Below are 56,208 nucleotides of genomic sequence, written 5' to 3'. Positions count from 1 at the left end.
TTCGCCTTAGTCTCGTGGGCTCGGAGATGTGTATAAGAGACAGGTCCAGGGGGGCTTCGGGCGTGACCGTGACGGTGTCCGGGGACAGGTCGGACGGGGTGGGCATGGCGCTGCCGGGGAGGCGGACGGCGGCGGCGCCGTGGGCCACGGCCGAGGCGAGGGCGCGGGGTCCTGTGCCGCCGGCGATCAGGAATCCGGCGAGGGAGCTGTCGCCCGCGCCGACGTTGCTGCGTACGACGTCGACGTGGGCGGATCCGAAGTACGTGCCGGAGTCGTCGACGAGGAGCTGGCCGTCCGCGCCGAGGCTGGCGAGGACCGCGCGGGCGCCCCGTTCGCGCAGTTCCTCGGCGGCCTTGACGGCGTCGCCGACGGTGGCGAGGGGGCGGCCGACGGCTCCGGCGAGCTCCTCGGCGTTGGGCTTGACGACGTCGGGGCGTTCGGCGAGGGCGGCGAGGAGGGCCGGGCCCGAGGTGTCGAGGGCGATACGGGCGCCCGCGGCGTGGCAGCGGGCGACCAGGTCGGCGTACCAGGAGGGGGCGAGGCCGCGCGGCAGGCTGCCGCAGCAGGCGATCCAGTCGGCGCCCGGTGAGTGCTCGCCGACGGTGGTGAGCAGCGACTCCCGTTCGGCGGGGGTCAGTTCGGGCCCGGGCGCGTTGATCTTGGTGAGGGTGCCGTCCGGTTCGGCGACGGAGATGTTCGAGCGGGTCTGGCCCGCTACGTGGACGGGGGCGACCTCGATGCCCTGCTCGTCGAGGAGCCTCGCGACGAGGGCGCCGGGGGCGCCGCCGAGCGGGAGGACGGCGAGGGTGCGGACGCCCGCGGCGGCGACGGCGCGGGAGACGTTCACGCCCTTGCCGCCGGGGTCCATGCGCTCGCCGGTGGCGCGGATGACCTCGCCGCGGTCGAGGGCGGGGACCTCGTAGGTGCGGTCGAGGGAGGGGTTGGGGGTGACGGTGAGGATCATGCGGGTGGTGCCTTCTGGGGCTGTGGAGGCTTCTGGGGCTGTGGGGGCGGCTTCCGTCATACGCGTACGACCTCCGTGCCCGCCTTCTCGATGGCGGCGGCCTCGGCCTCGGGCAGGCCCGTGTCCGTGATGAGCAGGTCCACGTCGGTGAGGTCGCCGAAGCGGGCGAAGTGCTCCTGGCCGTGCTTGCCGGAGTCGGCGAGCAGGACCACGCGGCGGGCCGCGGCGACGGCGGCGCGCTTCACGGCGGCCTCGGCCAGGTCGGGGGTGGTCAGGCCGTGGGCCGTGGAGAAGCCGTTGGCGGCGAGGAAGAGGACGTCGGCGCGGATCTCGCCGTAGGCGCGGAGGGACCAGGCGTCCACGGCCGCCCGCGTGCGGTGCCTTACGCGGCCGCCCACCAGGTGCAGCTGGATGCCCGGGTGGTCGGCCAGGCGGGCCGCCGTGGGGAGGCTGTGCGTGACCGCCGTCAGCTCCGCATCCAGGGGGAGGGAGGCGGCCAGGCGGGCCACCGTGGAGCCCGCGTCGAGGATGACGCTGCCTTCGGCGGGGAGTTCGGCGAGGGCGGCGTGGGCGATGCGGTCCTTCTCGTCGGCGGCCGTGCTCTCGCGTTCCGCGAGGTCCGGTTCGAAGTCCAGGCGGCCTGCCGGGATGGCGCCGCCGTGCACCCGGCGGAGGAGGCCCGCGCGGTCCAGGGCCTTCAGGTCGCGGCGGATGGTCTCCGCGGTGACCTGGAACTCGGTGGCGAGGGAGAGGACGTCCACGCGGCCTCCCTCTCTGGCGAGGCGCAGGATTTCCTGTTGGCGTTCTGGGCCGTACATGGCTAGGGGCCTCCTGCCTTTGCCCGATTACGTTGGTTCACCTGGAGCGTACGACCCCGATCCCTGGAAGTAAACATGAACGGGCATGCAGTGGACATGTTCGGGCTTTGGTCCTGGTGCGGGTGGGACTGAGGTCCCCCGGCCGGGCCACGCGGCGGCCGTGGGGGCGCACGGCAGAGCCCCGCCCACACCATGAGGTGGGACGGGGCTCTGCCGTGTCGAGCTGTGGGGTCAGTGCGTCAGGGCCGCCTCGCGGGTCTTCGACACGGCCTCGGCCGGGGCGTCCGGCTCCTCGCCGGAGTCGTCCGCGCCCTCGATGTGCTGCTTCGGGCGCTTCGGGAGGGTCAGCATCAGCAGGAAGATGGCGACGAGGACCGCCACGACCCACCACATGGCGTGCTGGAAGCCGTTGATGAACTCGGCCGGGATGCGGTCCGGGGTCACCTTCTCGTCGATGACGCCGTAGAAGACGACGGAGACCAGGCCGAGGCCGAACGCGTTGCCCATCTGCTGGACGGTGTTGAGGAGGCCGGACGCCGAACCGGCGTGCTCGCGCGGCACCTCGGAGAGGATCGCGTCCGTCAGGGGCGCCACGATCAGGCCCATGCCGACGCCCATCACGACCAGCGGGAGCGCCATCTGCCAGGACGCGATGCCGCTGCCGTACCGATCGGCCTCCCAGATGTAGATGAGGGCGCCCGCGGCCATGGTCAGCGCACCGGCCTGAAGGACCTTGCGACCGAAGCGGGGCACGAACACCTGCACGGAGAGACCGGCCGCGGCGGACACGGCGATGGAGAAGGGCACGCCCGTCACACCGGCGCGCAGCGCGCTCCAGCCGAGGCCGACCTGCATGTACATCGTCCAGACCAGGAAGAAGATGCCCATCATGACACCGAACACGGTCTGCACGGCGATGCCACCGGCGAAGCTCTTCACCTTGAACAGCGACAGCTCGATCAGCGGCGAGCCGTCCTTCTTGGACTTGTGCTTCTCGTACGCCACGAGGGCGGCGAAGACGACGAGCGCGCCCGCCATCATCACGTACCCCCACACCGGCCAGTCCAGCTCACGGCCGCGCGTGAGCGGGTAGAGCAGCATCAGGGCGCCCGCCGTGACCAGGACGACGCCGACCAGGTCCAGCTTGAGGGCCTTCGGGGCCTTGGACTCCTCGATGAACTTGCGGCCGAGGATCAGGCCCGCGATGCCGACGGGGAGGTTGATGAGGAAGATCGGGCGCCATTCGAGGCCGAAGAGGTTCCACTCCGTCAGGAGCGCGCCGAGCAGCGGCCCGGAGACCGCGCCGAGGCCGACGACCATGCCGAACAGGCCGAAGACCTTGCCGCGCTCGTGCGCCGGGAAGGTGGCGTGCACGATCGAGAGGACCTGCGGCACCATCAGGGCGGCCATCGCGCCCTGCAGGATGCGGGAGGCGACCAGCATGTCCGGGTTGGCGGCGAAGCCGCAGAGCGCGGAGGCGATGGTGAAGCCCGTGATGCCGACGAGGAATATCTTCTTGCGGCCGTAGATGTCGCCGAGCCGCCCGCCGGTGATCAGGCCCGCGCCGAGCGCGAGCGCGTACCCCGCGGTGATCCACTGGATGTGGCTGAACGAGGCGCCCTCGTCCCGCTGGATGGACGGGATCGCGATGTTCACGATCGTCACGTCGACCAGGTCCATGAAGGCGGCCGTCATGACGATCGCGAGGGCGAACCAGCGGCGCCGGTCCGTCGGGGACCCCGCTGCCGTGGGCTCGAGCCCCGCTGACGTGGAGGTGCTGCTGGAAGAAGTCATGCCGTAAGGCTAGGGGCCATATAGGTCAGGTCACGTCCTAGATGTACGGGATCCTGGGATCAGGTTCGGGACGGATGTCGGACCACGGCGTACGGGAGGCCTCTCATGAGTACGGACACACCGGCACGGCTGCTCCAGCTCCTCTCCTTGTTGCAGACCCCGCGCGAGTGGCCGGGCGGTGAGCTGGCCGACCGGCTGAGCGTCAGCCGGCGCACGGTGCGGCGGGACGTCGACCGGCTGCGTGAGCTGGGGTATCCGGTGCAGGCGACGCAGGGCGCGAGCGGGGGCTATCGCCTGGTCGCGGGGAAGGCGATGCCGCCGCTTGTCCTCGACGACGAGGAGGCGGTGGCCATCGCGGTGGGGCTGCGGGCCGGGGCCGGGCACGCCGTGGACGGCGTCGAGGAGGCGTCGGTGCGGGCGCTCGCGAAGCTGGAGCAGGTGCTGCCGTCACGCCTTCGGCACCGGGTGTCGGCGCTCGGGGCCGCGACGATGTCGCTCGCCACGGGGGACGGTGTGCGGATCGCGCCGGAGACGCTGACGGTGATGGCGTCGGCGACGGCCGCGCACGAGCAGTTGCGGTTCGCGTACGAGGCGAAGGACGGGACGCCGTCGCGGCGCCTCACCGAGCCGCACCGGCTCGTGTCGACGGGGCGGCGCTGGTACCTGGTCGCGTACGACCTGGAGCGGCAGGACTGGCGGACGTTCCGGGTGGACCGGGTGTCGGAGCCGTTCGCCACGGGGGTCCGTTTCACCGAGCGGATGCTGCCCGGTGGCAGCGCGGACGCCTATGTGCGGCGCAGTGTCCTTGCGCGGCCGCAGGAGAGGACGGCGTACGAGGTGGATGTGGTGTTCCACGCCCCGCCGGACCGGGTGGGTGGGCGGTTGCCCGCCTCCCTGGGCGAGTTGGTGCCTGTCGGTGCTGAACGGTGCCGTCTGCGGGGCACGGTGACGGAGCCCGTGGAGTGGGTGGCTGCGCGGCTCCTCTGGCTCGAGTGCGACTTCGTCGTGCACGGGCCGGAGGAACTGGTCGTGCGTGTGCGCGAGTTGGGCATGCGCCTGGTCCGGGCCGCCTCCGGCGTGGGGTAGGGCGTTGTTCGGCTCTCCGCCGGTGGGGGTGCCCCGCGCTCCGCGCGGGGTTTTCTCCCACCCTCCCCCAAGCTCTTAATGAGCAGGGGGGACCCCCTTCCCGTTTACTCCCGAACGGAAGCTCAACGCCGCGGCCAACCGGCGTCTGGGGTGCAGGACCCCTCGCGGCTGCGGGCGGCCATCCAGCCCAGCCGTGACCATCCCAGCCCAGCCCAGCCCGTCCGGCGATTGAGGACGAGGCGCGGAGCGCCGATAGGGGGTGACCGGCACCACCGGAAAGCGCACCGCCGCAAACCGGGGCCCAACGGGAACGAACCCCCCTGCTCGCCCCGCCGGCCTCAGGCGGCCGCGTCGAAGCCCGTGTCCCGAGCCAGCTTCTTCAGCTCAAGGAGTGCGTGCTTCTCGATCTGACGGATCCGCTCACGCGTGAGCCCGTGCTCCTTGCCGACCTCCGTCAGCGTCCGCTCGCGGCCGTCCACGATGCCGTACCGCATCTTGATGATGGAGGCGGTGCGCTGGTCGAGGCGGCCTATGAGGTCGTCCAGCTCCTCGCTGCGCAGGAGCGTGAGGACGGATTGCTCGGGGGAGACGGCGGAGGTGTCCTCCAGGAGGTCGCCGAACTGGGTGTCGCCCTCGTCGTCCACCGACATGTTCAGGGAGACGGGGTCGCGGGCCCAGTCGAGGACGTCGACCACGCGCTCGGGCGTGGACGCCAGCTCGGCGGCGATCTCCGTGGGCTCCGGCTCCCGGCCGTGCTCGCGGTTGAACTCGCGCTGCACGCGCCGGATCCGGCCCAGCTCCTCGACCAGGTGGACGGGCAGCCGGATGGTGCGTGACTGGTCGGCTATGGAGCGGGTGATGGCCTGGCGGATCCACCAGGTCGCGTACGTGGAGAACTTGAAGCCCTTGGCGTAGTCGAACTTCTCGACCGCGCGGACCAGGCCCGCGTTGCCCTCCTGGATCAGGTCGAGTAGGGGCAGGCCACTGCGCGGATAGCGCCGGGCCACGGCCACGACCAGGCGGAGGTTCGACCGGATGAAGACGTCCTTGGCGCGGTCGCCGTCGGCGACGAGGGCTTCGAGCTCCTCGCGCGAGGCGGTCACGGCCGACTCCTCCATCCCGTCGGCGTCGCGGCCCAGCACACCGTCCAGTATCTGCCGGGCATAGACGCCCGCCTCGATGATCTGGGACAGCTCGACCTCCTTGGCGGCGTCGAGCAGGGGGGTGCGTGCGATCTCGTCGAGGTACATGCCGACCAGGTCGCGGTCGGCGATCTCGCCGCCTACGGCGCGAACACTGCGTGCCGCGTCGGTCCCGCCGGTGGCGGCGGACTTACGACGGGCGACGGCACGGGTTGCCATGCGTGCTCCCTTGCGTGGTTGTCACTGGTCGGTCCGTCATGGACCGGTGGCCCTGATGGTCCGGGCCCGGGGGCCGGGCCTGTGGTGGACGGCACACCTTCCCAGGTGCTCTGCATCCGATGGAAACAACGACTGGAATCCGGACAGAATTCCCATGCCGCGCACCCGTTTTTGTGATCATGCAGTACCCTGTGCCGCCGCAGAGTGCGGGCCGTTGCCGTCGGAACGTACAGAGGTGCAGGTCAGACCGGGATCCGGGACCGATCCCGGAGCTCTCACCGACATCCGCAACCACCACGTACGTGAGACCGCCGTCACATCGACACGGCCTCTTTCCCGCCGGGTCCCACCGGAAGAGGGCCGCCTTTGGCCGCTCTCCCACCCAGAAGACGACCCGCGCCGCCTGATGGTTGCCCAGCGGGACAAATCCGGCATTCTCGGGTAGGACGTTTCAGCGGTACCGGTCCGAGAAACCGCTCGGACCAGGGGCCTAGTCCCCCAGACCGTTACGGCCGCCGATGGGGTCGCCTTAGCGTGCGGCCATGACCGACACGAGCAGAATCAGCCACGCCGGGGCCGTCGCCGCCCCCGGTGACAGCGGGATCCTCGACGAGGCCCTGCAGCGCCTGCACGCCTCAGGACCCGAGCGCATGGGGCGGCTCACCAACCACGGACCGATGGCCGTCGAGGCCCTGGTGCGGGGCGGACAGGGCCACACCGTGCACCGCTGGCTCGACTACTACCGCGCCAAGCTGGAGGACATGCCCGCGCCGGGGACGCCGGTCACCGACGCCGACTGGCGCACGGCCCTGGGCGATCCGCGGCGCGCCGCCGACTGGATCGGCTACTTCGAGCGTGCCCTCGCCGAGCGGCCCTGGCGCGAAGTGCTCGCCGCCTGGTGGCCGGTTCTCCTGCCGGGCATCTCGGGCGGCTCCACGCACCCGGTGATCCGCGTCGGCCACGCCGTGCGCAGCCTCCTCGGCCCCGGCGGCGAGACCGCGCCCCGCGTCGCCGAGCTGGCCCACGGCCTCGGCTACTGGGCCGCGCGGCACACCCCGCTGCCCCCGCGCACCCCCGTCGTCCTGCCGTCGTCGGCCGGGGCGGCCGACGCGCTCGCCGCGGTGGAGCGGATCCCGGTGCAGGACGGCAGCCTGCCGGACCGCTTCGCCCAGCTCACCCAGGTCCCGGCGTGGCCCGGGAGCACCCCCGGCGGCTCGGCACACCCCGACCCCGAGGCCGCCCGCGCCCGCCTCGCCGACCTCGTCACCGCCGCCGTGCACCGCTTCGCCTCCCACGGTCACGGCGAGCCGATCATGCTGGTGCACGCGGCGACCGCCCCCAACGCCGTCCTGCGCACCCTGCCCGCGCTCCCCCGCGAGCTGTGGCCCGCCTCCCTGGACGCGGCCTGGGCGGCGAGCGCGGCGGTGACCGCGGCCTACTCGCCGGCCACCCCGGAGACGTACCGGGAAGCCGACTCGGAAGCGGGCCGCAGCACCTTCGACGAGGTCTTCGCGCGGGCCGCCGCGCACGGCGACGACCACACGATCAAGTTCGCGGACACCGCCCTGGACGTGGGCGACCGCCTGGCGCGGGCCGCCGCGCTGCGGGGCGTGGAGCTCAACCCGCCCACGCTCTGAACGAGTCGAAGCGCCCCGCCTCGCGGCGAACCGCACGCCGGGGGCGGGCGGGGCGCGGCGGCGTGTGCGGCCGGGCCCCGCTCCGGGCACACGAGGCACACGAGGAGGCACGCTCCGGGGGACATACGGGCACCGCTCCGGGGGACACAGAAAGGCCTCGTACAGTGGGATACATGGACACGCCATCCACCGCGACCGCGAACGCCGCGGACACCACAGGACCGCGCTGGCTCGATGACGAGGAACAGCGCACCTGGCTGGCGTACATACACGCCTCCACGCTCCTGGAGGACTTCCTCGACCGGCAGCTCCAGCGCGACGCGGGCATGCCGCACGTCTACTACGGCCTGCTGGTGCAGCTGTCCGCCGCACCCCGGCGCCGCCTGCGCATGACCGAGCTGGCGAAGAGCTCGAAGATCACCCGGTCCCGGCTCTCGCACGCGATCGCGCGCCTGGAGAAGAGCGGCTGGGTGCGGCGCGAGGACTGCGCGACGGACAAGCGCGGGCAGTTCGCGATCCTCACGGACGAGGGCTTCGAGGTGCTGCGCCAGACCGCTCCGGGGCATGTGCACGCGGTGCGCCAGGCCCTCTTCGACCGGCTGAGCCCCCAACAGCAGAAGTCCCTCGGCGAGATCATGAGGATCGTCGCCGAGGGACTTCAGCCCAAGGACGTGGGGGCGGACCTGCCCTGGCTCCGCTAGGAGCGCCGGGCAGGTCCGGCCCGCCGTGTCATGCGGTGGTACGTGGCGTCAGTGCGCCACGACCGGGATCTTCACCGCGTCCTCGACGCCCTCACCATCGCTGGAGGCCGTCGCGGAGCCGTCGTCGGCACCGGTGTTGACCAGGACGAAGGCGATCGCCGACGCCACCACGAGGATGCCGACCGCCCACCAGATGGCGGTGGTGTAGCCCTCCACCATGGACTGGGCGGCGAGCAGCTTCTGCGCCGCCGGGGTGGTGGCGGAGGCCGCGTGGTCGGTGAGGTACGCGGTGGTCGCGGAGGCCGCGATGGTGTTGAGCAGGGCCGTGCCGATGGCGCCGCCGACCTGCTGCGAGGTGTTGACCATCGCGGAGGCGACACCGGCGTCACGCGGCTCGACGCCGTGCGTGGCCAGCGACATGGCGGGCATGAACGCCGTACCCATGCCGAGGCCCAGCATCAGCTGCGCGGGCAGGATCAGACCGGCGTACGAGGTGTCGACCTCCAGCTGCGTCAGGAGCAGCATGCCGACGGCGGCGAGCAGGAAGCCGGGACCCATCAGCAGGCGCGGCGCGACGCGGGTCATCAGGCGGGTTCCGATCTGCGTCGAGCCCACGATCATGCCGATGATCATCGGCAGGAACGCGAAGCCCGTCTTGACCGGCGAGAAGCCCTTGACGATCTGCAGGTAGTACGTGAGGAACAGGAACAGGCCGAACATCGCGATGATCGCGAGGCCGAGGGAGAGGTAGACGCCACCTCGGTTGCGCTCGGTCAGGACGCGCAGCGGGAGCAGCGGCGACTTGACCTTGGACTCGGTGACGGCGAACGCGGCGAGCAGAACGACGGAGGCGACGAACATGGTCATGGTCACGGCGTCGGTCCAGCCGTCGGACTCGGCGCGCGTGAAGCCGTAGACGAGCGCGACCAGACCGAGGGTGGACAGGACCACGCCGGGGATGTCGAGCGGCGAGCGGTTGCGGCCCTCGGCGGGCTCACGGACCACGAAGTACGCGCCGACGGCGGCGATGATCGCGAACGGGATGTTCACGAAGAACGTCCAGCGCCAGTTCAGGTACTCGGTGAGGAAGCCGCCGAGGATCAGGCCGACGGCGCCACCGCCACCGGCGATCGCACCGTAGATGCCGAACGCCTTGGCGCGCTCCTTGGCCTCGGTGAACATCACCGCGATCAGCGACAGGGCGGCGGGCGCGAGCAGCGCGCCGAACAGACCCTGCAGCGCGCGGGCGCCGAGCATCATGGCCTCGCCGGTCGCGGCGCCGCCGAGGGCGGAGGCCGCGGCGAAGCCGATGAGGCCGGTCACGAAGGTGCGCTTACGGCCCCACAGGTCGGAGATGCGGCCGCCGAACAGGAGCAGACCGCCGAAGGCGAGGGCGTAGGCCGTGATCACCCACTGCTTGTTGCCCTCGGATATGCCGAGATCCTCCTGGGCGGACGGCAGCGCGATGTTCACGATGGTCGCGTCGAGCACCACCATGAGCTGCGCGATCGCGATGAAGGCGAGCGCCTTCCAGCGCATGGGGTCGGGAGCGGGTGAGGTGACGGGTGATTGAGACATGGGTGGGTCCACCTAGGAAGACAAAGAGGTGATTACGGGAGATAAGAGACACCCGATGGGCGTGCGAGCACATGGGCCTCTGGTCCTGAGGCCGGGTCCTACTTTTGACCCAGACCCTCCTCGCTGATGCGCGGCTGCCGCTGCCGCCGCTGGTCGTGGTCGCGGCGCAGCTCCTCCAACGTCGCGGCGTGCCCCGGGAGTTCGGAGCGGGCCGGTGCCATCAGGCCGTCCAGGAACAGCTGGAGATGGCGGTGGACGAACTGGTCGAAGTCCACCAGGCAGCCGGCGCCGGGCAGCGGCCTGGTCAGTTGGGAGAGGGCGACCATCAGATCCCCGACGGCGATGTCGGTACGCAGCTGCCCGACGGCGCGACCTCGCGCCATCAGCCCTTCGACGGCGTCTTCGAGCCGGACACGGGCGGCGTGCAGATCGGGATGGTCGGGGTCGATGTCCTCGTGGAGGATCGGGCAGAGGGCGCCGATGCGCTCGTCCACCGCGGCGTGGACGAAGGCCCGCAGCGCCTCGAAGGCGGCCCCGGGGTCGGCCTCGGCGGCCGCGGTCGCCTCGTCGGCCTGGGCCGTGATGCGGTCGGTGACCCACAGGACGACGTGGTGCACGAGTTCGCCGCGGTCGGGGAAGTGGCGGTAGACCGTGGCGTTGCCGACTCCGGCGCGGCGCGCGATCTCGTCCAGGGGCACGTCGGGGCCCTGCTCGACGAACATCTCGCGGGCGGCGGTGACGATCCGCTCCCGGTTGCGCAGGGCGTCGGCCCGCGGACGGGATACACGGCGCTGCGCGGCGGTGGCGGTTTCCACGGCGAACACTCCCCTAAGCGGTCAAAGGCCTCAGGCTCGCAGGGCTCGCGACGGCGGGTCCAACGATTTTCCCGGTGGGAGAACTGAGGTGCGCGATCCGGGGAGTGGATCCCCGTTTCGCACGGACACCGGTCTAAACGGGGAAACGATCCCCGCTTATTTCCCGACCCTGATGTGACCTGAGTCACATCTCATGCCACCCCCTCCCACCGGCGGAAACCCACGATCGGTCGCGCTCAGCGAGCGCCCGCGCACACCCCGGCACAGGGTGAGCGAACAGGGTGCAGCCAGGACCGGCGGCTGCCGCGGAGTGGAGGGCTCACGCATGCAGCAGCCGACCCCGAAGCCGATAGCCCGCCCCCGCCCGCGCGATCGGGCGGCCCGGGCGGCCCGTCGGGTCCCGCCGCGCACGGCGGCCCTCGCCGGGCTCACGGCCCTCGCCCTGGCGGTGACCGCGTCGGCGAGCACCGGACGGCTGATGGCCGAGACGCCGTCGGCCGCGGGGTCCACGGCGCAGGCGCGGCCGACCGCCCTCGGCCCGTGCATGATCAGCGGGGACCTCGGGGTGCAGATGCCCGAGGGCATCCCCACGGGCCCCGGCTACGCCCGCTCCACCGGCACGGTGCGGGCCCTGAACCTGATGATCGACTTCTCCGACGCCCCCGGCGAGGGCTCCGCGCTCGACCGGCTCGGGGAGTTCTTCCCGCAGACCACGGACTGGTTCCGCACCAGCTCCTACGGCCGCGTGGACTACCGCGCGGAGGCGCCCGTCCAGGACTGGCTGCGGATGCCGAAGCCCTTCAAGAAGTACGGGATAGAGCGCGGCGCCCCCTTCGACCCCGGCTACCGGGAGCTGGTCGACGACATCGTGGCCGCGGCCGACGCCGACGTGGACTTCTCGGAGTACGACCTGGTGAACGTCCTCGTCACCCCGAACGCGGGCCCCTCCGCGCTCGACACGGTCCTGTCGGTGACGTTCGCGGGCAACCATGAGGCGCCCGTCGCCGACGGCGTGCCGGTCTCCAACGCGTCCTTCGTCTACAGCCGCCAGGACGACGGCTCCGGCAGCTACGACCAGACCGGCTACCGCGTGCTCCCGCACGAGAACGGCCACGTCTTCGGCCTGCCCGACCTGTACACGCAGGACGGCGGGGGCGCGGTCGGCCACTGGGACATCATGAGCGAGGACTGGGGCGCCGGGAACGACCTGCTCGCCTGGCACAAGTGGAAGCTGGGCTGGCTCGACGACACCCAGGTGCACTGCGCCGCCTCCCCCGGCACCACGGAACACCTGCTCAGCCCGCTGGCCGGGAACGGCGGCACGAAGCTCGCCTTCATCCCCCTCACCAAGAAGACCGGCTACGCCGTCGAGGTCCGCACCCAGGCGGGCAACGACGAGGCCGTCTGCCGCCCCGGCGTCCTCATCTACCGCGTCGACGCCGACGTCGACACCGGCCGCGGCCCCATCACGGTCTCCGACGCCACCCGCGACAGCGGCGGCTGCACCCGCAGCCCCAACGTCCACGCCGAACTCTCGGACGCCCCCTACACCCCCGGCGAAACGTTCCGGGACCGGGAGGCGGGGGTGCGGGTCACCGTCGCGGGGGCGGATCTGGAGGGGAATTACCGGGTGCACATCACGCGTACCTCCGACTGAATCACGGCGCCTGTCTCCCCCAACCCACTAGTTTGCACAGGGGAATTGACGCTACGCTGACCACAGGCGTACGCACCTCTCCCTCAGCCACGACCAGGCGAGGGTGGGAACAGCAAACGGGGGAGCCATGGGCTCAGAGGAAGACGCGGGCCGGCGCATGCAACTGGCCCAGACGGATCCGGCGTGGGGCGGTGCCGGGGAGACGTCACTGGCGAGTTCGGCGACGGACAAGGAGCGCGCCGCCCGGTTCATGGAGAACCGGCTGCTGCCGGACACGAAGGCCGCCGGACAGATGGCCGAGGGCGGCGGCCAGGTGCACGCGCCGTTGGCCGGTCCGGGCTCCCCGCAGGGAGGCATGGGGAAGCCCGACACGGGCCTGAGCGGCGACCTGTCGAGCTGGGCCACGCACAAGGGGCTCTCCGACGCCATGGCGGTGTGGCAGGGCCAGACCTCGGCACTGCTCACACGTCTGCACGAGGAGATGAACGGGCTGCGCGGCGCGAAGAACGCCCTGCACTCCCCTGACGTCGGCATCGGTACCCAAGTCGCAGGCATAGGTGTGCTGCGGCGACCGGCCAGCGCGTTCGACGGCATGTGACGTCCGGAGGGGGAGCGGGACCGTGGCACTGACATATCAAGACGTGATGACCGCCGATCTGTCGCCACTGTCGGACGTGTCCGACGCCTGGCGGAAGATGGGTGACCGATTCGGCGAACTCAAGGACGACTACGAGAAGTTGGTGCCGCGGGCGCTGGCCAACGGCAAGTGGGAGGGTGAGGCCTTCCGCGCCCACCAGAAGAGCGCGACGGCAACGGGGTTCGAGTACGCGGCTGCCAGACAGGAGGCACTGGCCCTCGCCAGCCTGCTGAAGCAGGCGCACACCAAGCTGACCGGGATGCAGAAGTCCCTGCGGGACCTGGTCGCCGACGCCGAGGCGAAGGACTTCAAGGTCGACAGCTCGGGCAGGGCCACGTACGTCGGCCTCGACAAGCACTCCGCGGGCGGCAGCACCGACAACGATCCCGACTACGCGGCCGTGATGGCCAAGGCTCGCGGTGCGGCGCAGGAGTGGACCGAGCGGATCGCCGACACGGTACGGGCCGTGGACGACGCCGACCAGAGTGTGCGCCGGGCCCTGACGCGCGCGGCGGGCGGCGACCCCGCGAAGCGCGGCGGCTCCATCGGCTTCAACCCCTACGCCGACGGGAACCTGGACAAGCCCTGCGTCGCCCCCTCGGGCGATGCCTCGTCGGACGGCACATCGTGGCGGGCCGACGGGAGTGTCGTCCTCACCGGACCCGGCATCGACTACGCCGTCTCCGGGCCGGGTTACGGCAGACAAGGCATGGTCAAGCTGGCGGCCGACGGGTTCCATCTGACCGCGGACGGGAAGATCACCGACGGGCACCGGACGTTCTCCGGCATCGCCGACGTGTATGGCGGGGCCAGGGTCACGGGGGGCCTCGACATCTCCAACGCCGGAGTCAACCTCAACGGCGAAGCGTCTGCGGGGGCCCGGGGCATGGTCGAGGGGCGGGCGGAAGCGGGGAACTTCGGTGTCTACGGCCGGGGGACCGGGTTCGCGGGGGCCGAGGCCTCGGGCGAAGCGAAGGCCGGCTTGGACGGGTTCGCGATCGGGGGAAAGCTGTTCGCCGGGGCGAAAGGCGGGGTTGCCGGAGGCGGCGACCTCGGCGGCATCGGCCTGGGCGCCACGGCCGAGGGCTGGAAGGGGGCCGGCGTGGAGGGCAAGCTGCTCTTCAGGGACGAGGACGGAAAGTACAAAATCGGCGCCAAGGCCGGTCTCGGGCCCGGCGCCGTCGGCCTCGAGATCACGGTGGAGCCGGGCAAGGTGGTGGACACCGCCAAGGATGCGGCCGGAGTGCTCGGGGACGGTGCCGAGAAGGTCAGGGACATAGCGGGTGGGGTCACGGACGGGCTGCGCAGCCTGCGGCCCTGATCCCGGTCCGATGCGGCGTACCCGCACCAACGGCAGCCCCACGCCCCCGCTCACGGAAGCGAGAACTCCATGTCCAGCCCCATACCCGCCCTCCTTGAACTACGGCTCCCGGAGAGCTGGCAGGCGGCGCCCCCGGAGCTGGTGGGCGTCCCGGACGCCTCCTTCGTCGCGGTCCACGCGCATCCGGACGGGGGTTTCACCGCCAACGTGACCGTCGACAGCGCATACCGGCCGGACACGGCGACTCTGGCCGAGATCGGTGACGAGTCAGTGGCGGACCTGAGCACGGTCACCGAGTCGCTGGACGTCACAAGCCGCCATGAGATCGGCTCCGCCGAGGCCCCCGGCCTCACGCAGACCCTGGCCCTCACCACCGTCGTGAACGGCGTGCGCCGCGAACTCACGCAGTCCCAGGTGTACCTGTCCCTCCTTGACATCCACGCCCCGGACCGCCGCATGGTGGTCCGGCTGATCCTGACCGCCACCACGGCCCAGCACGACGACGTCCTGGAGGACTTCCGGGACATCGTGGCCACGGTGCGGCCCAAGTAGGTTGCTCCCATGGGTATCTTCAGCCGCTTCGCACGCGTCACCCACCCGCCCGACGGCATCGCATCACCCTCCACGCCGGAGGAGGTCATCGAGGCGCTGCTCGACCTCAACGGGCCCGACGCCCCCTGGACCGTGCGCGACGGAGGTCCGGACGAGGGCGCCGACCTGGTGGCGGACTGGCACTGCACGGACCCCGCCTGGCGCAAGTACTTCTACCGGGTCAGGGAGGAGTCGGTCCTGCAGACGCGGATGCGTCTGATGCCGGACGAGTGTCAGGTCCGATCCCTGGACTACCAGTGGCAGTTGGGCAACGAGTCCGGCGACATCTACACCTGGGGCCGCGGCCAGTACCGGTTCGTGTCCCCCGCCTGGGCGCTCGAACGCGGACCGGGAGGAAGGCCTCGGTTCGAGAGACTGGACAGGACCGATACCGCGGACCTGAAGAACCCGCTGCGGGACGCGGTGCTCGGCGCGGGCTGGTCCTGGAGGGCCTGCGTGTCGAAACTCTGATCGCGCCCGCGCGCCGCAACGCTCACGCCGCCACAGCCCCCGGCACCGTCTCCCGCACCTGGCGCAGGAACACCGCGTTGCTGGGCGTGCGTCGGATGTGTTCGAGGAGGGCTTCCAGGCCGCCGCTGGTCTCGCGGGTGTGGAGGGCGCGACGGAGGCCGCGCAGGGCGGTCAACTCCGTGGGCGGTACGAGGAGTTCCTCGCGGCGGGTGCCGGACGGGGTGACGTCGATGGCCGGGAAGACGCGGCGGTCGGCGAGGGTGCGGTCCAGGCGCAGTTCCATGTTGCCCGTGGACTTGAGCTCTTCGAAGTAGTAGTCGTCGGCGCGGGAGCCGGTGTCGACCAGGGCGGTGGCGAGGATGGTCAGGGAGCCGCCCTCCTCGGCCAGGCGGGCGGCGCCGAAGAGGCGCTTGGGGCCCTGGACGGAGCCCGCGTCGACGCCGCCGCTGAGGGTGCGGCCGCCGGACGCGGCGGAGTTGTTGTAGGCGCGGCACAGGCGGGTCAGGGAGTCGAAGAGCATCACGACGTCGCGGCCCTCCTCGACGAGCCGCTTGGCGCGTTCGACGGCGAGTTCGGCGAGGGCGATGTGTGCCTTCGGCGGCCGGTCGAAGGTGGAGGCGAGGACTTCGCCGCGTACGGAGCGCCGCATGTCGGTGACCTCCTCGGGCCGTTCGTCCAGGAGGACGACCATGAGGTGGCACTCGGGGTGGTTCTCGGCGACGGCGGCGGCGAGCTGCTTGAGCAGGACGGTCTTGCCGGTGCGCGGCGGCGCGACGATCAGGCCGCGCTGCCCCTTGCCGACGGGCGCGACGAGGTCGATGACGCGGGTCGCGAAGGCGCCGGGGGCGTTGCCCGGCCGTTCCAGGCGCAGCCGCTCGCGCGGGTGCAGCGGGGTGAGGTCGGCGAACTCGGTTCGGGAGCCGGGCGCTTGGGGCGCGCGGCCGTTCACGCGGGCGACGTCGGTGAGCACGCGTGGCTTCTCACCGCAGGTGCCCTCGACGAAGTCGCCGGTGCGCAGGCCGAGTCGGCGGACGAGGGCGGCCGGGACGAGCACGTCGTCCGGGCCGGGGAGGCAACCGGCGGCGCGCAGATGTCCGTTGGGCGCGCGGTTCGTACGGGTGGGTGCGATGTCCAGGACACCGCTGTGGAGGATCTGGCTGGTCATGAGTGTGGGTCCTTTCGCGGACATGCGAATGAAGGGGCCCGCGCGGCGGAGAGTTCACGCCTGGTACGACGGGCGATCGGCGGGAGCGTGGCCGACGGAACGCGGACCACGAGCGAGCCGTGAAGGGGACGAGACCCGGTACGGGGTGGAGCCGAGGGGGTGGAGCAGGTGGTGCTGGGGTGGTGAGGTTGTGCGTGGAGACTGGGGCGGAGAAGTTCAGCGCCCGAGAGAACGGCTGCACCCGAAACGGGGAAAGAAGCACCGGCGCCCAGAGCGGGCGTACACACGTGCTGTCCGCACCGTAGCACACCGACGGCGCCAACGGCGCAATCCGCCGAGGATCTTGAGCCTCCGCACGCCCGGTGACGCTACGTACGTGATCCAGTACGTTCAGTACTCGTAAGGGGCACCACCCCCGAACCGCGTCGGCCGATGCCCCTGAGCGCGTCGGCCGGCGCACGGACAGCCCGTCCCACAACTGACCGCCCCGCCCGACTGCGCCCCCCACGGGCAGCCGGGCGGGGGTGGGCACGGGCGGCGGGAGGGTCGCACGCGGAACCAGAACGCCGCGTGCGGCCCTGGCTGCCGGGCCCACGAGGGACAAAGGCCCCCAGAACCCCCCATCACCGCAAGAGAGTCGACAACTCAGGCCGATCGCCCTGCCGTTCGGGACCCGCCCCGCCGTACCGTTCTCCCATGCCCGAACTCCAGCGCCTGCGCCCCGACCACGCCCCGGCCCTGCTCGCCTTCGAACGGGAGAACCGCGCGTACTTCGCCGCGTCGGTACCGGACCGCGGCGACGCCTACTTCGCCGAGTTCGACGCACGGCACGCGGCGCTCCTGGCCGAGCAGGAGGCCGGGGACTGTCACTTCCACGTCCTCGTGGGCGGCGACGGCGAGATCTTCGGGCGGGTCAACCTCGTGGACGTGGCGGAAGGATCGGCCGAACTCGGCTACCGCATCGCCGAGAAGGCCGCCCGGCAGGGCCTCGCCACGTCCGCCGTGGAGAAGGTGTGCGCCCTCGCGGCCACCGAGTACGGCCTGACGTCCCTGCGCGCCTCGACGACCCACGACAATCCCGGCTCCGAGGCGGTCCTCGCCCGCTGCGGCTTCGTCCCGGCGGGCGAGATCGAGCTCGACGGCCGCCCCGGGATCACGTACACCCGGGACCTCACGGGCGTCGCCCGGACCGGGGCCGTGTCCGGGCGACGGTACACCGCGTGAGGACGTTCGCTGGAACGAACGCTCTCTTCAGCGCACCTCGTTCAGCAGAAGCGGCCCGCTAGAGGAAGCTGACGTTCTGCGCCAGCGCCAGCCGCCCCGAGTAGTTGACGGTGTTCGTCGCGGACCGCATGTACGCCCGCCACGCGTCCGACCCGGACTCCCGCCCGCCGCCGGTCTCCTTCTCGCCGCCGAACGCCCCGCCGATCTCGGCCCCGCTGGTGCCGATGTTGACGTTGGCGATGCCGCAGTCGGACCCCTCGGCGGACAGGAACAGCTCGGCCTCGGCCTGGTCGCGGGTGAAGATGCTGGAGGACAGGCCCTGCGGCACGTCGTTGTGCAGGGCGATGGCCTCCTCCAGGGTCTCGTACGTCATGACGTACAGGATCGGCGCGAAGGTCTCCTCGCGGACGACGCCGGTCTGCGCGCCGACGCGGACGATCACCGGCTCGACGTACGCGGCGTCGGGCGCGATGTCCGCGAACCGGCGGCCGCCGCCCGCGAGCACCTTGCCGCCTTCGGCCTGGGCGCGGGCCACGGACTCCTGCATGCGGTCGAGCGCGGCGGTGGAGATCAGCGGCCCGACGAGGGTCGCGTCGTCGAAGGGGTCGCCGACGGGCAGCTTGGCGTAGGCGGCGGTGAGCCGGGCCACGAGGGTGTCGGCGATGTCGCGGTGCACGATGAGGCGGCGCAGCGTGGTGCACCGCTGCCCGGCCGTGCCCGCCGCCGCGAACACGATGCCCTGCACGGCGAGGTCCAGGTCGGCGGAGGGCGCGACGACGGCGGCGTTGTTGCCGCCGAGTTCGAGCAGCGTCCGGCCGAAGCGGGCGGCGACGCGCGGTCCCACCTCGCGTCCCATCCGCGTGGACCCGGTGGCGCTGACGAGCGCGACCCGGGAGTCGTCGACGAGCTGTTCGCCGACGGCCCGGTCGCCGATGACGAGCCGGTGCACGCCGTCGGGCGCGCCGACGTCCTCGGCCGCCCGGTCGAGCAGCCGCGCGCAGGCCAGCGAGATCAGCGGGGTCAGCTCGGACGGCTTCCAGACGACGGTGTCGCCGCAGGCCAGGGCCACGGCGGTGTTCCAGGACCAGACGGCACAGGGGAAGTTGAACGCGGAGACGACCCCGACGACGCCCAGCGGGTGCCAGGTCTCGGCGAGCCGGTGCCCGGGCCGCTCGGAGGCGATGGTCCGCCCGTACAGCTGCCGGGACAGACCCACCGCGAAGTCGCAGATGTCGATCATCTCCTGGACCTCGCCGAGCGCCTCGGAGCGGATCTTGCCCGCCTCGACGGTGACGAGGTCGGCGAGGTCGCTCTTGTGCGTGCGCAGCAACTCGCCGAGGCGGCGCACCAGTTCGCCCCGGATCGGGGCCGGGGTGGACCGCCACACGAGGAAGGCGCGGTGCGCGTCGGCGACGGCCTCCTCGACGCCGGCCGCGCTCGCGGCGGGCACGGGGAACAGGCGCTCACCGGTGATCGGCGTGCGCGCGTGACAGACCTCGCGCTCGGATCCGCCGCCGCCCACGGCTTCGTCGAGCGTGACGCCGACGCGGTCGAGGGCGGCGCGGGCCCTGGTACGGAGGTCGTCGGTGGTGGGGAGGGTGCGGGGCATGGGGCTCCTTGAGTCGAGGGGTGCGGGCCGGGGGCCGTGAGGCTGGACGGACGGGCTGGGCGAGGCGGGGGCCGGGCTCAGGTGCGGTCGGGCCGGGCTCGGCTCGGGCTCGGGGCCGGGCTCAGGCGGGCGGCGGCACCTCCACCCGGTCGAGCCGCAGCTCCTGGGCGACCCGCCCGAGGGACCGTTCCTGCTGCCCCTCGTACAGGGCGAACGGATCGAGTACGTCCCGGCCGACGGCGCCGGACAGCCAGTCGCTGTCGTACGCGGCGCCCGCCTCGCCGTCCTTGCGGGTGCCGGAGCCGTCCAGGTTGGACTGGAAGATCCCGGCGGCGGACCGGGGCAGGAAGTCCTCGTACACGATCGGGTCGGCGCGCACCCAGCCCTCGCGGAGCAGCCCGGGCAGGTCCTGCGGCGGGGTGCGGCCGTCGCGGGGCCTGTCGGCGACGACGTGGTACGTGAAGTGGGCGAGGCCGCACGCGGCGAGGGCGTGCTCGGTGCGGGGGAAGTGGTCGGGCCAGAGGGCGCGGGCGCGGTCGGCGCGGGTGTCGGCGGGCCCCTCCGCGTCGAGCCGCGCGAGCAGCTCGTCGTAGCGCGCACGCCCCCGCCTGCTGAGCGCGATCCCCCGCGCCTCGACCTCCCCGAACCGCACCCGCAGCGCCCCCGGGACCACGCTTCCGTCCGGCTGCCGCATGGCGCGCGGCTCGTCCAGGGCGCGGAAGGAGGTCTGGCGGAGCAGCACGTCGGGCCCGTCCCACTTCGGCGGCCCCTGGATGGCGTCGATCATCCGGACGCCGCGCTCTGTCATGCGCCGGTACAGCTCGTCGATGTCGAGGACGCGCGGGGTCAGATGGTTGATGTGGGTGCTGCGTACGCCCCCGATGTCCGCGGCGACGGCGGAGACCCGCTCCAGCGTCTCGTACCACGCCCGGTCGACCGGCTCGGGCGACAACTCGAAGGCCCTGACGGCGAGTTGCAGGAACCGCTCGGCGTCGCCGCCCGGCAGTCCCTGCTCCGCCTCGGCCCGGTCGGCGAGGGCGAGCAGCTCGGCGGGGAACAACTCCCGCTCCCCCAGGAACCGTTCGAGCCTGGCCCGCAGGTCGGCGTCGAAGAAGCGGGGGTCGGCCGGGGTGAGCAGCGAGGTGAAGACGCGGAAGGGGTTGCGGGCCAGCTCGACGCCGTCGACCGGGCGGAAGGCGGTGGACACGACGGGCACGGCGCTGGCGGCGGCCTCGCGCAGGTCGTAGAACCCGACGGGCCGCATCCCGAGGGCTCCGAAGACCCGGCCGACCTGCGCCAGCTCGGCGGGCGTCCCGACCCGGATGGCCCCGTGCCGCTCGGCGGTGACCCGCCCGATCGCCCCGAGCCGCTCGGCGTCCGCGCCGCGCTCGCGCAGCACGTCCTCGTTCACCTCGCGCGAGACGTCGACGAGGGTGGTGTACGCGGGGACCTCGCGCCCGTACATGGTGGAGAGGCGGGCGGCGAAGGCGGCGCGGAGCTGCCATGGGGTGAGCCAGGCGGCCCCTTGCGGGACGGTGCCGGACACCTCGCGCGCTGCCTGATGCTCCATCACGTTGCCTCCCTGTCGGTCAGTTGCCGCAGTTCCTGCCGTTCCTGCGATTCCCGCTCGTCACACGACGTGGGCCTCGGGGCGGCCGCCGGTGGCCGCGCCGCCGTCGCCGTCGCGGAAGCGGTCCGCGCCGAGCGGGGTGACGTCGACGACCGGCCGCCGCCCGAGGAAAAGATCCCGTACAACCTCTCCCGCAGCGGGGGCCTGAAGGAACCCGTGCCCCGAAAACCCGGTGGCGTAAAGGAAGTTGGAGACGCGCGCGTCCCGTCCGATGAGGGCGTTCCGGTCGGGCGTGACCTCGTAGAGGCCGGCCCACCCCCCGGCGATCTCCAGGTCGGCGAGGGCGGGGGCGCGCCGCCGCGCCACGTCCCGGAACAGCTCGAGCCAGTCCGGGGTCCAGGTGGTGTCGAACCCCTCCTCCTGGGCGGGGTCGGCGAGCCCGACGAGCAGGCCGTCGTCGCTGTTGTGGAAGTAGGCGGTCGAGGAGAAGTCGATGGTGAAGGGGATGCGCGGGGCGGGTGGGTCGAGCGGCCGGGTGAGGGCGATCTGCCGTCGCAGGGGCCGCACCGGCAGCCGCACCCCGGCCGCCTCGCCGACCCCGGCGGACCAGGCTCCGGCGGCGCACACCAGGGTGGAGCAGGGGATGACGCCGCGGTCGGTGCGGACGGCGGTGACGCGCCCGCCGGCGTCGTCGAGGTCCACGCCGGTGACCGTGGTGCCGGTGCGGAACCGGACCCCGGCGCGGGCGGCGGCGCGGGCGTAGCCCTGGATGACGAGGCCGGGGCGGGCGTGGCCGTCGTCCGGCGAGTGGACGGCGCCGACGAGGCCCTCGGTGCGTACGTACGGACACAGCGCGCGTGCGCGTTCCGGGCTGATGACGCGGCTGGGCACGCCCAGGGCGTTCTGCGTGGCGACGCTCTCCTCGAACGCGGCGAGATCCGCTTCGTCACTGAGCAGGAACAGATACCCGGCCCGCTCCAGGCGGATGTCGCCGCCGGGCCTGCGCCCGAAGTCGCCGTACGCCCTGAGGCTCCGCAGCCCCAGCTCGATGTTGACCGGGTCGGAGAACTGCGCCCGCACCCCGCCGATCGGCTTGCCCGAACTGCCGCACCCGAGCGTGCCGCGCTCGACGACGACGATGTCCCCGACCCCGGCCTCGGCGAGGTGGAAGGCGATGGAGACGCCCATGACGCCGCCGCCGACGATGACGAGGGAGGGGGTGTCGGGCAGGTCGGACGGGTCGGGCTGGCCGGACGGGTCAGGGGTACCGGATGGTGCGGCCGACGCAGAGGTCAAGGTGCGATCCCTCCCACTCAACACAGGTTCGACACAGGTGCGACGCGGACTGCTGATGACCGGTGATCAGGCGCTGGAACGATCTCTCCCCATCGTGCAGCAGGATGCCCCGCCACGTCAGCAGGGCCCCTCGAAACACCGTCCGCCTGGTCCCCTCGCTCGCTCGATGTCACGTGCGGCGGGCGTTGCCTCGACGTGCTGTGGGGCAACCTGCGGGGCAAACACCCGTTCACGCTCGTCCTGCGGGATCCAGGACCCTTCCTACCGTTGCCGTGTGCAAAAGTGGAGCGATGGACCGGTTGGCGATCTATGAGACCTCCTCTGGCGGCAGCCCCGCGTTTCTCACGCTCACGCTCTTCGGGGAACTGGACGTCATGAACGTCGGCCAACTCAGTGATGCCGTCGTGCGCGAGCTGAAGGCAGGCCACCGGCATCTGCTGCTCGACCTGAACGAGATCACGTACTGCGACAACGGCAGCCTCTTCACGCTGCTGGGGATGCGCCACGCCGCCGGCCACGCCGGCGGCAGCCTCGCTCTCACCTCCGCGAGCAAGTCCGTCCACGAAGCCCTCGACCGATCCGGACTGCGCGACCTCTTGCCCTTCACTCGGTAGCACCGGGCCTCGACCCCGGCTGCGGCAGGGAGATGCCCCGTCCGGCGCGCCCGGGCGGGGCAGAGCGGGCGACTGGACGGGCTCGGTCAGAGCCACATCATGCGCGGTCACCTCTCGAGGGATGCGCAACTCTCCGTCGACGCCCTGATGTTGGAGACAGGGTGACCTTGACCGGATGTGAAACTCGTGAGGATAGTGTGACTGTTCCATGGATGGCTTGTTCGCAGCCCGAGGGGGAGAACTCATGAAGGCACGTACTACTTTCCAAGGCATCGTTGTCGGCATCGCGGCCACAACCGCGGTGCTCAGCGGGACGACGGCACAGGCGGCGGCCTCCGAGGCCGAACCCACCTGCTCGTATCCTTCGGTCTGCTTCATCCACGGCGGAGAAATGGTCGACGAGTACTACCACGTGTCCGGCTGGCAGTACCTGCCGATCCCGCTGCCCGCTCCGCTCCGGGTCGTGAACACGCGTCATGAGACGGTCTGGATCGGCGACAGCAAGGGTGGCGCCCAGTGCATCCAGCCCGAGTCGGCCGTCGACATCCCGTTCGGCACCATCGAAGCCGTGCGGGTCGACGACTCGGTCGAGTGCGACCTCACCTGATTTCATCGCCCGGAAACCCGCACGCGGATGCCCGCCGGGGAGATCACCGTCGTAGTGATCGCCTCAGCGGTGCTCAGCGGCAACCATCGCCCCACCAGGTGCCGGGGATGCGGGCCGCCACGCCGGTAACAACTCCACAACACCCTCCCCGCCTTCCACAACCGCCACTCTCTGCCACTGGTCTCCCCTGCACCGAGATCCGGACCAACAGGTATCCGAACCCAAGGCCAACGTCCGGCGAACTCATCGAGACACCGCAGGAGACACCGACCCATGCCCCATCAGGAGCACAGCACCACCCCGCACAGACGCGGCCGCCCCCACCTCGCCGCCGCCATCGGCGTGGCAGCCGCGCTGACCGGCGGGCTGCTCATGGTCGCCGCCCCCGCGGCGACGGCGGCGCCGAAGGCGGACCTTCCGGCCGCGGACGCCGACTTCAACGGTGACGGCTACGCCGACGTGGCCGCGTCCGCGCCCACCGCCTCCGTGAACGGCAAGAAGCACGCGGGCACCGTCTCCGTGATCTACGGGAAGGCGACCGGCGCCGGCCGCACCACGACGTACTCCCAGAACAGCCCGGGGGTGCCCGGAACCGCCGAGGCCGGTGACTTCTTCGGCGGCGAGACCGCGTACGGGGACTTCGACCGCGACGGCTACGACGACCTGGCCGTCGGCGCGCCGGGCGAGGACGTCGGCGGCGACAAGGACGGCGGCACCGCGCAGATCCTGTGGGGGTCGGCGAGCGGCCTCAAGGGCGGCACCACCGTGCAGGACCCGCGCCCCACGAAGCACGACGGCTTCGGCGGTGCCCTTGAGGCCGGTGACTTCAACGGCGACGGCAGGGACGACCTCGCGCTGGGCACGTACTCGGCTGCGACCATCGACGTCTACCGCGGCGGCCTCTCCCAGGGCGGCACCAGCCGCTACACGGTCAAGCCCCCCATCCACGGCGGCAGCGGCGACGGCGTGCGCAACCTGCACTCCGGCGACGCCAACGGCGACGGCGTCGACGACCTGATCGTCAACGGCTACGAGAAGGACACACCGAACGGCTACAACGCCAACTTCTGGCTGCCCGGCTCTCCTTCGGGCCTCAAGGCAGGCACCGCCGAGAAGCTGCTGCCGGGCGTCATCACGGACCTGGGTGACACCGACAAGGACGGCTACGACGACGTCGTCATCGGCAACTACTGGGACGATCACATCACAGGCTCCGCGCGCGGCGGCGCCGTCCACGTGGTGCACGGCAGCGTGAACGGGCCGGACAGCGGCGACCGGCAGAAGTTCACCCAGGACACCTCCGGCGTGCCCGGCGCAGGCGAGAAGGGCGACTCCTTCGGCACCGAGATCGACCTCGGCGACGTCAACGGCGACGGCCACCTGGACCTCGTGGTCGGCGCGCCCGGCGAGACCGTCAACGGCGTGACGGACACCGGCGCGGCGACCGTCCTGTACGGCGCGGCGAACGGCTCCGGCATCAGCGGCAAGGGCGCGAGGTTCCTCACCCAGAACACCGCTGGCGTGCCGAACTCCGACGAGAAGGGCGACTTCCTCGGCTCGGACGTGCACATCGACGACCTGAACGGCGACGGCCGCGGCGACATCGTCCTCGGTGCCTCCGGTGAGAACGGCGGCAACGGCGCGGTGTACCCGCTGATCTCCCGCGCCGACGGCTCCCTCAAGGGCGCCTCCGGCGTCTACACCTCCACGGCCGGCATCTCCGCCACGGGCAGCCCGCAGTTCGGCTTCCGCTTCGCCGACTGACCTGCGGCGCGGCTCACGGGGCGCGGCTCACGGGGTGTGCCTCACGGGGCGTGGCTCACGGGGTGCCCGCTCCGTGAGCCGCGACCGGAGAGATCCGGCAGCCCGTTGCGGCCCGCGTGCGACACCGCTCCAGGCTGGTGTCCGCCGACGGCCAGACGGGCTCCGGTGCCGTCAGGTTGTCGGCGCGTCGTCGGCGAGGCCGACGTGGGTACCCAGGCCGTCGCGGTGGGCGGCGCCGAGGACGGCGTCAAGCAGCCCGGGGAAGCGGGCGTCGAGGTCGCCGCGGCGTAGTTCGACGAAGCAGCGGGTGCCTTCCTGTCGGGTGCGGGTGACGCCCGCGTCGCGGAGCACGCGCAGGTGATGGCTGAGGGTGGACTTGGCCACCGGCGCCCGCAGTTCGCCCCATCCGTGTTCGCGGCCGTCGGCGAGCACCCGCACCAGGCCGACCCTGAGGGGGTCGTTGAGCGCGCCCATCACGTCGATGAGGTTGATCTCGTCCGGAGCCGGGTGCCGCGCCTGCTTCATGGCGACCATGCTACGTTATTCGATGTTTCACGAACATCGAACATTGAGGTGATCATGAACGCCGGGTCCCCCGCCGAACGCATCGACCCCGTCGACCTCGCCGAACGCGTCGACCTCGCCGAACGCGTCGTCATCGTCACCGGCGCCGGATCCGGCATCGGCCGGGCCGCCGCGCGCGCCTTCGCCCGCGCGGGCGCCCGGGTGCTGGGCGTCGGCCGCCGCGGCGACGCCCTGGAGGAGACGGCCGCCGGACACCCCTCGATCGCCGCCCACCGGGCCGACCTGAGCGCTCCAGGAACGCCACAGGACGTGATCGACGCGGCGATCGACCGCTGGGGACAACTGGACGTCCTGGTCAACAACGCCGGAGCCACCCGGGTCATGCCGCTGGCCGACACCACCGCCGTGGGCATCGCCGCTCTGTTCGACCTCAACGTCGTCGCGCCCAGCCTGCTGGCACACGCGGCGCTGCCGCACCTGCGCCGCAGCCACGGCTCGATCGTCAACGTCTCCAGCACCTACGGTCACCGGCCGCTGCCGGGCGGCGCCCACTACGCCGCCTCCAAGGCCGCCCTCGAACAGCTCACCCGCAGTTGGGCGATGGAGCTCGCACCCGACGGCATCCGCGTGAACGCCCTGGCCCCCGGCCCGACCGAAACCCAGGCCCTGACCGCCGCCGGACTCTCCGAGGCGACCGTCGAAATGATCAAGCGGGAGGAAGCCGCCCGCATCCCGCTCGGTCGCCGCGGCGAACCCGACGAGGTCGCCACCTGGATCCTGCGCCTGGCCGATCCCGCCACCACCTGGCTCACCGGGCAGATCCTCACCATCGACGGCGGCCTGGAACTGACCTGACGCCCCCGTCACCGCGGCGAGCGCGGTGGCGGGCGAGCGGATCGTGGCCGCGTTTCGCGGACGAGGCGGGGGACGGCGGGCGGGGCCGGGGACGGCGGACGGAGCCGGCGATGCGCGCGGAGACGCCTGCGGACGGGGCCGCCCCACCACGGGCCGGATCACCATGGGCGGGATCACGGGGGCAGCGACCGTCCGAGCGTCCGCCGGGCAGGGTGAGCCAGGGTGCGTCTCAGGGATTCTCGGTCACGTCGGCATGTGCGTGACAGCGCAGCGGCAACAGCGCCATGCCGTCGTGCTGAGGTCCGCAGACATGCCCCGCCACGTCCTCACTCAGCAGGTCGAGGGCGTTCCGGGCGCCGACGGCCTTGAGCAGACCCGCCCGCTCACCGAGCGGGCAGAAAGAGCCGTCGCCGTCGCGGGCTTCGGTGATGCCGTCGGTGTACAGGAGTACCTGCTCGCCGGGGGTGTGCTCGACGCCGTACGGCTGCGGGCCGTCGCCGCTGTGCCCGCCGAGGCTCAGGGGCGGTGCGGAGGCGGGCGGGTCCGGGAAGTGCACGCTGCCGTCGCGGCGTACGACCATCGGGGCGGTACCGCCACATCGAAAGGCCGCGCACCCAGGGCTTGATCAAGTTCCTGGAGCGCACCGCCCCCTTACCGATCCCGCCGACCACGCAGCGGCCGCCCATCACGGCCCCGTCCTGATCCGCTACCCTGTCTGGGACCGCCATCCGTGGCGGTCCCAGACCTTGCAGGGACAAGCTGAACCCTCACGCAGAGTATTCAGCCACGTTGCGCAAGGCCCCGCCTTCGTAGCTCAGGGGATAGAGCACCGCTCTCCTAAAGCGGGTGTCGCAGGTTCGAATCCTGCCGGGGGCACAGCGTCAGAACGGCCAAGGCCCAGGTCACGGAGCAAGTCTCCGGACCTGGGCCTTCGTTTGTGTGCACTCCGGCTACACGCTCAGACACCCCGGGAGAGGCTCGTCCGCTGGATCCGCCAGCCCGGTGTCCGGAAGGGCTGGGCGCCAGTCTCGCCCGGGTCCGTAACCGCACATGGGCCGGTGTGGACGAGGGAGAGCACTACGCGCGATGTCCCGAGCCACACGTGCGGCATGAACGTCTCGCCCGGCCCGAACGCGCGCTGGCAGCGCCCGCAGTAGGCCGCTCCCCACCCCGCTCGCTCCCGTGCCCGCATGGCCTCGTGCTTCATGGTCAGGGTCGTTTCGCACGGGCCTGTCCGACAGAGCGTGCAGTCCGTCACGTGGTGATCCCAGTCGAGGTACGCGGCCAGCGCCGCGCCCTGGAGCTCGTGGCACGGCGGGCAGGCGTGCGGGTAGCAGCCGTCGGCGTCGCCGAGGCTCACGCCCTGGCCGGGCAGGATCACCGTCGGGCACCAGATGCACGCGTTCCCCACGCGCTGCTCGATCGTGAGGGCGCTCGCGGCGGGCACGAGGAAGGCTCGGACGGCCTCGGCCGCGTCGGTCACGTCCACCGCGGCCGCCCCTTGTCGGCGGCGAGCCGTGCCGCGCGCACGGCACGGCGCAGGCGGGCGCTCTGGCCGCACTCGGCGCCTTTGCGGCACACCGGGCAGGCGTCGAGGTGGCGGAGGTGGATCCGGTACAGCTCGTCGGCGCGCGATGTCGCGCCGTCGGTGACGGTCATGACTCGGTCGCCTTCAAAGCCTCGGCGGTTGAGAGGAGTGCGACCAGGCGCGCAGGGTCGCACAACTGCCCGGCGCGCTCCGGCTGCACAACCCAGTACGTGACCGGCGAGATCCTTTGGCCGAGCCGCGGGAGGGCCAGATAGACGTCCCGGCGGAGGCGGTCCTCCGTCCCCTCCCACGCGGCGTCGGGCGCGATGAGGACGTAGTACAGGCCACTGCCGGTCCGGACGTCGCGGACGACGGGGCCGTGCAGCCAGTCGAGCAGTGCAGCATCCACAGTGTCGGGGTCGTCGCTACCCAGGGCGGCGTGAATGCGGCTCGCCGGGACGCGGATGGCGTCGAAGCGCTCGCCGAGCGGGAGCATCGCGACCCCGTGTCTTGCCCACTCGGTCTCGGCTTGGCGCGGGACGGGGTGGGCGCCAGCGAACCATGCGGCGATCTGCCGGCCCCGGTCCTTCAGCGTGGTCATCGGAGAACCCTCCCAGTCATGGTGATGTGACTCGCACCTGTGACCGTAGGTAGGTTCTGCCGAACTCACCCGAACTGAGAGCTCGGGCGAACCACAGGCTCGCCAGCTACACGAGGCCCATTCGCACAGCAAGTTGCTCAGCCTGCCGTGCGTGCAAGGCCCGGGCCCGACGCTTCACCGTCAGCACCAGTTGCCGCGCTAGCGGGGTCCGGGCCAAGTCTTCCGGGGCGATGGCTTCCAAGCCGAGCAGAGCGAGGAGCGCGGCGGCGTCGTCTCGACGCCGGCTATGGCAGGCCGCCACTTCCAGTCCGAAGGTGAACTTACGCTCCAGCGAAACCAGCGGGCCGGTGTCGATGGCGTCCGCTGTATGAAGCGCCTCGCCTGTCTCGCCCGCTTCCATCTCGATGGACAGGGCGTGCAACGCGACGTTCGTCGGTCCGAAGACCGTCCAGCCGATGTTGCTGCCGTCCGGGACCGCGCACGCCGCAGGCGCGGCACGCCGGACCAGCCGCTCGCGTGCCTCGGCCCAGCGTCGTCGCCGAGCTGCCCCGAGCACGGCCACCAACTGGAGCGCGCCGTCCATCGCCGTGCGCTCCATCTCCGGAATCCGGGCGGACGCGACGCGCTCCGCCGCGCGAAGCGCCAGTTCCTCCGCCTCGGCAGGCTGGTTGGCAGCGAGGAGAACGTGGCCCAAGTTCCACTGCGCTGTGGCGATGCGCAGCGGATCGTCAGCGTCCTCTGCCGCCCGCATCGCTCGATCCGCCGCGAGGGTCGCAAGGTCGACCCGCCCCGTGCGACGCAGGTACGAGCGGAGCAGGCAGTACAGATCGGCGGCGGTGCGCAAGACAGCGCGGCGGTCGATGGCATCGGAGCCGGCACGCGCCGCGCGAACCGCGTGCTCCACGTCAGCGACCAGCTCGGGCAGCGCCGCGGCGGCCGTGCTGAACCGGTCCCCGCTGGTCTGCCAGCTGTGCCACGCGGCCTCCACCCGATCCCTCAGCACGCCTGCCGTCACAGGCGCAGCGTTGCGCGCCGGCCCGGAGCCGAGGAGCGCGCGCCCCACGGCAGCGTCAGGGCTCCCGGCCGTCTCCTCCTCGGGCGAGGGCTGGGCAGAGAGCAGGGCTGCGGTGGGCACGCCTAGCTCCTGCGCGAGGGCGTACAGGACCGGCAGTGACGGAACCTTGAGGCCGCGCTCAATCTGGGACAGATAGTCCGGCGAGATGCCCACCAGCCCAGCAACCGCGTCCTGCCGACGCCCTCCGCGGTAGTGCCTGATCCGATCCCCGATGGGAAGATCTGCTGCAGCCATCTGCCCACTCCTCGCTCACTGCTCCTGAGCGTAGGGTGCCCGCTACGTGGGGACACGGGAATCCACCGGGAGAGGGGACGCCGTGCCGGAGCTGGTGTTGTGGGACGTCGACCATACGCTGATGGCGACGCGAGGCCTCGGGCGTGAACTATGGGCGCAGGCCTGGCTCAAGACCACCGGAGTCGAGCTGAGAGAGCAGGCCTCCGTCACCGGTTCGACAGAGCGCGTCATCCTGCGGGAGACCACGCGTCTGCATGATCTCCCCTACAGCGAGGCGCTGTTCGAGTCGTTCGCCGCAGCTCTCGGTGGGGTGCATGCCCAACGGGCAGGTGAACTGCGCGAGCACGGCCACGCGTTGCCCGGCGCTGCCGCATCCCTCGCCCGCCTCGCGGAGCAGGGGGTACGGCAGACCGTGGTGACGGGAAACGTCCGCGCGGCCGCAGAGGTCAAGCTGGCCGTCTTCGGCCTCGACACATACCTACGTCTCGAAGACGGGGCGTATGGCGAAGACGGGGAGACACGACCAGAGTTGCTGCGTGCGGCCCTGGCCCGTTCCTTCGTTCGGCCTGAGGACGTGGTGTTCCTGGGGGACACAGCCGCCGACGTCGAGGGCGGGCGGGATGCCGGCGTCCGGACGATCGCTGTTGCTACAGGGCGCACCACGGCGGCCGAACTGCGCGACTCTGGCGCCGACGCCGTGCTGGAAAACCTGGCGGACACAGAAGGGGTGCTCGCTGTCATCGGGTGACGGGCCGTGGTCCGGTGGCGTGGCTCTGGCCTCGTGAACCGGTTCTGACCCACTTGTTGTGGAGCATCCACTGGCTGTGACAGCTCTCGTTCACTGGGTTCGCGGTAGACCTCACGGAACTGAGCTGCGGTGATATTGGGTGGGCCGCGGTGCGAGCCTTGTGCCGGAGCGCGGAGGAAGGCTCGCACCGATATGTCTGGTTCGTTGGTGACTGATCCCCACCCTTGCCCCTCACCGTGGTTGTCACGCCGCCCGAGAGGGTGGGAGGGCTTTCGGCTTGTGGGGCACCCATGGCGTGGACCCCGCCGGAAGGCAGCCGAAGCAGCGAGCCCACGGGCGCGCAAGCGTGTCGTCACTTTCCGGAGGACGGAGTGACGAGCCCGTTCCGGTCCCGGCTCGGGGGGCGCGAGAATGCCGTCAGGGCACGCGCGGTGACTCACCGTCGGCGAGCACGGGCGTTGCGTGATCGGATTCGGCGAGGTGATGGACATGGCGCAGCCGGAGCGGGACGAGCGGCTCGCGCGGGCCTTCCTGGAGTTGGCTGACACCCTGGTGGACGGCTTTCACCTGATCGACTTCCTGCATGTCCTGACCGACCACGTGGTCGATCTGCTGGACGTGACGGCGGCCGGAGTGGTCATGGTCGACGCTCAGGGCCGCCTCGTGGACGTCACCGCTTCCACGGCCGGCGCGCACCAACTGGAAGAGGCTCAGCTGGAGTTCGACGAGGGGCCGTGCCGGGACTGCTGCTACGAGCACGAGGCCGTCGGCCCGTTGGACCTGGCCGACCGTGCGGTCCGTGACCGCTGGCCGCGTTTCGCCGAGGCGGCCCGTGCGGCCGGTTTCGCCGCCGTGGCCGCGCTTCCGCTGCGCCTGCGTGACGAGGTCATCGGCGCGCTGAACCTCTTCCACACCCACCCCGGCGCGCTGCGGCCGGCCGACCTGCGCCTGGGGCAGGCCCTCGCCGACGCGGCGACCATCGGCATCCTGCACCAGCGCCTCGCCGGCGACCAGGCGGAGCGGGTCGGGCAGTTGCAGACCGCGCTCAACAGCCGGATCGCGATCGATCAGGCCAAGGGCTACCTCGGCGCCTGCCTGGACATCTCCCCCGATGCCGCCTTCACCCGGCTGCGCGGCCACGCCCGCGCCCACCGGATGTCACTGACCCGACTGTGCGAACAAGTCGTCGAGGGCACCGCGGACACGAAGTTGTTCACCGCGCCTCTCGACGCGGCCCATGACGACTGACCCCTCGGCGACCCGGCGCCGCGGCCCGCGCCACGGCGTCCGCCGTACCCCAGCGAAGGAGGCCCCGCGGTGCCCGCAGCCGCTTTCGACCTCACCGCGCTCCTGGCCGCGGCCGCCCAGAGCGCCCAAGGGCTCGCGGCCCTCCCGCCCGCCAAGTGCGCGACGGCACTGGCTCTGGACGGCCTGGCCGTCTCCCTGATCGACCGGTCCGGCCTCGAACTGGTCTGGTACGACCCCGCCGACAAGGCCGGCATCGCCCTGGAGGACCTGCAGTACACCCTGGGCGAGGGCCCCAGCTGCGACGCCGCCCGCACCGGCAGGCCCGTCGTCGTACCCGACCTGCACGTCGTGCCGGACGAGCGCTGGCCCGCCCTGTTGCCCGCCGCCCGCAACCACCCCGTGCGCGCCGTCTTCGCCCTGCCCCTGCAGTTGGGCGTCATCCGGCTCGGCGTGCTCACCGGCCGCCGCACCACCCCCGGCCCTCTCACGCGCGCCCAGATGACCAGCGCCCTCGCCCTCGCCGAGGCCGCCACCCTCATCCTCCTCACCCCCAGCGGCGTCCACGACATCGGCGGCGGCATCCCCCTGCACCGCTCCCTGATCCACCAGGCGGCCGGCGCCCTCATGTTCCGCCTCGACATCCCCATCGACGAGGCCCTGGCCCGGATCCGCGCCTACGCCTTCACGCACGACCGCGCCATCCTCGACGTCGCCGACGACGTCGTCCACCGTCACTCCCACCTGGACGGCACACCGCCCTGACCCCGGGGCAAGGGTTCCATCTGAGACCGGCCGCGGGGCCCGGCACAGGGCGGCGGCGACGGCATCAGGCCGGTCGCCCGGCCCCACGCGCGAGCGCCGTGCCGGGGGCCGCTGTGCGGCAAGGGGCGCGCGGGGAGGCAAGGGTTTCCTCCCGGCCAACCTGCCCCAGGGCCGGAAGCCCACCCTGACACGGCGCAGTGGCGTGCTTACGGTGAGTCCGCGTCCTCGTACGGGGCACCCCCCACAGTCGGAGCAGGAACGGAGCAGGACCGTAGGAAGGGAAGAGTTCGTTGACTGGTTCAGCCGACCGTACGTCCAAGCCCGCCACCGCCCTGACCAGGGATCTGAACGCGGCAGTCACCGTCCCGCAGCCGGACCAGGACGCCGAGGCGGCGCTCGCCGCGAAGGGGCTGCTCGCCGCCCTGCCCCCGGACTTCACCGTGGACAAGGCGAGCGGTGACCAGCGCGGCGTCCCCGCGTGGAGCCTCGCCCCGTACACGTTCCTGACCGGAGACGCGCCCGACACGGTCAACCCCAGCCTGTGGCGCAACGCGCTCCTGAACATGAACACCGGCCTGTTCGAGGTGGTCGCGAACGCCGTCTACCAGGTCCGCGGGATGGACCTGTCCAACATCTCGTTCCTGGAGGACCCCACCGGTGTCTCCCAGGAGATCGTGGTGGTGGACCCGCTGATCAGCGAGGAGTGCGCACAGGCGGCGCTGAAGCTCTACCGCGAGCACCGCGGCCAGGAGCGGACCATCCGCGCGGTGATCTTCACGCACTCCCACATCGACCACTACGGCGGTGTCCTCGGCCTCTTCGAGGACCGGACGGTGCCGCAGGGAGTGGACATCGTCGCTCCGGAGGGCTTCCTGGAGCACTCGGTGAGCGAGAACGTCTACGCCGGGAACCCGATGCAGCGCCGGGCGCTGTTCATGTACGGGTCCCTGCTTGACCGCTCCCCGCAGGGGCAGGTCGACGCCGGGCTCGGCAAGACCAACTCCAACGGTCTGTCCGGCCTGGTGACCCCGACGTTCGACGTCACGTCCGAGGTCGCGAGGCCGCGGAACATCGTCCCCTTCGGTCCTGTGAACATCGAGTTCCAGCTCACCCCGGGCACCGAGGCCCCGGCCGAGCTGAACTTCTACCTCCCCGACATCCGCACCCTGTGCATGGCCGAGAACGCGACGCCGACCCTGCACAACCTCTACAGCCTGCGCGGCGCCCAGGTCCGGGACGCCAAGGCCTGGTCGGAGTACCTCCGCCAGTCCGTCGCGTGGTTCGGCGACCGCTCCGACACGCTGTTCGCGAGCCACTTCTGGCCCCGCTGGAACACCGAGGAGACGCCCGACGCGATCGTCTCCTTCCTCACCAGCCAGGCCGACCTGTACCGCTACCTCCACGACCAGTCCCTGCGCCTGGCCAACCACGGCCAGACCATGACCGAGATCGCCGAGGTCCTCGACGCCCAGGTGCCCGAGATCCTGGCCGAACAGTGGTTCAACCGCGGCTACTACGGCACCGTGAACCACGACACCAAGGCCGTCTACCAGCGCTATCTCGGCTGGTACGACGGCAACGCGGCGCATCTGCACACCCTGCCCCCGGAGCAGTCGGGGCCCCGGTACGTCGAGGCCATGGGCGGCGCCGCGAAGGTCGTGGAGCTGGCCCGGCAGGCGTACGACAACGCCAAGAGCGCCGAGGACTACCGGTGGGCCGCCGAGCTCCTGAGCCACGCCGTCTTCGCCGACCCCACCGACCACGACGCCCGCGACCTGGAGGCCGACGTCCTGGAGCAGCTCGGCTACCAGGCCGAGAGCGGGCCCTGGCGGAACTTCTACCTCGCCGCCGCCCACGAACTGCGCAACCGGCCCGCGCACGGCTCGGGCGAGCACCTGCCCTCCCCGCAGATCATCACCGAGCCCGTCCTGGCCGCGATGCCGCTGAAGATGCTCTTCGACTACCTCGGCATCCGCCTCAACGGCCCCAACGCCGCCGCGAGCCCGCTGCACATCGGCTTCACCATCACCGGCGGACTGCCGCAGGACCCCAGCAGGTGCACCGTCCGGATCCGCAACGGCGTCCTCGTCTACACGCCCACGAGTGCCGACGCGGACACGCCCGACGCCACGTACACCCTGACCCGCACCGGCCTCAACAACCTCACCATCAGCGCCAAGGACCCCGCCACGCTCCTGGCCGACGGCGACCTGACCGTCACCTCCGGGACCATCGACCCCCTCAACACCCTCTACTCGACGCTGGACACCTTCGACTACTGGTTCGGCCTCACCACTCCCTGACCCGCCCCCGCGCACCGGGCCGTGCGGCAGGGGACACCGTCGTCCTGGGGACAAGGGCGTGCGGCCACCGGCCCGTCGGGGCGGTGGCCGCACGCGTGGGCCGCGGGTCGCGGGCAGGGCCTCAGCGGTGCCCGGGCGCCCTCGACCGCCCCGACGTCCGGATCGCCCCCGCCGTCTTCAGGAGCCGGTCCGCCGATGTGCGCAGCCGCGGGTGGGCGAGCACCGTATTGCGCAGGCCGCGGACGGGCCTGCGCCACAGGCGGTGGGCGACGGCGACCGGGTGCGGGCGGGTCACGAAGCCCTCGCAGACGCGTAGTTCACGGGTCTTGAGCCAGTCCTTGTACTCCTTGTCGCCGCGCCCGAAGTCCATGAGCCTGACGCCCTGGCGGCCCGCCGCCTCGGCCATCCTGAGGTGCATGATCAGCCCGGGCGAGTAGTAGCGCAGCTCCGGGTCGTACGCCGTGAACCAGGCCGCGAACACCGTGCTCGACCTCGGCCCGAAGTGCGCCGCGACCGGCCGGTCCCCGGCGTAGACGACGGAGAGCACACCGGTGAAGTGCTCGTGCCTGACCTGGAAGAGGTGGTTGACCAGGTCCACTATCCACGGCTTCGCGAACCGGTCCATCCGGGCCGTCCTGCGGTACTGCGCCGACTTCCAGTCCATGAGCTGCCGCAGCACCCTCGGGTCGCGCTCGTCGAAGACGAACCGCATCTCGCCGAGGTCGCGGCTGAGGCGGCGCTCCTTCTTGAGGGTCGTCTTCGCGAGGCCGGGGTAGGAGGACCGCAGCCAGCGCGCGTAGTCGCCGCCGTCGGCGTCCCCGTTCCCGAGGTCCACCACCGGCGACGCGAACGTCCCTGTGACGTACTCGCCGAACGGTTTCTGCTCCTCGACGAGATGGTCGAACTCGAAGACGGAGAGGCCGCAGGCCCGCAGGAGTTCCTGGGGGTCCCAGGTGATCCCGGGGCGGTGCACCAGGCCCTGGCAGTCGGAGAGGCCGAGGCCCACCGCGCGCCCGACGCCGAAGGGGCCCCGTTCGTAGGGGAAGAAGCCGACGGGCTCCCCGCCCTCGTGCATGATCGCTACCCGTGCCCCGCCCCGGCAGTGGCCCACCCCGGCGGCGAACTCCGGTGCCAGGAACGGGTTGGCGTATTCGGGCGACTCCTCCATCGCCCGGTACCAGGCCCCGCGGAGCGACGGACTCAGCTCCTCGGGCCTGTGATTCGTTATGTCCACCTCAGGTCAACCGCCCTTCCACAGGCTCCGCGAGGGACATCCCGGTCGCAGTGCGGGCCCGTAGGGTGGGTAAGACGCGTGGATCGACATCGCTGCGTCGCATGGGCGACTGCTCCCCCCAGTTCCCCCAGACGCGCCTCGTGCGCGTCGTTTCATGTCATGTCATGTCGTGTGGTGTGGTGTGGTGTGGTGTTTCGGTCGCGCCTTTCCTCTGTGCCCTGCCGGATAGCCGGAGGCACACGCCGAGTACCCCCGCGCGGCCCGGCACACCTCATAGAGTGCCGCTCGCTGCCGGGCGACGAGGCGGAAGTTTCGTTCTGTTGGTGCCTGGGGCGTACGGTCGGGGGGTTGTCGTCACGCCCAGGCCACAGCGGCGGGCGCGTGCGCGCCCGGGCCTGCCGTACGCACCTCCTGACCTGTCCAAATGCCCCCAAGTCACCATGCCTTGCCCCACTGTTACGTGCCGCTGACACCTTTGCGCACAACCCCCGTTCCCCGAGGGGCACTCTCTTGGATCATGGGGACACACGCGCAACGCGTACGCGCGCACGCCAGGAAGATCACGACCCGGACGCGGCGTCGGCGGCGGCGGCTCATCGACTACCCACGGCAAGGACGCCGGGGCGCACGGCGCTGGTTGCCGTCGTGGCGGCAGTGGCTCGGGACCTTCCTGCTCGGCACCTGCGGGCTCGCGGGGCTCTTCACGTACGTGTACGTCACCGTGGACATACCGGACGAGAACGCCGCGGCCAGCCGTGAGGCCAACGTGTACTACTGGGCCGACGGCACGCAGATGGTCAGCACCGGGGACGTCAACCGGCAGAACGTGGAGCTCGACGACGTCCCGGAGTCCGTGCGGGACGCCGTCATCGCGGCGGAGAACGCGAGCTTCTACACCGACTCCGGGGTGTCCCCGATGGGCCTCGGGCGGGCCGTGGTGAACATGGTCAAGGGGCAGGAGACGCAGGGCGGTTCCACCATCACGCAGCAGTACGTGAAGAACACCTACCTGTCCCAGGACCAGACGATGACGCGCAAGGTCCGGGAGTTCGTCATCTCGCTGAAGGTGGACCAGCGCAAGACCAAGGACGAGATCCTCCAGGGGTATCTGAACAGCAGCTGGTTCGGGCGCGGCGCCTACGGCATCGAGGCCGCCGCGCACGCGTACTACGGAGTGCCCGCTCGGCAGCTGAACGCCAGCCAGGGCGCCGTCCTCGCCGCCCTCCTCAAGGGCGCCGAGATGTACGACCCCTCCGGCGGCGCCGCCAACCACCGCCGGGCGAAGGCCCGCTGGGCCTGGATCCTGGACCGGCAGGTCGCCGTCGGCCGGATGAGCGCCGAGGAGCGCGCCCGGTACAAGAAGTTCCCCGAGCCGCAGAAGGAGTCCCGCTCGACCAGCCTCAGCGGGCACTACGGCCAGACCGGCTACCTCGTCGACATCGCCAACAAATACCTGAAGCAGCGCACCGGCCTCACCGACAAGGACCTCGCCCTCGGCGGCTACAAGATCCACACCACCTTCGACAAGCGCCGCGTGCACCAGCTCGCCCGCACCGCCCGGCGCGCGCTCGACGGCCTCGACCCGAAGAAGCGCCCGCAGGACAAGGGCGTCCAGATCGGCGCGGCCTCCGTGCGCACCCAGGACGGCGCGCTCCTCGCGGCCTACGGCGGCGCCGACGCCACCCGCCACTTCAGCAACAACGCCGACACCTCCGGCGTCCCCGCGGGCTCCGCCTTCAAGCCGTTCGTGCTCGCCGCCGCCCTCCAGGACGGGCTGCGCGCCGACAGCAAGGGTCCGGGCGGGCTGACTCCGGGCGAGGCCCTGGTCGAGGGCGGCAACGCCACGTACCAGAAGCTCGGCGAGGAGACCGGCATGGGGCGGGTGCGGGAGGTCGCCGTGGACGCGGGGATGCTGGAGTCGAGCATGGCGCGGCCCGACGACTCGTATCCGCTCGGCACATCCACGCCGAGCGCGGTGCGGCTCGCGAGCGCGTACGGCACGTTCGCGCGCGGCGGCCTCCAGCACGACCCGTACTCCGTGACGTCGGTGACCAGGGACGGCGACGCCGAGGGGGACGGCGAGGAGCGCGAGCAGATCGAGGGCCTCGAACCGCCGCGCACCCGGCGCGCCCTGGACTCGCGCGTCGCCACCCAGGTCGACACCGTGCTCCGGGACGTCGCCAGGGACAGCCTCGGCAAGGCCTCCGGCATCGACGGGGCGCCCGTCGCGGCGGGCCGCACCAACGACAAGGACCGGCTGAAGTCCGCGTGGTTCGCCGGGTACACGCCCAAGGTGTCCACGGCCGTGACCCTGTTCCGGCTGCGCCCGCGCGATCCGCTCCTCCAGCCGCTGTCCGACGTCGGCGGGCGCGGGTCGCGGCACGGCAACGCCCTCACCGAGCGGATCTGGCGCGACTCCCTGCTCGGCGTTGACCTTGCCCCTGGGTCAGGGTCCAAGGTCGGGTGACCGGAGGCAGCCGCCTTCGGTGACCGGTGACCGCCGGTCACGGAGAATGACCACGTGGACGTACCCGGCAGAGAGCACGCACTCGACAGCGAACCGGCACTCGGCGGGGGGCCGGAGCCCGGCAGGGAGCCCGGCCTCCTCAAGCTCGGCGCCTTCGCCGCCCGCACCCGTCTGTCCGCCAAGGCCCTGCGCCTGTACGACCGCCAGGGCCTGCTGCCCCCGGCGTACGTGGACGAGGCGACCGGCTACCGCTACTACCGGACCGACCAGGTCGAGCGGGCCCGCACCGTCGCGCTCCTGCGCCGCCTCGACATGCCGCTCGCGGACATCGGGGCGCTGCTGGGGCTCGACGACGCGGCCGCCGCGACGGCGCTCGGGGCGTACTGGGCCGGTGTCGAGGAGCGGATCGCCGCCCAGCGCACCCTCGTGGACTACCTCCGTGGCCGGCTGTCGGGAAGGAGCCCCACCATGTACGGCACGTTCGAGATCCGCACCGCCGACGTCCCCGAGGCCTTCGTCCTCTGCGAGCGGCGCCATGTGTTCACCCACGAGCTGTCCACCTGGATCGACGCCTCGCTCGGGCGCCTGGAGCAGGTCGCCGACGAGCTCTGCGGCGGCGTCACCGCCTCGCCGTTCGTCATCTACCACGCCGAGGTCACCGAGGACAGCGACGGCCCCGCCGAGGCCTGCGTACCCGTCGCCGACCCCGAGGCGGCCCGCGCCTGGGCGAAGGCGCAGGGGCGGCAGCGGGACGTGCGGGCCCGCGTCGAGCCCGCCCGGCGCCTCGCCTACGCCCGCATCGCCAAGGCGCAGGTGGCCTATCCGCAGATCATCGGCGCGTACGACGCCGTCGAGGAGTGGATCGCGCGGGAGGGACTGAGCCAGGCGGGCCCGTGCCGCGAGGTGTACTTCACGGACTGGGACGCGGCGGGGCCCGGAGACGACGTGTGCGATGTGGCGTACCCGGTGACGTGAGGGGCGGCGTGAGGGAGACCGCTTGGACCTGATGATCAGTCACATGCGTTACGGACTCCCGTACTTCACTTGATGTCGCGCGGGCGCCAACGTCCCCCTGCCGCACCTATTCTGGTGAGACATGGAGGGGGACGGGACCGATACCCGACCCAACTCGACGCGGACCGGGTCGGGTTGGGGCGGCGAGTCGCGCCCCGAGTCGTCCCTGCCGCCCCTGTTCGTCGCCGGGCCGCCGCCGCGCGCCGCCCGCGTGGAGCTGCCCCCGGAGAGCCCCGACCCGACCGTCCTGCCCGAGATCACCCTGCTTGACCGGGCGGTCTCGCGCGGCGACGACCCGGACGCGCTCGACGGCCTGCCGCTGCCGCCGGACCGGCTGCTCGCCCGGCAGTACCGGGTGGTGCGGCCGCTCGGGTACGGCGGCATGGGCGAGGTGTATCTGGCGCTCGACACGAAGGTCGGCGGGCGCGAGGTCGCCATCAAGATCCTGCGCCCGGACAACGCCGGTCGCGAGTGCGGCGCCCCGCAGCCCGCCCCCGACTCCCCCGACCACCCCCTGGCGCGCGAGCGGCAGGAGCTGGTCGAGCTCAACCACGAGGACATCATCCGGGTCTTCAACTACGGGCACCATCCGGACGTGGGCGACTTCCTCGTCCTGCAGTACGTGGACGGGCCGACCCTCGAAGAGGTGCGGGCCCGCGCGCAGCTGTACCCGGAGGAGTTCGGCGGCTCCCGCTTCTACGAGTTCGTGCTCGCGTACGGGGTGCGGTTCCTGGCGGGGCTCGGGTATCTGCACGCGCCCGAACGCGGCAAGGTGTACGGGGACCTGAAGCCGTCGAACGTCATGCACGACGGGTCCGCCGTCAAGTTCGTCGACGTCGGCAGCGTGCGGCGGGCCGGGGCGCCGGGCCTGACCTCCACGGACTACCGCGCGCCGACCGTCGGCCCGTGCGGCGAGTCCACCGGCGCCGACGACCTGTACAGCCTCGGCGAGACGCTGCGCCACCTGTGCGGGCTCGGCGACCTGGACGACCTCGCCGGGCTCCCGCCGCTGCCCCGCCCGGAAGGACCGCCCGAGCCGCCGGGCCCCCCGCAGGACCGGGCCACCCAGCTGATGACGGTGCCCCTGCCGCCCGACGGCCTCGGCCTCGGCCTGCTCTCCCTCGCCCGCGCGCTGCGCCGGGCCACCCGCCCGGACCGCGCCGACCGGTTCGCCACGGCCCGCGAGATGGACGAGCAACTGCGGGGCGTCTTCCGGGAGTTGCGCTCCCTGCGCCTCGGCGTGGAGACCTTCGAGCCGTCGCCGCTGTTCCTCCAGTCGGCGTTCGCGCTCGACGGCGGCCTCGGCGTGCCGCCACCGCTGTCGCGGTGGGTGGGCCCGCACCCCGCACCCGCCCGCTACGAAGCCCCACGCCCCGGCGACCTCGCCAAGGAGTTGCCCGTCCCCCGCCCCGATCCCGACGACGCCCGCCACGCCGAGCTGAGCCGCCTCGGCGACGACGACCCGGCCGCGCTGCTCCAGCACACCGCGGAGTGGCCGGGCTCGCCCGAAGTGCAGTTGCTGCGCTGCCGGCTGCTGCTGCGGATCGCGCTGCGGCCGGGCGCGCAGGTGCCGCCGCGCCTGGACGACGCCGCCGTCGCCCTGGTCCGCGCCGAGCGGGCGATCGGGCCCGGCGCGGCCCCGTACGACTGGCGGCTCGCCTGGCACCGCGGGCTCCTCGCGCTCGCCGCCGACGACGTGCCGCTCGCCCGCGGGCACTTCGACCGGGTGTACGCCGCGATCCCCGGCGAGTACGCGCCCAAGCTGGCGCTCGGGCACTGCGCGGAGCGGCTCGGGCGGTGGCGGGAGGCGCTCACGTTCCACGAGGCGGTGCGGGTGCGCAATCCCTCGCTCGGCGGGGCGGCGTTCGGGGCGGCGCGGGCACGGCTCGCGCTCGGCGGGGCGCGGGCGCTCGCCTACGCGGTCGAGGCGCTGGACGCGGTGGCGCAGCACTCGCGGTACCGGACGGCGGCGCGCGTCGGGGCGGTGCGGGTGTGCGCGGACCACGCGCGGGGCGCCGAGGACCTGGCGGAGGTGGTGCGGCGCCTCGGCCGGCTCTTCTACGCGCACGGGCTCACCGACGAGCAGGCGCGGCTGCGGATGCGGGCGCAGGTGTGGGAGGTGGCGCGGGCGCTCCTGAGCGGGGGCGCGGTGTCGGCGGCGGGGCTGCGGGACGTCGCCCGCGGGGCGGACGGCCGGCTGGGCTTCCCCGTGTCCGAGCGGCAGGTCCGGGTGGATCTCTCCCGCTTCTGCGTGGGCCTGGCCCAGCAGGCGGCCCGCGACCCCGCGGGTTCCGACACCTCCCTCGCCGAACTCCTCCTGGACCGCGCCTACGCCATCCGCCCCTTCGGCCTGCGCCACCACAGGGGCACCCGATGAGGCCCCCCTCGACCGCCCCGGCAGGCCGCCCACCGCGGGGCCGGCGCCCCGCCCTCGCGGGAGCCAAGGCGCCGCGAGCGAGCGCGACCGCCCTCCGGCCGTGCTCGCCGCCCCCCTGCCGCCGTCCCCGGGGGCAGTCGTTCCGCAGGGCGGCAGGGTCCTCCCCCGCTCGGGCGGAGCCGAAGGCCCGGAGAAGGGCGGAGCCGAAAGCCCGGAGAAGGGTGGTCACGACGGCCAGGAGAAGCGTGGTCACGACGGCCCGGCACGCGCGCGGCGGCAGCACCGCCGGGGCCCGGTCCCGCCACACCGCCACCGGACCCCGCGCCCACCCCGACCGGAGGCGCCCGTGAAGCCCTCCGTCCTGTGGAAGTGGGTGTGGGCGCCCGGCGTCCGGGGCTGCCGCAACCACGCCTACCTGCGGGAGCGCCTCGTCGCGCTCCCCCTCCTCACCGCCCTCGCCTTCACCCCCTTCGCCTGGGCCCACACCACCGTCCGCGCGGACGCCGCGTACATCCAGGACCGCGCCGCCCCCGCCCTCGGCGACCTCGCGGACGCCCGCGCCTCGCTCCAGATCGCCGACGGCGAGGCCGCCGACAGCCTGCGCGCGGGCCGCGCCGTCGAGCTGAGCGGCCTCAGCGAGCGCTACCGCACCCGCACCACCCGCGCCACCCAGCGCCTGAACCAGGTGGCCCGCAGCGGCGCCCTCTCCACCTCCGAGCGCCAGGACCTCGACGTCGTCGCGGGCCTCGTCGCCGACTACGGCACCTGGACCGCCTGGGCCCAGGCCAACGCCGCCGACCGCGCCCTGCGCGAGGCCTCCCTCGCGTACGCCCGCAGCATCCTGTGCTCCACCCGCGCGGACCCCGCCACCCTCGTCTGCCGCCCCGCCACCGGCTCCACCGCCACCGCCGTCGTCGACCGCGTCACCGCCCTCGAACGCGCCCTCCAGGACCGCATCGCCGACCGCGCGGACCCCGGGGCCGACGTCCTCGCCGCGTTCGCCGTCTCCGGCGTCGCGTTCCTGCTCCTGGTCCACGGCCTGTGGCGCACCCAGGTCTTCCTGCACCACCGCTTCCGCCTCTACGTCAGCCTGCCCCTGCTCGCCGCCGCTCTGCCCCTGCTCGCGCTGCCCCTGCTCGCCGCCGACGCCGTCCTCGTACAGAAGGCCCAGCGCGCCGCCGAGTCCACCGCCCGCGCCCTGTCCACCCAGACATCCCCGCGCATCGAGTCCGCCGCCGAGACCCACCCGTTCGCCGCCCCCGACCGGTACGTCATCGCCGCGCTCGAGGACTCCGTGGACCGCGAACTGGCCGAGGGCCGCCTCGCCTTCCTCGGCCCCGCGCCCGCCTGGGTGGTCCCCGCGGGCCTGCTCAGCGCCGCCGTCACCGGCGTCACCCTGCACTCCTACCGCCGCGAGTACGTCCGCCTCACCCGCCCGGGAGCCGCCCCGTGACCCGCCGCCCCCGGCGTACCGCCCTGGCCTCCGGGCTCACCGCCCTCGCCCTCGTCGCCGCCCTCACCAGCGGCGGCTGCTCCGCCGAGAGACGCGACACCCTCGTCGTCCTCGGCCCGTGGACCGGCGCGGAGGGCATCGCGTTCGAGGCGATGCTGAAGCGGCTCGACGACGGCACCGGCAAGACGTACGCGTACCGCGGCACCCGCTCCCTGCGCGAGACCCTGGTCGCGCAGCTGGAGGCCGGTGACCCGCCGGACGTCGCCGTCCTCAACAGCCTGGGCGAGCTGACGGAGTACGCCCGCGGCAACCGCCTCGAACCCCTCGACACCCCCGGCCACCCGCCCTGGGCCCCCCGCATCGACGTCAACGGCTCCCGCCACACCTACTGGGTCCCCCTCAAGGTCGACCTGAAGAGTCTGGTCTGGAGCAAGAAGAACAAGGGGAGCAAGGGGAGCAAGGGGAGCAAGGGGAACAAGGGGAGCGAGGGGAACCCTCGGTGGTGCGTCGGGCTCGCCTCGCAGGCCACCTCCGGGTGGCCCGGCACCGACTGGATCGAGGACCTGGTCCTGCACCGGTCCGGCCCCGACGTGTACGCGCGGTGGGCGAGCGGGCGGCTGAGCTGGCGCAGTGCCGCGGTGCGGGGGGCCTGGACCGCGTGGGCGCGGCTGCTCGGCGAGCGGTCCAAGAAGTCGGTCGACCTGTCGCTGACCACCTCGTACGAGGGGACCCGGGATCCGGACGCCGAGCGGCCGCGCCCCCGGGGGCTGCTCAACTCGCCGGAGCTGGACTGCACGCATGAGCACCAGAGCGCCTTCATCCGCTATCTGTATGCGAACGCAAAGGGTAAAGGGGGCGCAAAAGAGGGTGGTGGTGGGGGTGTGCGGGTGGATCCGTCGGCCCGGTTCCTGCCCGGGCCCGCCGCCCATGACGGCGCGTACGAGGTCGCGGGTGACATGGCGGCCGCCTTCCGGGGCGGCCCGGCCGCGCGCGAGCTGGTCGAGCGGCTCTCCGGCGGTGCGGCGCGACGGCTGTGGCACGAGGAGGCCGAGCCGGAGCTGCGGCCGTTCTTCCCCGGCGCGGGCGACCCCCGGCCGACCGACCCGGGCGGCGACGAGGTCGCGGCGATCCTCACGGGCGGGGCGAAGGCGCTCTGCTTCGACGCCTCGGACGCGATGCCGCCCGCGCTGCGGGACGCCTTCCACCGCGCGGTGCTCCGCTACTTCCGCGACCCCTCGGCCGCCCGCCTCGACACCCTCCTCGGCCAGTTGGACACCGTCCGCGCGGAGACCGGCGGCGGGACCCTCGCCCCGGATCTCCTCTGCGCACCCCCCGCGCCGGGGTGAGCCGCCCCACACACCACCGGGCCGGGCCGTCCGACCAGGCCCGGAGCGACCTGCGGGAACAGACATTCGGTTGCATACTGGCGTGGACCGGGCCCCTGGGGTCGCCGTCTGCCAACCATTCCGCAGCGGTTAGCGTCTACTCCGAAGGAGTTGTCCCAGCCAGCCGAACGGACCGCCGACCGTGGCCTCTGCCGAACTGTCCACCCCGACTCTCAGCCGAGCCGACCGTGGCAGTGGCATGCCCGAACCGTGGCACGTGCGTTACCGCATGCCGCTGCTGATCACCGCGGGCGTGCTGCCGCTGTATCTGCTGTGGTGGACCGTGTTCGCGACGGGCGGCGGCGACCTCGCGGCCCAGGAGGCCTGGGCGGGCTTCGCCCGGCGCTACCCGGGCTCGGCGTACAGCCTCTTCTGGTACGGCGGCCTGCACACCGCCAACTACAGCGTCATCTCGCCGTATCTGATGGCCGCGTTCGGCGTCCGGACCGTGGCGGCGGCCTCCGGCATCGCCGCCACCTGGATGGGTGTCGCGATCATCATGCGCAGCGGCATCCGCAAGCCGCTGTGGCCCTCCGTCATCGTCGGCTTCTCGATGTGGTGCCAGGTCGTGTGCGGCCGGGCGACGTTCATGCTGGGCGTCGCGTTCGGCGTCGGCGCGGTCCTCGCGGTCACCGGTACGGCCACCCGGCGCCGGGTCGCGGGCGCCACGCTCTGCGCCGCGCTCGCGACCATGGGCAGCCCGGTCGCCGGTCTCTTCCTCGTCGTGGTGGGCGGCGCCTATCTGCTGCTGCGCGAGTGGGGCAAGGGGCTCGCCCTGATCCTGCCGCCGTTCGTCGTCGTCGGCCTGACGACATGGCTGTTCCCCTTCGAGGGCGAGCAGCCGATGGCGTTCATAAGGATCTTCCCGCCGGTGCTGCTCTGCGGGGTCGTCATCCTCGCGGCGCCGCGCTCCTGGAAGCTCCTGAAGGTGGGCGCCGCGGTGTACGCGGTGGGCGTGGTGCTGACCTGGCTGATCCCCACCCCGATCGGTACGAACGTCGAGCGCTTCGCCGAGATCGCGGCCCCGCCGATACTGCTCGCCGCCGTCCTGAACCGGAAGTTCTCCACCCTGCGCCTGCTGCGGCCCAGCGGCACGCCGCGCCACTTCTGGCACCGGACGGTGCTGATCTGCGCCGTCGTCCTGTCCCTCATCTGGGTGTCGGTGAAGACGACCTCCGACATAGTGGCGTACACGAAGGTGCCCACCTGGGCCGTCGAGACCGACGGCGTCGTCAAGGAGCTCAACCGCCTGGGCGCCGAACGCACCCGCGTCGAGGTCGTCCCGGCCCGCGACCACCGCGAGGCGGCCGTCCTCTCGCCGTACATCAACATGGCGCGCGGCTGGAACCGCCAGGCCGACGTGGAGCGCGGCCGGCTCTTCTACGAGGGCCGCCCGGTCTCCGAGGTGAAGGAGGGCGCCTTCACGTCGTCCTCGTACCGCGCCTGGCTGAACCACTGGGCCGTCGGCTTCGTGGTGCTCTACAAGGGCGACGGCAAGCCGGACGGCGCCGCCGAGCGCGAGCACGACCTGGTGACCAGCGAGCCGAGCTATCTGGACCAGGTCTGGCACGACGACAACTGGCGGATCTACCGCGTCAAGGACGCCGTCCCGCTGGTCGACAAGCCCGGCTCCGTGGTGACCGCCGACGGCGCCCACCTCACGGTCCGCATGTCCGAGCCCGGCTCGGTCACCGTCCGCGTCGCCTACTCGCCGTGGCTGTGGGCGGAGGGCGGCTGCCTCTACAAGGAGGGCGACTTCACGCGCCTGACGGTGAAGAAGCCGGGCGACGTGCGGATCGCCTCGAACTACGGCGGCCCGTCGGGGCCGCAGCCGAAGTGCGAGCCGGATCCCGACAAGGACTAGCCCGACAAGGACCAGCGCGGGACCCGCTCTTCGGGAGTACGAGAAGTCTTCCGGAGTACGAGAAGGGGGTGGGGGTGAGCCGGCCGGCTCACCCCCACCCCCTTCTCGTGCGCGTCGTGTCCCGTGCGCGTCGCGCGTCAGCTCACGCGGGTCAGCTTCGCGCCGAGGCCCGGCTCGGAGAGGTCCTTCTGCAGGGCCACCGGAACCTTGATCGCGCCGCTGGTGGTGCCGTCACCGACGAGCAGGCGGCCGACGACCGTCCCGGCCTTCGCGGAGTGCGGGGGCGTCTTGCCGCCGTCCGAGAGCTCCGCCTTGACGGTCAGGCCGGACCAGCCGACGGCGGTGACGTCCTTGGTGGCGACGACCGGCGTGGTGCCGCCGAGGCCGTCGTCGACCTCGCCGACGACCTGGCCCTTCTTCACCACGGTCTTGGCCTTGAGGGCGTCCTGCCCGGCCGCGATCAGGTCCTTGGTGACGTTGGTGACCTTGTCGATGTTGGCCACGCCCTGCGAACCGAACTGGGCGAGGGCCGCGCCGATGACCATGTGGGTCTTGCCGCCGACGCGCTTCTCCGCGGCGAAGAGGATGTTGCCGCCCGCGGCCGACGTGGTGCCGGTCTTGATGCCGATGGCGACGGTCGGGACGAGACCGAAGTAGTTGTCCTGCTTGTCGCCGTTGATGTCCTCGTAGCTGCGCTGGCCCGCGATCTCCTTGAAGGTCGGGTTCTCCATCGCGACGCGGCCGAGCTTCACCAGGTCCTCGGCGGTCGACACGGTCGTCTTGTCGAGGCCGCTGGGGTCCGTGTAGTGCGTGTTCTTCATGCCGAGTTCCTTGGCGGTCTTGTTCATCTTGGCGACGAACTTGTCCTCGGAACCCTTGCTGTCCCAGCGCGCGAGCAGCCGGGCCACGTTGTTGGCGGACGGCAGCATCACGGCCTGCAGGGCCTCGTACTGGGTGAGCTTCTGGCCCTCGGTCACCTTGACCACGGACTCGTTGGCCGGCTTGCCCTTCTCGTAGTGCCGCTGCGCCTCGGCGTCGACCTCGATGGTCTTGCCGTCGCCGCCCTTCTTGATCGGGTGGTCGCGCAGGATCAGATAGGTCGTCATCACCTTGGCGATGCTCGCGATCGGCACGGGCTTCTGCTTCCCGGACGAGCCGAAGCTGCCGATGCCGTCGACGTCCATGGCCGCCTGACCGTCCTCGGGCCACGGGATCGACGGCTTGCCTCCCTCGAAGGAGTGCGTGGTGGCGGCCGTCAGGGTCAGCTTCGGCTCCGGAAGCGGACGCAACGCCTGTGCGACTGCGAACACAATCGCGAGGAGCACGACGAGCGGCGTCCAGATCTTGACCCGGCGCACGATGGTGCGGGTCGGGGTCTCCGGGGGCGGCGGCGTGTTCGTCAGCTCGGCGAGCAGGTCGAGCGGCGGCAGCGGGGGCAGGGGCTGCTGGCTGGTGCGGCCTCCGGGCGGGGGCGCCTGGACCGGGGTGCCCGCGCCCTGCTGGGCCCGCGCGGGTGCGCCCGCCGGGGCCGAGGGCTGCGCGGCGGCCTGTCCGGGCAGGGCCTTGCCCTCCTGGCCGGGCTTCGTACCCGGCTTCGTGCCCGGAGCGGGCTGCGCCTTCGGCTCGGGCTTCACGCGGGGCTCGTCGAGCGGCTTGAGCGCGACGAACTTGCTGGTGCGCTCAGACTCAGACTCAGCTGCCTCAGCTGCGGCGGCCGTGGGCTTCGCGGCGTCGTCGGGCTTCGGCTTGCGCTCGGCGGGTACGTCGCCGAGCTTCAGCATCGTCGTCGGCTGGTCCACGCCCGCGGAGGCGGGGCGGACGGCCTTGAAGACGGCGGTGGCCTGGTCGAGCGGGCCGCTGGGGGCGTCGGGGTTGTCGTCGTCGGCCTTGGGCTTGGCGTCGTCGACCTTGGGCTTGGCGTCGGTCTTCGGCTTGGCGTCGTCGGCCTTGGGCTTCTCGTCGGACTTCGGCTTCTCGGCGGACTTCGGCTCGGTGCCGGGCTTCGCGGTGAGCGTCAGGGTGGCGTCGGACTTCGCCGGAGCCTTCGGCGCGGGCTCGGCCTTGGCGGCGGGCTCGGCGTCGGTGTGGGCCTTGGCGGCGGGCTCCGGGTCGGCGTCGGAGTCCGCATCCGTGGCGCTCTCGGGCTCGGCGTCGGCCTTCGGCCCGGCGTCGGACTTGCCGTTCACGCCCGGCCGTACGGTCGTGAACACCGCGGTGGCCCGGTCGACCCGGGGGTCTTCCGGCTCGGCGTCGGCGGAGTCGTCGGCCCCGGCCTCGGCACCCGCGGACTTCCCGCCCTCGCCCTGCGCACCGTCGTCGTCCTTGGCGCCGTCCGCCCGTGTCTCGGGCCGCGCAGCCGTGAACACGGCCGTGGCCATGTCGACCGCGGACCCCGCCTGCTCGGCGTCGTCGCCCTCGGCGTCGTCGTCCGCACCCCCGGCCACGCCCGAGGAGGAACCTTCCGGCTCACCCGAGGAGGAACCTTCCCCCGCAGCCGCACCGGAACCCTCGGCCGCCTCATCCGCCCCGGCCGCGGAGCCGGACGCGGACGCCGCACCGGACCCGGACCCAGCACCGGCCCCGGAGTCGGACTCACCCTCCTCGGATCCCGCGACCCACGCGGCAACCGCGGCGCGCAGTCGTGCGTCTCCCTTGGCGTCGCCCGGCGTGGCGCCGGCCGAGGAACCGGAGGCGGAACCGGACGCCGACGAGGCGTCGTCCGCACCGTCCGAGGCGCCCCCGCCAGAAACCGTCTTAGACCCGTCGGGGAACTCGCCCGCCACCGATGCCTCCTCGTGCTTGCCGTACTCGCCACGCCCAACCATGGCCCGGACCCGCTGTCCGAACCATGTACCAGTGTCCTGTGTGAGGGCTTAACCCCCGTGGTAGACGAGAACGACATACCTACTGGTTCCCGTACGTACCGCCCACGCACTCTCGACAGACCAATGTGAGAGGGGTCACCCTGTCATTCATCCACGCGGGGAGGCATGGATGGGCAGGAGCCGCAGAACAATTCCGGAGGAGCTTCTGCTGCTCGCTCTGGACCCGGCCACGGGTACCACAGCGCAGCCGCAGTCGCTCGACCTGGGTCTGGCCGGCGCACAGCTAGTAGAGCTGGCACTGGCCGGACGGATAGCCCCTGACGGGGATCGTATCGCCGTGGTGATGCCACGGCCGACCGGAGATCCGACTCTGGACTCCGCACTGGAACTGCTGCGCAGGCGCGGCAGCCCGGTCCGGGCCGTCCACTGGATCGGCGGGCCTCGCCTGGGGCTTCGCCAGACCTACCTTTCGCATCTGGAGCGGTGCGGCATGGTGCATGCCGTGGCGGGTCAGATGTGCGGGGTACTGCCGACGACTCGCTATCAAGCGACGGACACGGCGATCAGCCGGGAAATCAGGTCCCGACTGGATTCGGCGATCCGCACCGGCGTCCCGCCGGACCCGCGGACCGCGGCGCTCGCCGCACTGGCCCACGCGGTCGGACTCGGCAAGCACCTGTATCCGGGCAACGAGGGACGCTCGTCCCGCTCCCGGCTGCGCGATCTGATCAGGCACGACCCGATGGGCGGCCTCGTGGCGCACGCCGTGATGGACGTCCAGAACGGTGTGGCGGCGCAACCGCGCCGCAGCCCCGCGACCGCGGGGCAGGGCGGCGGGCGGCAGCCCGCGCAGACGGCGCGGACCGCACCGGACCCCGGCAGGGTTCCGATGCAGCCACGCCGGGGTGCGGGAGCCATGGCCCGCGCCGTGGCCCACTGAACCGGCCACACCCGCAGCACACGCGTCATCCGCGCCACCGCACCGCAGTCCCCCAGACCCGGTTCGGGAGCCGCTGAGCCGCGCGGGCGGGGCACCGGGCGTCCACGAAGGATGCCGGTGCGCCGTCCGCGCGGCCGCAACCGCCTCATGGGGCACGCCTGTTGGGCCGACGCACTCGGCGCACGCCGCGCCGGCACCCCCACACACCGCTGTTCTGCTGTTTCCCAGCGCCGAGTTGACCCGTGGTGGCACTCTGCATGGCAGCAGACACGCAAAGTAGAGGCATAGTGCCGGAGGTGCACGTCCCGTGGCGTCCAACGTCAATCCCACTGTCAGGCGACGCCGGCTCGGTCAGGAGCTGCGTCGGCTGCGCGAGCTGAAAGGCATGACAGCCGAAGAGGTGGCGGAGCGGCTGCTGGTCTCGCAGTCGAAGATCAGTCGCCTGGAGAACGGCCGCCGTTCGATCAGCCAGCGCGACGTCCGCGACCTCTGCGGGGTGTACGAGGTCGAGGACCACCGGATCGTCGACTCGCTCATGCAGATGGCCAAGGACTCCCGCCAGCAGGGCTGGTGGCATTCGTTCGGCGACATCCCGTACAGCGTCTACATCGGTCTGGAGACGGACGCGGCGTCCCTGCGCGTCTACGATCCGCAGGTCGTCCCCGGCCTGCTCCAGACCCGGCCGTACGCGGAGGCGCTGATCACCGGCGCGCTGCCGGAGACCACGCCGACGGACATCGAGAAACGGGTGCAGGTCAGGATGCGCCGCCAGGAGCGGATCGCGGCGCCGGAGAATCCGCTGCGCCTGTGGACCGTCCTGGACGAGTCCGCGCTGCGCCGCGTCGTCGGCACCCGCGCGCTGATGCGCGAGCAGTTGGAGTACCTGGTGGAGCAGTCCCAGCTGCCGCACGTCACGGTGCAGGTGATTCCGTTCGACATGGGCGCGCATCCGGGTCTGAACGGTCAGTACGCGATTCTCGAGTTCCCGGACGCCTCGGATTCCAGCGTGGTGTACATCGAGGGTGTCACGAGCGATCTGTATCTGGAAAAGGCGAATGACGTGCAGCAGTACAGCGTCATGTACGAGCATTTGCGGGCACAGGCGCTGAATGTGGAGCAATCCCGTCAGCTGATCGCGGACATCGCCAAGGAGTACGCCCGCTGAGGCCCTCCGGGGCTCGGCAGGCCGGTGCGGGAAACCCGGCGGCGGCGCGCTGAACCACGCCCTGTCGGCAAAAATGCCGCACAGTACACCTTCGCCAGGGCGCGACGGAAGACCCCTCTGGAATATGCCATCCGGTTGAGTGAACGACCCATCCGCCGGTCGATGTTGGCGAGTAGCGTCATTCACGCCAACAGCAAGAACGTTGGCGTATACCGCTCTCAGGCGGTTACAGCAATTCACCAACTGCGCAAAACGGAGCAAACATGGCAATCCAGCAAGGTGCCTCGCACGCTTGGACCAAGTCTTCCTACTCCACCGGCAACGGCGCCTGCGTCGAGGTCAAGTCCCCCGTGACGCACGCGATCTCCGTGCGGGACTCCAAGGTCACCGACGGCGCGGTCATCGCCTTCCCCGCCGACTCCTGGAACGTCTTCGTGGCCCAGGTCCGCGACGGGAACTACGACCGCGGGTGATACGTGCCACCGACGCGACCACAACCGCATAGCACCACCGCATGAGCCCTCTCGACTGGTCCGCCGTCCTGGCCGAGGGGGCTCGGCCTTTGCCCCGCCACCCCGGCCCCGCCGCCCTGGCGAACCGCTAGCGCAGCTGGTCCACGTACCGGTCCGTCCCCGGCACGGTCGGGATGAACGGCGCCACCAGCTCCACCCGCCCGAGCCCCGCATCGGCGACCTCGTCGACGGCCCCGGCGAACCGCTCGGCCCAGCACGCGCGCGGATCGTCCTCCAGGAACCACAGCAGGGTCAGCCGGGTGTCGACCCCCTCGACCTGCTTCACGTACGTCATCCGGTCGCCCGGCAGCGGTGTCGGCCGGAAGACCGTCACCAGGGCGGCGGGTGAGCCCGCGAGGGCGCGCGGGAGCCTGCGGGCGAGCAGCCACTCCAGGAGCTCCGGCCGCCGCTCGGGGCTCTCGGCGTCGATGACTTCGAGGACGAGCCCTTGGTAGGGGTGGTCGAGGGCGTGGAAGTCGCGGGGCCCGGCGGCGCCGTCCCGGTAGACGGTGGCCTCGTGGTCCTGGAAGGCCGTGAAGACGTGGGTGCGGGCCTGGTGGACGCGGCCGTCGCGGTTGAGGCGCTTGTTGATGCCGACGGTCCACTTCATGTGGTGGTCGTAGCGGCCCTCGGTGATCCAGTACGTGGAGAGGTAGCAGCCGGCCGTCACGGGCTGCGCGACCGCCGACTTCTCGGGCAGGCGCAGGAGTTGCAGCTCGCGGGTCGCCACCCAGCGCCGTCCCGCGTACATCCACGGCATCGCCATCGCGCCCGCGTAGTAGTGGTCGTCCTCGTACCAGCGGTTGTAGGCGTACTCCTGGCCCGGGTGCGGCTCGACCATCGTGATCAGCGCATGGCCCGGGCGCACCCCGTAGGGCCCGACGGCGGCCAGCTCTCCGTACGCCTCGGCGCGGGTGTCCTCAGTCACCGGCTCTCCCCTTCCTTCCTCCGTTGGACGCCCATACTCTGACGCCCCGTCAGGAAAACTGCCAGAGTCCGGAGTCCGGAGGTTCCTCATGTCATTGCTCGACGGCAGGACCGTGATCGTCTCGGGGGTCGGCGCGGGGCTCGGCCACGAGGTCGCCGCCGCCGTGGTGCGCGACGGCGGCAACGCGGTGCTCGGCGCGCGCACGAAGGACAACCTCGCCCGGTCCGCCGCCGAGATCGACGCGGACGGCGAGCACGTCGCGTACCTGCCGACGGACATCACCGACGAGGGCCAGTGCGCGGCGCTTGCCGCCCTGGCCGTGGAGCGGTTCGGGCGGATCGACGCGCTGGTGCAGGTCGCCGCCTGGGACAGCTACTTCGGCGGCCTTCAGGACGCGGACTTCGCCGCCTGGGAGGGCATCCTGGACGTGAACCTCCTCGGCTCGCTGCGGATGACCCGGGCCTGCCTGCCGCACCTCAAGGAGCGCGGCGGCTCGGTCGTCCTGATCGGCACGCAGTCGTCGGTGGCCGCGCCCTCGCAGGTGCGGCAGGCGGCGTACGCGGCGTCGAAGGGCGCGCTCGTCTCGGCGATGTACTCCCTCGCGCGCGAGCTCGGCCCGCACCGGATCCGGGTGAACACCGTCCAGCCGGGCTGGATGTGGGGGCCGCCGGTGGAGGCGTACGTGAAGTTCACCGCGCACACCGAGGGCGTTCCGGAGGCGGAGGTGAAGCGGCGGCTCACCGAGCGGATGGCGCTGCCGGAGCTGGCCACCGACGGGGACGTCGCGGACGCCTGCGTGTTCCTCGCCTCCGACCGGGCGCGGGCCATCACCGGCCAGTCGCTGCTGGTGAACGCGGGCGAGCTGATGCGCTGAGGCCCGGCTCCCGAGCACGCCCCCGAGGGGTGGCCGACAGGTACCCCTTCGGGGGCTTTTGCCGCCCCCCTCTAATCACGTATATGAACCAAGGTCGTCAACTCGAACGATTTTACTCCCTCTTGACCATGCGGGCGGTTGTCCACGCCCTCTCGCCGAACCGACTATGAGCGGGCACTTCGCGGCCGTTCAGGCGCCGCCACAAGGAAGTGGGCGCCGTTTCAGCGGAGTTGACCGAGTTCACAAGTCGGACCCCTGGGAGGGGCAATGAACGGTCTCGACTGGGCCGTGCTCATCGCGTATTTCGGCGTGATGGTCGCGATCGGCGTCTGGTCCCACAAACGCGTGGACAACGTCAGTGACTTCTTCACGGCCGGCGGCAAGATGCCGTGGTGGCTGTCCGGCATCTCGCACCACATGTCCGGCTACAGCGCGGTGATGTTCACGGGCTACGCGGGCATCGCCTACACCTACGGCGTCACGTCCTTCATCACCTGGTCGTTCCCGATCGCCCTCGGCATCGCCATCGGCGCCAAGCTCTTCGCGCCACGCATCAACCGCCTCCGCTCACGCCTGCACGTCGCCTCGCCCCTCGAATACCTGAAGAACCGCTACAACCTGAAGACCCAGCAGGCCCTCGCCTGGTCCGGAATGCTCCTGAAGATCGTGGACGTCGGCGCGAAGTGGGCCGCGATCGCGACCCTCCTCTCCGTCTTCACCGGCGTCTCCCTCAACCAGGGCATCCTCATCACCGGCGTGATCACCGCGATCTACTGCACCATCGGCGGGCTGTGGGCGGACGCCCTCACCGAGCTGGGGCAGTTCATCATCCAGCTGCTCGCCGGTGTCGCGATGTTCGTGGCGGTGGTCGCGAAGCTCGGCCCTTACGGCGGGTTCTTCGGCGTCTGGGACGAGCCCGAGCTGGACGGCCACGCGAAACCGCTGGTCGGCCCCTACGGCACCGTCTTCCTCCTGGCCTTCCTCTTCATCAAGCTCTTCGAGTACAACGGTGGCATGCTCAACCAGGCCCAGCGCTACATGGCCACGGCCAACGCCCGCGAGGCCACCCGTTCCGCGCGGCTCTCCGCCGTCCTCTGGCTCGTCTGGCCCCTGGTCCTCTTCTTCCCCATGTGGATGTCGCCGCTCCTCGTCGACGCGAAGAAGCCCGACGGCTCCGACTCCTACGCCCTGATGACGGAGCAACTGCTCCCCCACGGACTCCTCGGCCTCGTCATCGTCGGCTTCTTCTCCCACACCATGGCCATGTGCTCCTCCGACGCCAACGCCATCGCGGCCGTCTTCACCCGCGATGTCGCGCCCGTCCTCTCCAAGCGGGCCCGCGCCTGGACCGATCACGCCGGGCTCATCGCCGCCCGGCTCACCACCGTCGTCTTCCTCGCCCTGTCCATGGCCGTGGCCACGCAGGTCAACTCGCCCGCCTTCAAGGACATCATCACCGTCGTCATCAAGTGGGTCGCCGGGCTCATGGGCCCCATCGCCATCCCGATGATGCTCGGCCTGCTCCGCCCGTTCCGCCGCTCCGGGCCCACGGCCGCGCTCACCAGCTGGGCGCTCGGGCTGCTCACCTTCTGGCTGGTCAACTACCCCATCCACTGGAACGTCGACGGCGGCGTGCCCCTCCAGTACCAGGTCTCCATCCCCCTGGCCGTCTCCCTGATCCTCTACATCGCCATCGGCTACTTCAAGCCCGAGGACACCCCCGAGCGGGACGCACTGATCGAACGCATCAACACGGACGACGACGACTCGGCCTCTGCGGTTCTCCCCACGCAGGCGGAGCCCGCGGCCCCCAAGACGGTCACCTGACCCTGGACCGGGTCGGGCCTGCAACCCAAAACCCCCACCGCTACCGCGGCGGGGGTCTCTCCCACCCACCCACCCGTCACTCCCGTCCCAGCCGCACCGCCGGGCCCCGGACACCACACAGCCGCCCCACGGACGCACACCACCGAACGCCGCAGCCGCCAACGGCGAACGGCCCCCACGGGCG

General features: G+C 71.9%; 46 protein-coding genes, 1 tRNA gene and 1 pseudogene. 29 read left to right on the top strand and 19 right to left on the bottom strand.

Going from position 1 to position 56,208, the window contains the following annotated elements:
* The 3 genes from pfkB to OO63_RS32090 form a co-directional block, all read right to left on the bottom strand.
* On the bottom strand, window positions 1-964 hold a 964-nt coding region (pfkB, locus tag OO63_RS32100; RefSeq protein WP_063750482.1), incomplete at its 3' end, for a 1-phosphofructokinase.
* A gap of 56 nt (window positions 965-1,020) precedes the next feature.
* A complete protein-coding gene (locus OO63_RS32095; RefSeq protein ID WP_030359401.1) occupies window positions 1,021-1,782 on the bottom strand; it encodes a DeoR/GlpR family DNA-binding transcription regulator in 762 nt (253 codons plus the stop codon).
* Window positions 1,783-2,013: 231 nt separating this feature from the next.
* Window positions 2,014-3,576 carry an MFS transporter gene (locus OO63_RS32090; protein WP_030359400.1) on the bottom strand — a complete coding sequence of 521 codons (1,563 nt, stop codon included), beginning with the start codon at window positions 3,574-3,576 and terminating at the stop codon, window positions 2,014-2,016.
* Between the two features lie 105 nt (window positions 3,577-3,681).
* On the opposite strand from OO63_RS32090, the gene OO63_RS32085 reads away from it, so the two are divergent.
* Window positions 3,682-4,662: a helix-turn-helix transcriptional regulator gene (locus OO63_RS32085; RefSeq protein ID WP_030359399.1), complete on the top strand. Its 981-nt coding sequence runs from the start codon at window positions 3,682-3,684 to the stop codon at window positions 4,660-4,662.
* Between the two features lie 338 nt (window positions 4,663-5,000).
* Here the strand turns inward: OO63_RS32085 and OO63_RS32080 are convergent, their stop codons facing one another.
* Entirely contained in the window at window positions 5,001-6,023 is a 1,023-nt protein-coding gene (locus OO63_RS32080) for a sigma-70 family RNA polymerase sigma factor (protein WP_030359398.1), read from the bottom strand.
* A 542-nt stretch (window positions 6,024-6,565) separates the two neighbouring features.
* Between OO63_RS32080 and OO63_RS32075 the strand changes: the two genes are divergently transcribed.
* Entirely contained in the window at window positions 6,566-7,660 is a 1,095-nt protein-coding gene (locus tag OO63_RS32075; RefSeq protein ID WP_030359397.1) for a questin oxidase family protein, read from the top strand.
* A 173-nt stretch (window positions 7,661-7,833) separates the two neighbouring features.
* Window positions 7,834-8,361, top strand: a complete 528-nt coding sequence (locus OO63_RS32070) for a MarR family winged helix-turn-helix transcriptional regulator (protein ID WP_030359396.1) — start codon at window positions 7,834-7,836, stop codon at window positions 8,359-8,361.
* Window positions 8,362-8,409: 48 nt separating this feature from the next.
* Here OO63_RS32070 and OO63_RS32065 read toward each other — a convergent pair whose 3' ends face one another.
* Both OO63_RS32065 and OO63_RS32060 read right to left on the bottom strand, forming a co-directional pair.
* Window positions 8,410-9,939: an MFS transporter gene (locus OO63_RS32065; RefSeq protein WP_030359395.1), complete on the bottom strand. Its 1,530-nt coding sequence runs from the start codon at window positions 9,937-9,939 to the stop codon at window positions 8,410-8,412.
* A gap of 98 nt (window positions 9,940-10,037) precedes the next feature.
* On the bottom strand, window positions 10,038-10,754 hold the full coding sequence (locus OO63_RS32060; RefSeq protein ID WP_033264665.1) for a TetR/AcrR family transcriptional regulator: 717 nt from the start codon (window positions 10,752-10,754) through the stop codon (window positions 10,038-10,040).
* Between the two features lie 325 nt (window positions 10,755-11,079).
* On the opposite strand from OO63_RS32060, the gene OO63_RS32055 reads away from it, so the two are divergent.
* The 5 genes from OO63_RS32055 to OO63_RS32035 all read left to right on the top strand — a co-directional run bounded on the left by OO63_RS32055 (window position 11,080) and on the right by OO63_RS32035 (window position 15,431).
* Window positions 11,080-12,411 carry a M6 family metalloprotease domain-containing protein gene (locus tag OO63_RS32055; RefSeq protein WP_106983391.1) on the top strand — a complete coding sequence of 444 codons (1,332 nt, stop codon included), beginning with the start codon at window positions 11,080-11,082 and terminating at the stop codon, window positions 12,409-12,411.
* A 127-nt stretch (window positions 12,412-12,538) separates the two neighbouring features.
* Window positions 12,539-13,009, top strand: coding sequence for a hypothetical protein (locus OO63_RS32050; RefSeq protein ID WP_234311227.1), 471 nt, complete (start codon window positions 12,539-12,541; stop codon window positions 13,007-13,009).
* Between the two features lie 46 nt (window positions 13,010-13,055).
* Entirely contained in the window at window positions 13,056-14,369 is a 1,314-nt protein-coding gene (locus tag OO63_RS32045) for a hypothetical protein (protein WP_234311226.1), read from the top strand.
* Window positions 14,370-14,438: 69 nt separating this feature from the next.
* On the top strand, window positions 14,439-14,921 hold the full coding sequence (locus OO63_RS32040) for a hypothetical protein (protein ID WP_030359390.1): 483 nt from the start codon (window positions 14,439-14,441) through the stop codon (window positions 14,919-14,921).
* Window positions 14,922-14,930: 9 nt separating this feature from the next.
* Window positions 14,931-15,431 (top strand): hypothetical protein, encoded by a 501-nt coding sequence (locus tag OO63_RS32035; RefSeq protein ID WP_030359389.1) that lies wholly within the window; start codon window positions 14,931-14,933, stop codon window positions 15,429-15,431.
* A 22-nt stretch (window positions 15,432-15,453) separates the two neighbouring features.
* Here OO63_RS32035 and rho read toward each other — a convergent pair whose 3' ends face one another.
* Window positions 15,454-16,596, bottom strand: coding sequence for a transcription termination factor Rho (rho, locus tag OO63_RS32030; protein WP_106983390.1), 1,143 nt, complete (start codon window positions 16,594-16,596; stop codon window positions 15,454-15,456).
* Window positions 16,597-17,292: 696 nt separating this feature from the next.
* On the opposite strand from rho, the gene OO63_RS32025 reads away from it, so the two are divergent.
* Window positions 17,293-17,820, top strand: a complete 528-nt coding sequence (locus OO63_RS32025) for a GNAT family N-acetyltransferase (protein WP_030359387.1) — start codon at window positions 17,293-17,295, stop codon at window positions 17,818-17,820.
* Window positions 17,821-17,878: 58 nt separating this feature from the next.
* Here the strand turns inward: OO63_RS32025 and amaB are convergent, their stop codons facing one another.
* The 3 genes from amaB to OO63_RS32010 all read right to left on the bottom strand — a co-directional run bounded on the left by amaB (window position 17,879) and on the right by OO63_RS32010 (window position 22,229).
* Window positions 17,879-19,429, bottom strand: a complete 1,551-nt coding sequence (amaB, locus tag OO63_RS32020) for an L-piperidine-6-carboxylate dehydrogenase (protein ID WP_030359386.1) — start codon at window positions 19,427-19,429, stop codon at window positions 17,879-17,881.
* 121 nt (window positions 19,430-19,550) lie between these two features.
* Window positions 19,551-20,999, bottom strand: coding sequence for a 2-oxoadipate dioxygenase/decarboxylase (hglS, locus tag OO63_RS32015; protein WP_051811379.1), 1,449 nt, complete (start codon window positions 20,997-20,999; stop codon window positions 19,551-19,553).
* A 60-nt stretch (window positions 21,000-21,059) separates the two neighbouring features.
* Complete coding sequence (locus OO63_RS32010; protein WP_030359384.1) at window positions 21,060-22,229, bottom strand: NAD(P)/FAD-dependent oxidoreductase; 1,170 nt, start codon at window positions 22,227-22,229, stop codon at window positions 21,060-21,062.
* Between the two features lie 356 nt (window positions 22,230-22,585).
* Between OO63_RS32010 and OO63_RS45675 the strand changes: the two genes are divergently transcribed.
* The 3 genes from OO63_RS45675 to OO63_RS31995 all read left to right on the top strand — a co-directional run bounded on the left by OO63_RS45675 (window position 22,586) and on the right by OO63_RS31995 (window position 25,280).
* Complete coding sequence (locus tag OO63_RS45675; RefSeq protein ID WP_030359383.1) at window positions 22,586-22,909, top strand: STAS domain-containing protein; 324 nt, start codon at window positions 22,586-22,588, stop codon at window positions 22,907-22,909.
* Between the two features lie 244 nt (window positions 22,910-23,153).
* Window positions 23,154-23,516 (top strand): hypothetical protein, encoded by a 363-nt coding sequence (locus tag OO63_RS45670; protein ID WP_157854096.1) that lies wholly within the window; start codon window positions 23,154-23,156, stop codon window positions 23,514-23,516.
* Window positions 23,517-23,789: 273 nt separating this feature from the next.
* Window positions 23,790-25,280, top strand: a complete 1,491-nt coding sequence (locus OO63_RS31995; RefSeq protein WP_078619491.1) for an FG-GAP-like repeat-containing protein — start codon at window positions 23,790-23,792, stop codon at window positions 25,278-25,280.
* 171 nt (window positions 25,281-25,451) lie between these two features.
* Here OO63_RS31995 and OO63_RS31990 read toward each other — a convergent pair whose 3' ends face one another.
* On the bottom strand, window positions 25,452-25,805 hold the full coding sequence (locus tag OO63_RS31990; protein ID WP_397622238.1) for an ArsR/SmtB family transcription factor: 354 nt from the start codon (window positions 25,803-25,805) through the stop codon (window positions 25,452-25,454).
* A 54-nt stretch (window positions 25,806-25,859) separates the two neighbouring features.
* On the opposite strand from OO63_RS31990, the gene OO63_RS31985 reads away from it, so the two are divergent.
* A complete protein-coding gene (locus OO63_RS31985) occupies window positions 25,860-26,660 on the top strand; it encodes an SDR family NAD(P)-dependent oxidoreductase (RefSeq protein ID WP_051811385.1) in 801 nt (266 codons plus the stop codon).
* A gap of 229 nt (window positions 26,661-26,889) precedes the next feature.
* Here OO63_RS31985 and OO63_RS31980 read toward each other — a convergent pair.
* A pseudogene (locus OO63_RS31980) lies at window positions 26,890-27,261 on the bottom strand (SpoIIE family protein phosphatase); the annotation flags it as partial.
* 202 nt (window positions 27,262-27,463) lie between these two features.
* On the opposite strand from OO63_RS31980, the gene OO63_RS31975 reads away from it, so the two are divergent.
* A tRNA-Arg gene (locus tag OO63_RS31975) sits at window positions 27,464-27,536 on the top strand.
* A gap of 82 nt (window positions 27,537-27,618) precedes the next feature.
* Here the strand turns inward: OO63_RS31975 and OO63_RS31970 are convergent.
* From OO63_RS31970 to OO63_RS31955, 4 genes are all read right to left on the bottom strand, one after another.
* Window positions 27,619-28,149 carry a hypothetical protein gene (locus OO63_RS31970; protein ID WP_030359377.1) on the bottom strand — a complete coding sequence of 177 codons (531 nt, stop codon included), beginning with the start codon at window positions 28,147-28,149 and terminating at the stop codon, window positions 27,619-27,621.
* Entirely contained in the window at window positions 28,140-28,319 is a 180-nt protein-coding gene (locus OO63_RS31965) for a hypothetical protein (protein ID WP_030359376.1), read from the bottom strand. The genes OO63_RS31970 and OO63_RS31965 overlap by 10 nt, the downstream gene beginning before the upstream one ends.
* Entirely contained in the window at window positions 28,316-28,789 is a 474-nt protein-coding gene (locus OO63_RS31960) for a hypothetical protein (protein WP_030359375.1), read from the bottom strand. The genes OO63_RS31965 and OO63_RS31960 overlap by 4 nt, the downstream gene beginning before the upstream one ends.
* Window positions 28,790-28,895: 106 nt before the next feature.
* Window positions 28,896-30,098 (bottom strand): helix-turn-helix domain-containing protein, encoded by a 1,203-nt coding sequence (locus OO63_RS31955; protein WP_030359374.1) that lies wholly within the window; start codon window positions 30,096-30,098, stop codon window positions 28,896-28,898.
* Window positions 30,099-30,180: 82 nt separating this feature from the next.
* Between OO63_RS31955 and OO63_RS31950 the strand changes: the two genes are divergently transcribed.
* The 4 genes from OO63_RS31950 (at window position 30,181) to OO63_RS31935 (ending at window position 35,159) form a co-directional block, all read left to right on the top strand.
* Window positions 30,181-30,846, top strand: a complete 666-nt coding sequence (locus OO63_RS31950; RefSeq protein ID WP_030359373.1) for an HAD family hydrolase — start codon at window positions 30,181-30,183, stop codon at window positions 30,844-30,846.
* A gap of 489 nt (window positions 30,847-31,335) precedes the next feature.
* Window positions 31,336-32,094 (top strand): GAF and ANTAR domain-containing protein, encoded by a 759-nt coding sequence (locus OO63_RS31945; protein ID WP_030359372.1) that lies wholly within the window; start codon window positions 31,336-31,338, stop codon window positions 32,092-32,094.
* A 69-nt stretch (window positions 32,095-32,163) separates the two neighbouring features.
* Complete coding sequence (locus tag OO63_RS31940) at window positions 32,164-32,856, top strand: GAF and ANTAR domain-containing protein (RefSeq protein WP_030359371.1); 693 nt, start codon at window positions 32,164-32,166, stop codon at window positions 32,854-32,856.
* A 290-nt stretch (window positions 32,857-33,146) separates the two neighbouring features.
* Complete coding sequence (locus tag OO63_RS31935) at window positions 33,147-35,159, top strand: alkyl/aryl-sulfatase (RefSeq protein ID WP_030359370.1); 2,013 nt, start codon at window positions 33,147-33,149, stop codon at window positions 35,157-35,159.
* Between the two features lie 121 nt (window positions 35,160-35,280).
* Here OO63_RS31935 and OO63_RS31930 read toward each other — a convergent pair whose 3' ends face one another.
* Complete coding sequence (locus tag OO63_RS31930) at window positions 35,281-36,393, bottom strand: GNAT family N-acetyltransferase (RefSeq protein ID WP_030359369.1); 1,113 nt, start codon at window positions 36,391-36,393, stop codon at window positions 35,281-35,283.
* 517 nt (window positions 36,394-36,910) lie between these two features.
* Here OO63_RS31930 and OO63_RS31925 point away from each other — a divergent pair.
* The 6 genes from OO63_RS31925 to OO63_RS31900 all read left to right on the top strand — a co-directional run bounded on the left by OO63_RS31925 (window position 36,911) and on the right by OO63_RS31900 (window position 46,953).
* Window positions 36,911-38,860, top strand: a complete 1,950-nt coding sequence (locus tag OO63_RS31925) for a transglycosylase domain-containing protein (protein WP_051811378.1) — start codon at window positions 36,911-36,913, stop codon at window positions 38,858-38,860.
* A gap of 54 nt (window positions 38,861-38,914) precedes the next feature.
* Window positions 38,915-39,835: a MerR family transcriptional regulator gene (locus tag OO63_RS31920; RefSeq protein ID WP_051811377.1), complete on the top strand. Its 921-nt coding sequence runs from the start codon at window positions 38,915-38,917 to the stop codon at window positions 39,833-39,835.
* 121 nt (window positions 39,836-39,956) lie between these two features.
* Window positions 39,957-42,251 (top strand): tetratricopeptide repeat protein, encoded by a 2,295-nt coding sequence (locus OO63_RS31915; RefSeq protein WP_078619490.1) that lies wholly within the window; start codon window positions 39,957-39,959, stop codon window positions 42,249-42,251.
* Between the two features lie 346 nt (window positions 42,252-42,597).
* On the top strand, window positions 42,598-43,704 hold the full coding sequence (locus OO63_RS31910) for a hypothetical protein (protein ID WP_051811376.1): 1,107 nt from the start codon (window positions 42,598-42,600) through the stop codon (window positions 43,702-43,704).
* Window positions 43,701-45,050, top strand: coding sequence for an alpha-glucoside ABC transporter substrate-binding protein (locus OO63_RS31905; RefSeq protein WP_030359364.1), 1,350 nt, complete (start codon window positions 43,701-43,703; stop codon window positions 45,048-45,050). Before OO63_RS31910 ends, OO63_RS31905 begins: the two co-directional genes overlap by 4 nt.
* A gap of 238 nt (window positions 45,051-45,288) precedes the next feature.
* On the top strand, window positions 45,289-46,953 hold the full coding sequence (locus OO63_RS31900) for a hypothetical protein (protein WP_087887646.1): 1,665 nt from the start codon (window positions 45,289-45,291) through the stop codon (window positions 46,951-46,953).
* A 137-nt stretch (window positions 46,954-47,090) separates the two neighbouring features.
* Here OO63_RS31900 and OO63_RS47095 read toward each other — a convergent pair whose 3' ends face one another.
* On the bottom strand, window positions 47,091-49,778 hold the full coding sequence (locus tag OO63_RS47095) for a D-alanyl-D-alanine carboxypeptidase (protein ID WP_234311225.1): 2,688 nt from the start codon (window positions 49,776-49,778) through the stop codon (window positions 47,091-47,093).
* 169 nt (window positions 49,779-49,947) lie between these two features.
* Here OO63_RS47095 and OO63_RS31890 point away from each other — a divergent pair, with 169 nt between their 5' ends.
* The 3 genes from OO63_RS31890 (at window position 49,948) to OO63_RS31880 (ending at window position 52,356) form a co-directional block, all read left to right on the top strand.
* Window positions 49,948-50,718 (top strand): GOLPH3/VPS74 family protein, encoded by a 771-nt coding sequence (locus tag OO63_RS31890; RefSeq protein ID WP_030359361.1) that lies wholly within the window; start codon window positions 49,948-49,950, stop codon window positions 50,716-50,718.
* 307 nt (window positions 50,719-51,025) lie between these two features.
* Window positions 51,026-51,883: a helix-turn-helix domain-containing protein gene (locus OO63_RS31885; RefSeq protein WP_030359360.1), complete on the top strand. Its 858-nt coding sequence runs from the start codon at window positions 51,026-51,028 to the stop codon at window positions 51,881-51,883.
* Window positions 51,884-52,146: 263 nt separating this feature from the next.
* Window positions 52,147-52,356, top strand: a complete 210-nt coding sequence (locus OO63_RS31880) for a DUF397 domain-containing protein (protein WP_030359359.1) — start codon at window positions 52,147-52,149, stop codon at window positions 52,354-52,356.
* Window positions 52,357-52,483: 127 nt separating this feature from the next.
* Here the strand turns inward: OO63_RS31880 and OO63_RS31875 are convergent, their stop codons facing one another.
* The gene (locus OO63_RS31875; RefSeq protein ID WP_030359358.1) at window positions 52,484-53,323 is read right to left on the bottom strand and encodes a hypothetical protein; all 840 of its coding nucleotides are present in this window, start codon (window positions 53,321-53,323) and stop codon (window positions 52,484-52,486) included.
* Window positions 53,324-53,411: 88 nt separating this feature from the next.
* Here OO63_RS31875 and OO63_RS31870 point away from each other — a divergent pair, with 88 nt between their 5' ends.
* Both OO63_RS31870 and OO63_RS31865 read left to right on the top strand, forming a co-directional pair.
* Window positions 53,412-54,197, top strand: a complete 786-nt coding sequence (locus OO63_RS31870) for an SDR family oxidoreductase (protein WP_030359357.1) — start codon at window positions 53,412-53,414, stop codon at window positions 54,195-54,197.
* A gap of 267 nt (window positions 54,198-54,464) precedes the next feature.
* Window positions 54,465-56,024, top strand: coding sequence for a sodium:solute symporter family protein (locus tag OO63_RS31865; RefSeq protein ID WP_030359356.1), 1,560 nt, complete (start codon window positions 54,465-54,467; stop codon window positions 56,022-56,024).
* Window positions 56,025-56,208 lie beyond the last annotated feature (184 nt).

Origin of the sequence: Streptomyces alboflavus (assembly GCF_000716675.1) — a bacterium.
GTDB lineage: Bacteria > Actinomycetota > Actinomycetes > Streptomycetales > Streptomycetaceae > Streptomyces > Streptomyces alboflavus.
This window is presented reverse-complemented; position numbering and strand designations above follow the sequence as displayed.

Bases quoted from the DNA above. Each gene is read 5' to 3' on its own strand.
- OO63_RS32095 (WP_030359401.1), bottom strand. From the start codon at position 1,782: ATGTACGGCCCAGAACGCCAACAGGAAATCCTGCGCCTCGCCAGAGAG.
- OO63_RS32090 (WP_030359400.1), bottom strand. From the start codon at position 3,576: ATGACTTCTTCCAGCAGCACCTCCACGTCAGCGGGGCTCGAGCCCACG.
- OO63_RS32085 (WP_030359399.1), top strand. From the start codon at position 3,682: ATGAGTACGGACACACCGGCACGGCTGCTCCAGCTCCTCTCCTTGTTG.
- OO63_RS32080 (WP_030359398.1), bottom strand. From the start codon at position 6,023: ATGGCAACCCGTGCCGTCGCCCGTCGTAAGTCCGCCGCCACCGGCGGG.
- OO63_RS32075 (WP_030359397.1), top strand. From the start codon at position 6,566: ATGACCGACACGAGCAGAATCAGCCACGCCGGGGCCGTCGCCGCCCCC.
- OO63_RS32070 (WP_030359396.1), top strand. From the start codon at position 7,834: ATGGACACGCCATCCACCGCGACCGCGAACGCCGCGGACACCACAGGA.
- OO63_RS32065 (WP_030359395.1), bottom strand. From the start codon at position 9,939: ATGTCTCAATCACCCGTCACCTCACCCGCTCCCGACCCCATGCGCTGG.
- OO63_RS32055 (WP_106983391.1), top strand. From the start codon at position 11,080: ATGCAGCAGCCGACCCCGAAGCCGATAGCCCGCCCCCGCCCGCGCGAT.
- OO63_RS32050 (WP_234311227.1), top strand. From the start codon at position 12,539: ATGGGCTCAGAGGAAGACGCGGGCCGGCGCATGCAACTGGCCCAGACG.
- OO63_RS32045 (WP_234311226.1), top strand. From the start codon at position 13,056: ATGACCGCCGATCTGTCGCCACTGTCGGACGTGTCCGACGCCTGGCGG.
- OO63_RS32040 (WP_030359390.1), top strand. From the start codon at position 14,439: ATGTCCAGCCCCATACCCGCCCTCCTTGAACTACGGCTCCCGGAGAGC.
- OO63_RS32035 (WP_030359389.1), top strand. From the start codon at position 14,931: ATGGGTATCTTCAGCCGCTTCGCACGCGTCACCCACCCGCCCGACGGC.
- rho (WP_106983390.1), bottom strand. From the start codon at position 16,596: ATGACCAGCCAGATCCTCCACAGCGGTGTCCTGGACATCGCACCCACC.
- OO63_RS32025 (WP_030359387.1), top strand. From the start codon at position 17,293: ATGCCCGAACTCCAGCGCCTGCGCCCCGACCACGCCCCGGCCCTGCTC.
- amaB (WP_030359386.1), bottom strand. From the start codon at position 19,429: ATGCCCCGCACCCTCCCCACCACCGACGACCTCCGTACCAGGGCCCGC.
- hglS (WP_051811379.1), bottom strand. From the start codon at position 20,999: ATGGAGCATCAGGCAGCGCGCGAGGTGTCCGGCACCGTCCCGCAAGGG.
- OO63_RS45675 (WP_030359383.1), top strand. From the start codon at position 22,586: ATGGACCGGTTGGCGATCTATGAGACCTCCTCTGGCGGCAGCCCCGCG.
- OO63_RS45670 (WP_157854096.1), top strand. From the start codon at position 23,154: ATGAAGGCACGTACTACTTTCCAAGGCATCGTTGTCGGCATCGCGGCC.
- OO63_RS31995 (WP_078619491.1), top strand. From the start codon at position 23,790: ATGCCCCATCAGGAGCACAGCACCACCCCGCACAGACGCGGCCGCCCC.
- OO63_RS31990 (WP_397622238.1), bottom strand. From the start codon at position 25,805: ATGAAGCAGGCGCGGCACCCGGCTCCGGACGAGATCAACCTCATCGAC.
- OO63_RS31985 (WP_051811385.1), top strand. From the start codon at position 25,860: ATGAACGCCGGGTCCCCCGCCGAACGCATCGACCCCGTCGACCTCGCC.
- OO63_RS31965 (WP_030359376.1), bottom strand. From the start codon at position 28,319: ATGACCGTCACCGACGGCGCGACATCGCGCGCCGACGAGCTGTACCGG.
- OO63_RS31960 (WP_030359375.1), bottom strand. From the start codon at position 28,789: ATGACCACGCTGAAGGACCGGGGCCGGCAGATCGCCGCATGGTTCGCT.
- OO63_RS31955 (WP_030359374.1), bottom strand. From the start codon at position 30,098: ATGGCTGCAGCAGATCTTCCCATCGGGGATCGGATCAGGCACTACCGC.
- OO63_RS31945 (WP_030359372.1), top strand. From the start codon at position 31,336: ATGGCGCAGCCGGAGCGGGACGAGCGGCTCGCGCGGGCCTTCCTGGAG.
- OO63_RS31925 (WP_051811378.1), top strand. From the start codon at position 36,911: ATGGGGACACACGCGCAACGCGTACGCGCGCACGCCAGGAAGATCACG.
- OO63_RS31915 (WP_078619490.1), top strand. From the start codon at position 39,957: ATGGAGGGGGACGGGACCGATACCCGACCCAACTCGACGCGGACCGGG.
- OO63_RS31900 (WP_087887646.1), top strand. From the start codon at position 45,289: ATGCCCGAACCGTGGCACGTGCGTTACCGCATGCCGCTGCTGATCACC.
- OO63_RS47095 (WP_234311225.1), bottom strand. From the start codon at position 49,778: ATGGTTGGGCGTGGCGAGTACGGCAAGCACGAGGAGGCATCGGTGGCG.
- OO63_RS31890 (WP_030359361.1), top strand. From the start codon at position 49,948: ATGGGCAGGAGCCGCAGAACAATTCCGGAGGAGCTTCTGCTGCTCGCT.
- OO63_RS31880 (WP_030359359.1), top strand. From the start codon at position 52,147: ATGGCAATCCAGCAAGGTGCCTCGCACGCTTGGACCAAGTCTTCCTAC.
- OO63_RS31870 (WP_030359357.1), top strand. From the start codon at position 53,412: ATGTCATTGCTCGACGGCAGGACCGTGATCGTCTCGGGGGTCGGCGCG.
- OO63_RS31865 (WP_030359356.1), top strand. From the start codon at position 54,465: ATGAACGGTCTCGACTGGGCCGTGCTCATCGCGTATTTCGGCGTGATG.